Origin of the sequence: Pseudoalteromonas sp. A22, assembly GCF_018141345.1 — a bacterium.
Classification (GTDB): Bacteria; Pseudomonadota; Gammaproteobacteria; order Enterobacterales; family Alteromonadaceae; genus Pseudoalteromonas; species Pseudoalteromonas maricaloris.
This window is the reverse complement of sequence record NZ_CP047237.1, coordinates 1,001,714-1,059,384: the sequence shown is the minus strand read 5'-3', so window position 1 is coordinate 1,059,384 and position 57,671 is coordinate 1,001,714. Positions and strand designations below refer to the sequence as shown.

The 57,671-nt window shown below is 43.4% G+C and carries 55 protein-coding genes (2 of these 55 running past the window's edge); 32 read left to right on the top strand and 23 right to left on the bottom strand.

Annotated elements, in window-relative coordinates:
* From GSF04_RS04275 to GSF04_RS04235, 9 genes are all read left to right on the top strand, one after another.
* A protein-coding gene (locus GSF04_RS04275; protein WP_211856801.1) for a TonB-dependent receptor crosses the window boundary here: on the top strand, positions 1 to 1,781 show its 3' portion. The gene continues 1,438 nt to the left of window position 1, outside the view; the window shows 1,781 of its 3,219 coding nt (coding positions 1,439-3,219); its start codon lies off the left edge, out of view; the stop codon is at positions 1,779 to 1,781.
* 106 nt (positions 1,782 to 1,887) lie between these two features.
* Positions 1,888 to 3,114 (top strand): alanine racemase, encoded by a 1,227-nt coding sequence (locus GSF04_RS04270; protein ID WP_211856800.1) that lies wholly within the window; start codon positions 1,888 to 1,890, stop codon positions 3,112 to 3,114.
* A gap of 13 nt (positions 3,115 to 3,127) precedes the next feature.
* Positions 3,128 to 4,000: a MurR/RpiR family transcriptional regulator gene (locus GSF04_RS04265; protein ID WP_211856799.1), complete on the top strand. Its 873-nt coding sequence runs from the start codon at positions 3,128 to 3,130 to the stop codon at positions 3,998 to 4,000.
* Complete coding sequence (locus GSF04_RS04260; RefSeq protein ID WP_211856797.1) at positions 4,000 to 5,466, top strand: D-aminoacylase; 1,467 nt, start codon at positions 4,000 to 4,002, stop codon at positions 5,464 to 5,466. Before GSF04_RS04265 ends, GSF04_RS04260 begins: the two co-directional genes overlap by 1 nt.
* 29 nt (positions 5,467 to 5,495) lie before the next feature.
* Positions 5,496 to 5,882 (top strand): RidA family protein, encoded by a 387-nt coding sequence (locus GSF04_RS04255; RefSeq protein ID WP_211856795.1) that lies wholly within the window; start codon positions 5,496 to 5,498, stop codon positions 5,880 to 5,882.
* Between the two features lie 37 nt (positions 5,883 to 5,919).
* Positions 5,920 to 7,350: a sodium:solute symporter family protein gene (locus GSF04_RS04250; protein ID WP_211856793.1), complete on the top strand. Its 1,431-nt coding sequence runs from the start codon at positions 5,920 to 5,922 to the stop codon at positions 7,348 to 7,350.
* Positions 7,347 to 8,300, top strand: a complete 954-nt coding sequence (locus tag GSF04_RS04245; protein ID WP_211856791.1) for a sugar kinase — start codon at positions 7,347 to 7,349, stop codon at positions 8,298 to 8,300. The genes GSF04_RS04250 and GSF04_RS04245 overlap by 4 nt, the downstream gene beginning before the upstream one ends.
* Before the next feature lie 7 nt (positions 8,301 to 8,307).
* Positions 8,308 to 10,674: a family 20 glycosylhydrolase gene (locus GSF04_RS04240; RefSeq protein ID WP_249122339.1), complete on the top strand. Its 2,367-nt coding sequence runs from the start codon at positions 8,308 to 8,310 to the stop codon at positions 10,672 to 10,674.
* 7 nt (positions 10,675 to 10,681) lie between these two features.
* Positions 10,682 to 11,581, top strand: coding sequence for an SMP-30/gluconolactonase/LRE family protein (locus GSF04_RS04235; RefSeq protein ID WP_211856789.1), 900 nt, complete (start codon positions 10,682 to 10,684; stop codon positions 11,579 to 11,581).
* A gap of 58 nt (positions 11,582 to 11,639) precedes the next feature.
* On the opposite strand, the gene GSF04_RS04230 is transcribed toward GSF04_RS04235, so the two are convergent.
* From GSF04_RS04230 to GSF04_RS04205, 6 genes are all read right to left on the bottom strand, one after another.
* Positions 11,640 to 12,128: a hypothetical protein gene (locus tag GSF04_RS04230; protein ID WP_211856787.1), complete on the bottom strand. Its 489-nt coding sequence runs from the start codon at positions 12,126 to 12,128 to the stop codon at positions 11,640 to 11,642.
* A gap of 222 nt (positions 12,129 to 12,350) precedes the next feature.
* Positions 12,351 to 13,310, bottom strand: coding sequence for a DUF3137 domain-containing protein (locus GSF04_RS04225; protein WP_211856785.1), 960 nt, complete (start codon positions 13,308 to 13,310; stop codon positions 12,351 to 12,353).
* Between the two features lie 119 nt (positions 13,311 to 13,429).
* Entirely contained in the window at positions 13,430 to 14,665 is a 1,236-nt protein-coding gene (locus GSF04_RS04220) for an ATP-binding protein (protein WP_211856783.1), read from the bottom strand.
* Between the two features lie 7 nt (positions 14,666 to 14,672).
* Positions 14,673 to 15,362 (bottom strand): response regulator, encoded by a 690-nt coding sequence (locus tag GSF04_RS04215; protein WP_010375648.1) that lies wholly within the window; start codon positions 15,360 to 15,362, stop codon positions 14,673 to 14,675.
* The gene (locus GSF04_RS04210) at positions 15,362 to 15,751 is read right to left on the bottom strand and encodes a DUF3019 domain-containing protein (protein WP_010375649.1); all 390 of its coding nucleotides are present in this window, start codon (positions 15,749 to 15,751) and stop codon (positions 15,362 to 15,364) included. Before GSF04_RS04210 ends, GSF04_RS04215 begins: the two co-directional genes overlap by 1 nt.
* Complete coding sequence (locus tag GSF04_RS04205; RefSeq protein ID WP_249122338.1) at positions 15,741 to 16,616, bottom strand: MipA/OmpV family protein; 876 nt, start codon at positions 16,614 to 16,616, stop codon at positions 15,741 to 15,743. Before GSF04_RS04205 ends, GSF04_RS04210 begins: the two co-directional genes overlap by 11 nt.
* Before the next feature lie 210 nt (positions 16,617 to 16,826).
* Here GSF04_RS04205 and GSF04_RS04200 point away from each other — a divergent pair, with 210 nt between their 5' ends.
* Complete coding sequence (locus tag GSF04_RS04200) at positions 16,827 to 18,830, top strand: beta-propeller domain-containing protein (RefSeq protein WP_211856781.1); 2,004 nt, start codon at positions 16,827 to 16,829, stop codon at positions 18,828 to 18,830.
* Between the two features lie 91 nt (positions 18,831 to 18,921).
* Here GSF04_RS04200 and GSF04_RS04195 read toward each other — a convergent pair whose 3' ends face one another.
* From GSF04_RS04195 to GSF04_RS04180, 4 genes are read right to left on the bottom strand one after another with little or no spacing between them, the layout of a single operon-like run.
* Positions 18,922 to 20,175 carry an ATP-binding protein gene (locus GSF04_RS04195; protein ID WP_211856778.1) on the bottom strand — a complete coding sequence of 418 codons (1,254 nt, stop codon included), beginning with the start codon at positions 20,173 to 20,175 and terminating at the stop codon, positions 18,922 to 18,924.
* Complete coding sequence (locus GSF04_RS04190) at positions 20,175 to 20,867, bottom strand: response regulator transcription factor (protein ID WP_211856776.1); 693 nt, start codon at positions 20,865 to 20,867, stop codon at positions 20,175 to 20,177. The genes GSF04_RS04195 and GSF04_RS04190 overlap by 1 nt, the downstream gene beginning before the upstream one ends.
* Positions 20,868 to 20,875: 8 nt before the next feature.
* Positions 20,876 to 21,247, bottom strand: a complete 372-nt coding sequence (locus tag GSF04_RS04185) for a DUF3019 domain-containing protein (RefSeq protein WP_211856774.1) — start codon at positions 21,245 to 21,247, stop codon at positions 20,876 to 20,878.
* 10 nt (positions 21,248 to 21,257) lie between these two features.
* Positions 21,258 to 22,049, bottom strand: coding sequence for a MipA/OmpV family protein (locus GSF04_RS04180; RefSeq protein ID WP_211856773.1), 792 nt, complete (start codon positions 22,047 to 22,049; stop codon positions 21,258 to 21,260).
* Between the two features lie 246 nt (positions 22,050 to 22,295).
* Between GSF04_RS04180 and GSF04_RS04175 the strand changes: the two genes are divergently transcribed.
* Positions 22,296 to 23,453 carry a serine hydrolase domain-containing protein gene (locus tag GSF04_RS04175; RefSeq protein ID WP_211856772.1) on the top strand — a complete coding sequence of 386 codons (1,158 nt, stop codon included), beginning with the start codon at positions 22,296 to 22,298 and terminating at the stop codon, positions 23,451 to 23,453.
* Positions 23,454 to 23,499: 46 nt separating this feature from the next.
* Here GSF04_RS04175 and GSF04_RS04170 read toward each other — a convergent pair whose 3' ends face one another.
* Positions 23,500 to 26,535, bottom strand: a complete 3,036-nt coding sequence (locus tag GSF04_RS04170) for a TonB-dependent receptor (protein ID WP_211856771.1) — start codon at positions 26,533 to 26,535, stop codon at positions 23,500 to 23,502.
* 338 nt (positions 26,536 to 26,873) lie between these two features.
* On the opposite strand from GSF04_RS04170, the gene GSF04_RS04165 reads away from it, so the two are divergent.
* From GSF04_RS04165 to GSF04_RS04155, 3 genes are all read left to right on the top strand, one after another.
* A complete protein-coding gene (locus GSF04_RS04165) occupies positions 26,874 to 28,943 on the top strand; it encodes a winged helix-turn-helix domain-containing protein (protein WP_211856770.1) in 2,070 nt (689 codons plus the stop codon).
* Positions 28,944 to 29,062: 119 nt separating this feature from the next.
* Positions 29,063 to 29,536, top strand: a complete 474-nt coding sequence (locus GSF04_RS04160) for a peroxiredoxin (RefSeq protein WP_211856769.1) — start codon at positions 29,063 to 29,065, stop codon at positions 29,534 to 29,536.
* Positions 29,537 to 29,784: 248 nt separating this feature from the next.
* The gene (locus tag GSF04_RS04155; protein ID WP_211857505.1) at positions 29,785 to 30,534 is read left to right on the top strand and encodes a phytanoyl-CoA dioxygenase family protein; all 750 of its coding nucleotides are present in this window, start codon (positions 29,785 to 29,787) and stop codon (positions 30,532 to 30,534) included.
* A gap of 262 nt (positions 30,535 to 30,796) precedes the next feature.
* Here GSF04_RS04155 and GSF04_RS04150 read toward each other — a convergent pair whose 3' ends face one another.
* Together GSF04_RS04150 and GSF04_RS04145 are read right to left on the bottom strand one after the other, a co-directional pair.
* The gene (locus GSF04_RS04150; RefSeq protein WP_211857502.1) at positions 30,797 to 31,237 is read right to left on the bottom strand and encodes a GNAT family N-acetyltransferase; all 441 of its coding nucleotides are present in this window, start codon (positions 31,235 to 31,237) and stop codon (positions 30,797 to 30,799) included.
* Between the two features lie 162 nt (positions 31,238 to 31,399).
* A complete protein-coding gene (locus tag GSF04_RS04145) occupies positions 31,400 to 34,144 on the bottom strand; it encodes a methyl-accepting chemotaxis protein (protein WP_211856768.1) in 2,745 nt (914 codons plus the stop codon).
* 197 nt (positions 34,145 to 34,341) lie between these two features.
* On the opposite strand from GSF04_RS04145, the gene GSF04_RS04140 reads away from it, so the two are divergent.
* Positions 34,342 to 35,067: a YebC/PmpR family DNA-binding transcriptional regulator gene (locus GSF04_RS04140; protein WP_010375669.1), complete on the top strand. Its 726-nt coding sequence runs from the start codon at positions 34,342 to 34,344 to the stop codon at positions 35,065 to 35,067.
* Between the two features lie 60 nt (positions 35,068 to 35,127).
* Here the strand turns inward: GSF04_RS04140 and GSF04_RS04135 are convergent, their stop codons facing one another.
* A complete protein-coding gene (locus GSF04_RS04135) occupies positions 35,128 to 35,946 on the bottom strand; it encodes a hypothetical protein (RefSeq protein ID WP_249122337.1) in 819 nt (272 codons plus the stop codon).
* Positions 35,947 to 36,118: 172 nt separating this feature from the next.
* On the opposite strand from GSF04_RS04135, the gene GSF04_RS04130 reads away from it, so the two are divergent.
* From GSF04_RS04130 to GSF04_RS04085, 11 genes are all read left to right on the top strand, one after another.
* Positions 36,119 to 37,045, top strand: a complete 927-nt coding sequence (locus GSF04_RS04130) for a hypothetical protein (protein ID WP_211856763.1) — start codon at positions 36,119 to 36,121, stop codon at positions 37,043 to 37,045.
* 132 nt (positions 37,046 to 37,177) lie between these two features.
* A complete protein-coding gene (locus GSF04_RS04125) occupies positions 37,178 to 37,639 on the top strand; it encodes a GNAT family N-acetyltransferase (RefSeq protein ID WP_211856761.1) in 462 nt (153 codons plus the stop codon).
* Positions 37,629 to 38,000 carry an SH3 domain-containing protein gene (locus tag GSF04_RS04120; protein ID WP_211856760.1) on the top strand — a complete coding sequence of 124 codons (372 nt, stop codon included), beginning with the start codon at positions 37,629 to 37,631 and terminating at the stop codon, positions 37,998 to 38,000. The genes GSF04_RS04125 and GSF04_RS04120 overlap by 11 nt, the downstream gene beginning before the upstream one ends.
* Before the next feature lie 161 nt (positions 38,001 to 38,161).
* Positions 38,162 to 38,413, top strand: a complete 252-nt coding sequence (locus tag GSF04_RS23490) for a hypothetical protein (protein WP_349251733.1) — start codon at positions 38,162 to 38,164, stop codon at positions 38,411 to 38,413.
* Positions 38,414 to 38,884: 471 nt separating this feature from the next.
* A complete protein-coding gene (locus GSF04_RS04115) occupies positions 38,885 to 39,106 on the top strand; it encodes a calmodulin (RefSeq protein WP_010375679.1) in 222 nt (73 codons plus the stop codon).
* A gap of 59 nt (positions 39,107 to 39,165) precedes the next feature.
* A complete protein-coding gene (locus GSF04_RS04110; RefSeq protein ID WP_010375680.1) occupies positions 39,166 to 39,387 on the top strand; it encodes a calmodulin in 222 nt (73 codons plus the stop codon).
* Between the two features lie 87 nt (positions 39,388 to 39,474).
* Positions 39,475 to 39,696, top strand: coding sequence for an EF-hand domain-containing protein (locus tag GSF04_RS04105; protein ID WP_017218754.1), 222 nt, complete (start codon positions 39,475 to 39,477; stop codon positions 39,694 to 39,696).
* A gap of 68 nt (positions 39,697 to 39,764) precedes the next feature.
* Positions 39,765 to 39,986, top strand: a complete 222-nt coding sequence (locus GSF04_RS04100) for a calmodulin (RefSeq protein WP_017218753.1) — start codon at positions 39,765 to 39,767, stop codon at positions 39,984 to 39,986.
* Positions 39,987 to 40,036: 50 nt separating this feature from the next.
* Positions 40,037 to 40,258 carry an EF-hand domain-containing protein gene (locus GSF04_RS04095; protein ID WP_010375683.1) on the top strand — a complete coding sequence of 74 codons (222 nt, stop codon included), beginning with the start codon at positions 40,037 to 40,039 and terminating at the stop codon, positions 40,256 to 40,258.
* Between the two features lie 49 nt (positions 40,259 to 40,307).
* The gene (locus GSF04_RS04090) at positions 40,308 to 40,529 is read left to right on the top strand and encodes a crotonobetainyl-CoA--carnitine CoA-transferase (RefSeq protein WP_010375684.1); all 222 of its coding nucleotides are present in this window, start codon (positions 40,308 to 40,310) and stop codon (positions 40,527 to 40,529) included.
* A gap of 9 nt (positions 40,530 to 40,538) precedes the next feature.
* On the top strand, positions 40,539 to 40,745 hold the full coding sequence (locus GSF04_RS04085; RefSeq protein WP_010375685.1) for an EF-hand domain-containing protein: 207 nt from the start codon (positions 40,539 to 40,541) through the stop codon (positions 40,743 to 40,745).
* 104 nt (positions 40,746 to 40,849) lie between these two features.
* On the opposite strand, the gene GSF04_RS04080 is transcribed toward GSF04_RS04085, so the two are convergent.
* Complete coding sequence (locus GSF04_RS04080; RefSeq protein WP_211856759.1) at positions 40,850 to 41,365, bottom strand: hypothetical protein; 516 nt, start codon at positions 41,363 to 41,365, stop codon at positions 40,850 to 40,852.
* Positions 41,366 to 41,494: 129 nt separating this feature from the next.
* Positions 41,495 to 41,896: a GNAT family N-acetyltransferase gene (locus GSF04_RS04075; protein WP_211857500.1), complete on the bottom strand. Its 402-nt coding sequence runs from the start codon at positions 41,894 to 41,896 to the stop codon at positions 41,495 to 41,497.
* A 165-nt stretch (positions 41,897 to 42,061) separates the two neighbouring features.
* Between GSF04_RS04075 and GSF04_RS04070 the strand changes: the two genes are divergently transcribed.
* The 5 genes from GSF04_RS04070 (at position 42,062) to GSF04_RS04050 (ending at position 46,785) form a co-directional block, all read left to right on the top strand.
* Entirely contained in the window at positions 42,062 to 43,093 is a 1,032-nt protein-coding gene (locus GSF04_RS04070) for a nitronate monooxygenase (RefSeq protein WP_211856758.1), read from the top strand.
* A 157-nt stretch (positions 43,094 to 43,250) separates the two neighbouring features.
* On the top strand, positions 43,251 to 44,213 hold the full coding sequence (locus tag GSF04_RS04065; RefSeq protein ID WP_211856757.1) for a phosphatidylinositol transfer protein: 963 nt from the start codon (positions 43,251 to 43,253) through the stop codon (positions 44,211 to 44,213).
* 242 nt (positions 44,214 to 44,455) lie between these two features.
* A complete protein-coding gene (locus GSF04_RS04060; RefSeq protein ID WP_017218747.1) occupies positions 44,456 to 45,373 on the top strand; it encodes a triacylglycerol lipase in 918 nt (305 codons plus the stop codon).
* Positions 45,370 to 46,218, top strand: a complete 849-nt coding sequence (locus tag GSF04_RS04055) for a lipase chaperone (protein ID WP_211856756.1) — start codon at positions 45,370 to 45,372, stop codon at positions 46,216 to 46,218. The genes GSF04_RS04060 and GSF04_RS04055 overlap by 4 nt, the downstream gene beginning before the upstream one ends.
* A gap of 111 nt (positions 46,219 to 46,329) precedes the next feature.
* Positions 46,330 to 46,785, top strand: a complete 456-nt coding sequence (locus GSF04_RS04050) for a hypothetical protein (protein WP_211856754.1) — start codon at positions 46,330 to 46,332, stop codon at positions 46,783 to 46,785.
* A 78-nt stretch (positions 46,786 to 46,863) separates the two neighbouring features.
* Here GSF04_RS04050 and GSF04_RS04045 read toward each other — a convergent pair whose 3' ends face one another.
* On the bottom strand, positions 46,864 to 47,796 hold the full coding sequence (locus GSF04_RS04045; RefSeq protein WP_211856752.1) for a LysR family transcriptional regulator: 933 nt from the start codon (positions 47,794 to 47,796) through the stop codon (positions 46,864 to 46,866).
* A 111-nt stretch (positions 47,797 to 47,907) separates the two neighbouring features.
* Here GSF04_RS04045 and GSF04_RS04040 point away from each other — a divergent pair, with 111 nt between their 5' ends.
* Complete coding sequence (locus GSF04_RS04040) at positions 47,908 to 49,020, top strand: VarG family subclass B1-like metallo-beta-lactamase (protein WP_211856750.1); 1,113 nt, start codon at positions 47,908 to 47,910, stop codon at positions 49,018 to 49,020.
* Positions 49,021 to 49,310: 290 nt separating this feature from the next.
* Here the strand turns inward: GSF04_RS04040 and katG are convergent, their stop codons facing one another.
* The 6 genes from katG to GSF04_RS04010 form a co-directional block, all read right to left on the bottom strand.
* The gene (katG, locus tag GSF04_RS04035) at positions 49,311 to 51,533 is read right to left on the bottom strand and encodes a catalase/peroxidase HPI (protein ID WP_211856749.1); all 2,223 of its coding nucleotides are present in this window, start codon (positions 51,531 to 51,533) and stop codon (positions 49,311 to 49,313) included.
* 330 nt (positions 51,534 to 51,863) lie between these two features.
* Positions 51,864 to 52,637 (bottom strand): class I SAM-dependent methyltransferase, encoded by a 774-nt coding sequence (locus tag GSF04_RS04030; RefSeq protein ID WP_211856748.1) that lies wholly within the window; start codon positions 52,635 to 52,637, stop codon positions 51,864 to 51,866.
* Positions 52,638 to 52,708: 71 nt separating this feature from the next.
* On the bottom strand, positions 52,709 to 54,178 hold the full coding sequence (locus GSF04_RS04025; RefSeq protein WP_211856747.1) for an amidase: 1,470 nt from the start codon (positions 54,176 to 54,178) through the stop codon (positions 52,709 to 52,711).
* 4 nt (positions 54,179 to 54,182) lie between these two features.
* A complete protein-coding gene (locus tag GSF04_RS04020; RefSeq protein ID WP_017218738.1) occupies positions 54,183 to 55,958 on the bottom strand; it encodes a tryptophan 7-halogenase in 1,776 nt (591 codons plus the stop codon).
* A 30-nt stretch (positions 55,959 to 55,988) separates the two neighbouring features.
* The gene (locus GSF04_RS04015) at positions 55,989 to 57,617 is read right to left on the bottom strand and encodes an FAD-dependent oxidoreductase (protein WP_211856746.1); all 1,629 of its coding nucleotides are present in this window, start codon (positions 57,615 to 57,617) and stop codon (positions 55,989 to 55,991) included.
* Position 57,618: 1 nt separating this feature from the next.
* On the bottom strand, positions 57,619 to 57,671 hold the 3' end of the coding sequence (locus GSF04_RS04010; RefSeq protein WP_211856745.1) for a class I SAM-dependent methyltransferase. 808 nt of this gene lie beyond the right edge of the window; only the last 53 of its 861 coding nucleotides appear in the window; the start codon falls outside the window, past its right edge — the gene reads right to left on this strand; the stop codon is at positions 57,619 to 57,621.

Here is a 57,671-nt window from a genome sequence, read left to right as displayed (position 1 = left end):
TTCTAGCGGCAGGTTGGTCACCCAATGAAGATTGGAATGGACCTGTGCCTAACCTGTTTTTGGGCAGCGGTATGGAGCAGGTTGAGCGCAATACGGCAGAATCAGACAGTTTCAAACTGGATTTTAAGTATGAGCTAGACGGTCATTTCACGAGTGTCAGTTCCGGTTTTTATATGTCAGATAAAGACCTAACGGTGCGAGATACCGCTTACGAGGGCTGGTCTGCAATTGGCACTCCTTGGATCCAAGATGACCGGAATGCCGCCGCGGCAGTAAATCGTCCAGAATTATTTGAGCGCGTTGATTTTTCAGATTATTACAATGGTCAGGTGTTACAGGGGCCGGTCAATAACTTCTTGTTCCCAAGTATGGATCTGGTGAAAAACTACGCCGACTCTTTGCGTCAAGGTTGTCGTGATGGTTGGCACAATGCCACCAACAGTGCGGCAAACAACGGCACATGCTCTGGCACTTATGTACCTTATGCAGACAAACCCAATCGCGTTGAAGGCCCATTCGCCGCACACAATATAAGTTCGACCAACGAGAAGCGTACTGAATTTTACATTCGCGGTGATTTTGACTTCGAGTTTCAAGACATTCCAGTGGTGGGCAACATTGGCCTGCGCTACGTAAACTATCAACTTGAGTCTACGGGCGCTTTGGTGCAACCGGCCCTTATCAAGCGTGGTGAAGAGGGGACATCACTTAATAATGTGATGCAGCAAGCAGAATATAAGCGATATTATGACATTGCTGGGGGAGAGTCTGAACTCAGTACCGTTGAAGGTACAGATTACAGCACTTTGCTTCCGAGCTTAAATTTGAGCTTTGGTGTATCAGAAGACGTAGTGGTGCGATTTGGTGCGTCAAAAGCGCTGTATTACCCAAATTTAGTTGATGCCAGAAATATCAGTATTCTTAACTTGGATTACATTCGCGTGCTACAAACTCCCGGCGCTGATTATGACGAGGCAACTAACCCCGTTGTTGGGCTAGACGATATCAGTCTAACCGCACTTTCTGGGAATCCATATTTAGAGCCTGAAGAAGCGATCAATACTGACTTAACTACCGAATGGTATTTCGCGTCCGCAGGTTACGTGACGGTAGGGCTATTCCACAAAAAGCTAGATAATATAATCCGTAGCCGCGCCTTTGATCTTGATGTGTCTTATGGCGGCGAAGATTATGATGTCTCTGCTTACGGCCCCGCTAACACGGGCTCTGGCACCATTCGTGGGATGGAGTTTTCCTACTCACAATTCTACGACATGTTACCGGGAGCATGGAGCGGTTTAGGTTTGCAACTTAACTTTACCTATATCGATCAAGATGGACTTGAAGATCCAAATGAAGTCTCTAAAGGCACGCTTGGTTTCGATGAAAATGGTAACCCGCTAACCGATAATCGTAATACCTTCCGAGTGTTTGGAGGTTTGCCGCTACAAGGTTACTCAGACCAAAACTTTAATATCATCGGTATGTATGAGTACGAGGACATTTCTTTTCGCCTTGCATACACTTGGCGCTCTGAGTATTTGCTCACACTTAGGGAATCTGAAGAGTATGTCCCTGCCTATGCAGAAGCGTCAGGTATGATGGACGCAAGCTTGTATTACACCATCAACGACCATTGGAAAGTGGGTTTTGAAGCCAGCAATTTATTGGATACGGAAACCAAAACCAAGTATCAGATGGACCAAGCTGGGACAAAAACGCAGGCACTCAACTTTACCACGGATAGACGTTTTGCATTGAGCGTCCGTGCGACTTTCTAACGTCAGCAAAGGCCAAGTGCAGCTTGGCCTGATACCAATCGCAGTAAGTCAATGCGCTATTTTGATGTGGGGAATTAATGTTTAAACTCAAGGATTTGAATAAACGATGACAATATTAGCGAAAGGCACTGGCGACCCACTGCAACTAGAAGATAGCGGCTGGGATATTCTCACAGAGCAGGTCAGTTTGCCAGTTGCAGTGATAAAGCAAGACGCCATCAACCACAACGCGAATTGGATGACGAATTTTGCAAAGGAAAGCCAAGTATTATTGGCACCCCACGGCAAGACGACGATGTCTCCAGCGCTATTTACACTACAGCTTGAACATGGCGCATGGGCCATCACGGTAGCGACCGTACCACAAGTTTCCGTAGCCATAGTTGCGGGCGCAAAACGAGTGATCTTAGCGAATCAACTTGTTGGCGAATATCATATGAAGCAAGTTGCTAGCATGCTTACTGATACTGACGTTGAGCTCTATTGTTTTGTTGACTCTATTGCAAATGCCCATGCCTTAGGCACATTTTTTACTCAGCATTCGCTGCGCATTTCCATTTTGCTTGAGGTGGGGGTTGAAGGCGGTCGCGCTGGTTGGCGCAATCTTGCAACGTTAGTGCAGCTGGTCAATGTATGCCAACAATATGCTAGCTTAGAGGTAGCAGGCATCGGATTTTATGAAGGCGTGATCCACGGCCATAACGCTGAGCAAAGGATTGTCACATTCGTTGACTCAGTAATAAAAACGGCGGCAGATTTACGACAAACAAACGTGTTTTCAAAGGCGTTACCTATTATCACGGGGGCGGGTTCCGCTTGGTACGATGTTGTGACAAAGACACTAAACAAAAGTGAACAGGCTCAGCAATTTCGTTTTGTGATCCGTCCCGGCTGCTACCTTATTCACGATACCGGGATCTATCTGGATGCGCAGCAAGCTGTGTTATCACGGAGCAATCTCGCTTGCGATTTGGGGGAAAGTTTGGTGTCGAGCTTAAGCATATGGGCTTATGTGCTTTCGACTCCAGAGCCGGGGGTCGCGATAGTTGGTATGGGTAAAAGGGATGTCGCATTTGATGCTGGCATGCCCACACCAGAGCTGATTTACTCTCCGCCGTCAAAGCAGCTGTGCTCATTAGGCGGCGCGGTAAAGGTCGAAACAATCATGGATCAACATGCTATGGTAAGTATTGCATCTGGGTGCGAGGTACAGGTTGGCGATATGATCTGCTTTTCGACTTCTCATCCTTGTTTGACCTTTGACAAGTGGCGACAAATTGGTGTTGTAGAGCGAGATTGGGTGATCACCCAAACCATTTCTACCTATTTTTAATTGAGGCGAAGCTGTGGACATTATTAGCAAAATTAAGGAAGGTTTGGGGCACTTTAGCCCTGCGGAAGAAAAAGTTGCCCGGCTTATTTTGGCTGAGCTTAACTTTGCCGCAAGCGCATCCATTAGTGAGTTAGCTGAAAAAGCACAGGTCAGTCATGCCAGCATCACACGGTTAGCGCGTAGCTTAGGCTGTACCAATGTACGTGACCTTAAGTTTCAGCTTACACAATCAGCCGCAATTGGTGAGCGTTTTACAAATCCTGAGCCAATTGAAAAAGAAAAGATTTCTCATGTTTATACCTCTATTCAGGAGATCCTCACGCTCAATGCGGGACTCATCGATGAAGCGGTTGTGGAGCTGGCGAGTGAAGTGATTTGCGCCACGCGTCATTGTTTAATTTTTGGGGTTGGTGGTGGTAGCAGCTTGATGGCACAAGAATGTCAAAATCGCTTATTTCGCTTGGACGTACTTAGTAATGCTCACTCCGATCCTATGATGATGCGCATGGTTGCCGCAACGGTGAATAAAGGGGATGTGGTGATTTGTCTCTCGCTTAGTGGTGTTTCTCCTGATGTGAAAGCGGCGGCGCTTATCGCCAAAGAGTATGGTGCAGAGATTATTGCTATTTGCCCAGTGAGCGACTTGGCGGACATTGCCGATCACCACTTACCCATCAAAACTCAAGAAAGTGACTACATCTTTAAGCCCAGCGCTGCACGCTATGCCATGATGGCAGCGGTGGATATCCTGTCGAGCGAAGTTGCCATGCGTAATCAAAAGCGCTCAAGAGAAAAGCTTCGACGGCTTAAAACCCAGTTAGATCAGCATCGAGATAAAAACAGCAATATGCCACCTGCCGATAAACGCTTTCCGCTGGGGGATTAATGCTGAGCTCATCTCTTTATGTTGATACCCTCATTCAAGGCGCGACGGTGTATTTTGAACCAAGCTCTGAAGCGCAAGTGGTGGATGTTGCGATTAGCAAAGACAAAATTGTTGCGCTTGGCAACTGCAACCATTTGCAAGCACAGCAATGCATCGATGCCACGGGATTAGTGCTCGCGCCGGGTTTTATTGACGTACATACCCATGATGACCTTGAAGTGCTGCGAGGCCCACATATGCTGAGCAAAGTGAGCCAAGGTGTCACCACCGTCATTGCCGGTAATTGTGGCATTAGCGCAGTGCCTTACTGTACAAATCAAGCGCCGCTCGACCCCATTAACTTACTCGGTGAGCAATCAGAATTCGCCTATCGTGAACTACAGGATTATCAACATGCCTTTAATAAGGCCGCTCCGAGTGTCAATTTAGCCATGTTAGTTGGTCATACAACGCTCAGAGCGCAGGTCATGACGGATTTATCTCAAGCTGCCAATGCGCAAGAACTTGAACAGATGAAAACCTTGCTGCACCAAGCGATGGTGCAAGGGGCGATAGGCTTTAGTACTGGCCTTGCTTATTACAATGCGAAGGGGGCAAGCCAAGCTGAAGTGAATGCGTTGGCCGAGGTTGTTACACCATTTGATGGTATCTATACCACGCATTTACGCACAGAATTTCAAGGAGTCATCCGAGCCATGGACGAAGCCTTTGCAACGGCAGAGCATGCCAAACTGCCGCTGGTTATTTCACATATAAAATGTGCAGGTAGAGAGAATTGGGGCAGGGCACCTGAGGTATTAGCGCATTTTGAACAGCATAGGCAAACACACCTAGTGAGCTGCGATTGCTATCCTTACGCCGCGAGTTCAAGCACCTTAGATCTTAATCAAGTGACGGAGGAGACGGACATTTTTATTACTTGGTCGGAGTCTCATCCAGATCTTGCACAGCAAAGCTTGGCAGACATTGCTACGCAATGGCAAGTGTCTCAGCTTGAAGCAGCAAAGCGTTTGCAGCCAGCGGGTGCTGTGTATCACTGTATGCTGGAAGATGATGTGCAGCGGTTTTTAAGTTATGAACACAGCATGGTAGGGTCCGATGGTTTGCCGTGCGATCCGCATCCGCATCCGAGACTGTGGGGGACATTTCCGCGGGTGCTTGGACATTACTGTAGAGAACAACAATCGCTGCCGTTGGCATTGGCTATCCACAAAATGACAGCGCTGCCAGCAGCGCGCTTTAAGCTACAGCTACGTGGCAATATTCAAATTGGTTATTTCGCCGATCTGGTGTTATTCGACCCCAATCGGGTTCTAGACCAAGCAAGTTACAGCAATCCAAAACAACTTGCCTCAGGCATTGTGAAGGTTTGGGTGAATGGCAAGCTCAGCTATGTTGAGGGCGCGAATGCAGACACCATTGTCGATTTCGGCCGAGCAGGACGATTTTTAACGCGTCAAAACTAATAAAAATCAAAAATCATCAAGAGGTTAACATGACAATAAGAAGAATAGGTGCTGAGGGCGGCACGGGTACTGGTGGACAACACTTACCCTTTGCACGAGCGGTTGAAGCTGGCGGTTGGTTAAAAGTCTCGGGGCAAACGCCAATGCGAGATGGTGAAGTGGTTGAGGGTGGCATTGTTGATCAGTCGCGTCTGGCCATAGAAAACTGTATCGCGATTATGACCGAGGCAGGTTATGGCCTTGAGCATGTTACGCATGTTTCTGTGGTATTAACTGACGCAAGATATTTTCAGTCCTTTAATAAGGTTTTTGCAGAGTATTTTTCAGCGCATCCTCCTGCGCGAATTTGCATGGTGGCCGACTTAGTCGTGGATTGTAAAGTTGAGGTTGATGTCACCTGTTACAAAGGCGAATAGACGTTATACGAACAACAATGTTCACAGGAGGAGAAGCATGACGGATAGTCAGCAAGTGTATTTGCTTATTTTTCTGTTGTATTTGTTTGCCATGATAATGGTGAGTTGGCTAGCATCTCGGTGGCAACGGTCAAATTGCGACTATTTATTAGCTGGGCGAAAAGTACCGCTGATGCTGACGCTAGGCACCACCGTTGCCACTATGGTTGGCACTGGCTCGTCGATGGGAGCGGTCGGCTTTGCCTATCAACACGGTTGGGCGGGCACGCTTTATGGCATTGGCGGCGCGCTGGGTATTTTATTGCTGGCTTGGTTGTTTGCGCCGGTTAGGGCTGAGCGCTTCGCGACAATGAGTGAAGAGTTAGCAAGCTATGTAGGCAATCATCAAGTCGTTAAAAAGCTCTTAGCAATATTGATTTACGCGGCAAGTGTCGGCTGGCTTGGCGCACATTTGATTGGCGGGGGCATGTATTTAGCTTGGCTCACTGGGCTAGATGAGATCAGTGCAAAACTGATTATTGGACTGGGACTTGCGGTATATGTGACCTTAGGTGGATATTCGGCGGTAGTCTGGACGGATGCTATTCAGGCCGTTATTTTGTTTTCGGGCTTTTTGTTGATGACCTACTTTGTAGTCGAGGTGGTCGGTGGTTGGCAAACGCTAACCAGCGCTTCGGTTGCAGCGGGAGCTGGGCTCTTTTCATATCAAAATATTGGTTTATTGCCTGCTATTTCAATGGCGCTGGCGGTGCTGGTGGGCGTATTGGCAACACCATCGTTTAGGCAGCGGATCTACTCCGCCAAAAGCATAAGCAGTATTCGTATGTCGTTTATTATCTCGGGATTACTTTATTTAGGGTTTTCATGTATTCCTGCTGTGATTGGTATTGGTGCTTATGCAGTTAACTCGAGTTTAGACAATCCTTCATTTGCTTTTCCCTATTTGGCGTTAACGGTGATGCCGGTGTTGATTGGCGGCTTTATTTTATTGGCGGGTATTTCCGCAACGCTTTCTAGTGCCAGCTCCGACGCTATTGCTGGAGTCAGTGTGTTGGTTGCTGATATTTATCTAACTTGGTGTAAGGGAAATATTGCGCCACACAATCCGCTTTTGGTCTCTCGTATAGCGATGTTGACTACCGTATCGCTGGCATTATTTATGGCGGTGTTGTCGAGCGACATTATCAGCTATATCACCAAAATGATTTCCGTTGTATTAGCGGGGCTTTGTGTGATGGGGTTATTGGGACGCTTTTGGCAAGGTTATACTTGGCAAGGCAGTTTAGTCACCTTGATGGCAGGTTCAGTGGCTGCCCTACTCGTTGGTATGAACGACGGCTGGCTGGCTTATTTTGGTAACCCGATTATTCCTGCGCTGCTCAGTGCTTTGGTGTTTGGTGTATTGACGAGTGTGGTGACAAAACCCAGTGTTACCGCATCGCCCGAAAAAACGGAAGTGACATCATGAAAAGCGCAATAAAACAGTTGGTGTGCTTTGGTGAATGTATGGTGGAGCATAGAGCAGATGGGACTAGCTCGTTTGGCGGTGATACCTTTAACACGGCTTGGTACTTAGCTCAGTTACTCAAGCAAAGCCACGATAACCACATAACACTCAGTTTTGCCAGCGCCATTGGTACGGACAAGGCCAGTACAAACTTGCTTGATATGTTGTCAAACACCAACATCAGACAAGACTATATTTCGCTTGAACCACATAGCACGCTTGGCGAGTACTGGATTACGCTCGATGAGAAAGGAGAGCGACGCTTTACCTTTGCTCGTGAACACAGCCCTGTAAGGCAGTATTTTAAGCGTGATGAGACGTTAACTCAGGCGCTTCACAACAAGGATATTGATGCAATTTATCTCTCTGGAATAAGCCTTGCCATTATATGTGAGTCGCAGAGAAAGCACTTATTTGAGGCGTTAGCTGCGTTTAAAAATCGAGGTGGACTCATCTTTTTTGATAACAACTATCGCCAAACCCTTTGGCGTAGCGATAACCCAAAATTGAGTTATCAGGCTGTAATGGCGCTGGCGGACATCGCATTTTTAGCCGACGAGGACGAATACGCAGTGTATGGCACCGCAAATGTGGACGAAATAATCGCAGAGCATAAAAAACAAAGCTCACAACTCTTAGTTATTCGCCAAGGTGCTCAGCCATGCGTGATCGCGCCAGCTGATGATTCTTCACCCATTTATATCGCGGCGCAAAACATAGCGCCGCAACTTATCTTAGATACCTGTGGTGCGGGCGATGCATTTGCGGCGGGGTTTTTAGCACATTGGCTGAAAGGTTGCGATTTGCAAACGGCTGTTTGCTTTGCACACCAAGTTGCCGCCGAGGTGATCCAGCATCACGGCGCGCTGATATCCGCCGACTTTCTGCCAAAGCTTGTTACTCAGGAATAGTGTCATTATGAGAATGTACTTTAGTGTTTTTTTATTCACCGTGTTGTTGCCGATTTTAACTGCAAAAGCAACGCCACTGTCGCTTATGCCCATGCCGCAACAAGTGAGTATGACCGAAGGCTCGCTGGTGTTTGATAACGAAATCGAGGTTGCGATACACGGCTTTAGTGCGCAGAGGCAGGCATTTCTGCTCGCCAGAATGCAGCAATACATTGAGCGCATTACTGGAAAACCTATTCTTTTACGGGTAGTAAAGGGTGGCAAAGCGGACTTAACCATTCGCGTGGAAAATATCGAAACCGAGTTACAGTTTCCTCAGCTGAATATGCCAGAAGACTACCAGCTTCAAATTGAAGAGGGTGGAATAGTGCTTAGCGCAACCTCCGTTTTCGGCGCGCAGCATGGTCTTGCTAGCCTGTTACAATTGGCCCAGAGTAATACATCGAGGCAATTCATACTCCCCTATACAACGATCAGCGATAATCCCCGCTTCCCTTGGCGTGGGCTACTTATTGATAGTGTTCGCCACTTTATGCCAATTGCGACAATAAAGCGCCAACTCGATGGTATGGCCGCGGCAAAGCTAAACGTTTTGCACTGGCACTTAACTGATGACCAAGGCTGGCGAATGGAAAGTAAGGTGTTTCCTAAGCTGACTCAACTGGCCTCAGACGGATTGTATTATCGTCAATCAGAAGTGAAAGAAGTGATTGAGTATGCAAGCCTTTTAGGGATCCGCGTGGTGCCTGAATTTGGAATGCCGGGGCATGCAAGCGCGATTGCCGTCGCTTACCCAGAGCTGATGACGAAAGCGCAACCTTATGAGATGGAGCGTCATTGGGGAGTATTTAAGCCACTGCTCAATATCGCAAGTCCTGATGTGTACGCCTTTATCGACGATTTACTGGCTGAGATGACGAGTCTATTTCCAGACGGCTACCTGCATATTGGGGGTGACGAGGTAGAACCTGAGCATTGGTTGGAAAGCCCTGAAATACAGGAGTTAATGGCAAAACATGCGTTGAAAGACGGTCACGACCTGCAAAATTACTTTAATACTCGTGTACAAAAGCTTATTGCTAAGCACCAACGTGTGATGATGGGATGGGATGAAATTTTTCATCCGGCGTTGCCTACGGATACTGTCGTGCAGTCTTGGCGTGGTCATGATTCGTTAAATGCAATTGCAGAAGCTGGTTATCAAGGCATTTTATCAACCGGATTTTATATTGATCAGCCGCAGTATTCATCATTTCATTACCGTAACGACCCACATCCGGTGCTACCGACAGTGGATCTCACTCAACCGCGAGTATTAAGCTTAGCCTTTACGATCCCACGCCTAAAAGGCAGCGCAGTCAAAGGCGATCTTGTGGTGTTGGGTGAGAAAGTGCTTATAAAGCTTAATAACAACCGCCATCAGCTAGCACAAACAGATAAGCCAATTACTCGCAAGACTCAGCAATTTACCGCAGCCATGGATAGTTGGATGGGACCGTTACAGTTTGAGTTTAATACAGCGCAGCAACAAGGCACGGTAATGATCGGTAATAGCCGTTATCCGCTCACACTTGAGGCGCTTGAAAAACCACAACCAGTCGAGGTTTCAACGCCGTTAAGCCAAGAAAATGGTGCACGTATTTTAGGTGGCGAGGCGACCATTTGGAGCGAAATGGTCACCGAACATAATCTTGATGTCAGAATATGGCCGCGGCTTTTTGTGATTGCTGAGCGTTTATGGTCTGCTAAAACGCTTACAGATAGCAAGCAGATGTATGCGCGGTTGGATCATATTAGCGATTTTGCACATAACGTCATTGGCTTAGGTCATAAAACGCAGCAACAAGCGGGTTTTAATAGGCTTATCAGCACAACTTTGGGTGAGCCAAAGCGTAAGGCCTCGCTTGCATTACTCACTCATCTCGCAGAGCTTGTAGAGCCAAGTCACTATTACACGCGTCATCATATTAAGTTCTTAAACGACGAGTATCACCAGTTTGCAGCGCTTGATAAATTTGTCGACTATGTTGCGGTTGAAAGCCGTCAGGTGAGGCTGCTTGAGGAGCGAGTCGAAAGCTATATCGCTGGTGATAACACAGCCTTAGCGCACATTGGCGCGATATTGCAACGTTGGCAAGCGGGGCTTGAGGCGTTAACTCTGTTACAGCAAAGTCCCAAACTTACAGAAGCACACTCAACGGCGTTAACGGTGACGCAGTTTATTACATTGAGTCAGCAAGTGCTTGCGGTTTGTAAAGGGGCTTTACAGGCTCCGCACCTAGATAGCCAGCTGCTAGCGCTGCAAAATTTAACGGATGAAGAGGTCATAACAGGAATTTATCCAGTTCGAGCGCTTTACCTTCATTGTAAATAGGAAAGTCATGAGAAAGGTCATACTCAGTTTATTTTTGCTACAGAGCAGTGGTTATGTAGCTGCCAACACGGTTGTAGATACACAAGATTGGATAACGGATGGTGTTTTCACGCAAGGTATTGAGGGACCTGCGGTGGATGATGCCGGCGTGTTGTATGCGGTTAATCATCAACAGCAAGGCACCATTGGTAAAGTGACTGCGCAAGGCAAAGTCGAAACTCTGCTGACATTAAAAAATGGCTCTATTGGTAACGGTATTCGCTTTGATAAGCAAGGCAATATGTATATAGCCGATTACGTCAATCATAACGTGCTTAAAGTCACCAAAGCGGCACTTGCACAAGGTGGTGATTTGTCACAATCCGTGACGGTATTTGCTCACGATAATCGCATGGATCAACCTAATGACCTTGCGATCATGGACAACGGAATTCTTTTCGCCAGCGATCCTAATTGGCAAGCCAGTAGCGGTAAACTTTGGCGTATAAATACAAACGGAGCAGTAACCTTATTGGAAGCGGATATGGGCACCACCAATGGCATTGAAGTTAGCCCTGACAATAAAACACTTTATGTGAATGAGAGCGTGCAGCGTAAAGTATGGCGCTATGAGTTAGATGAACAAGGCAATATTAGTAACAAACAATTATTTATCTCGTTTACCGATTTTGGCTTAGATGGTATGCGCACGGACAACCAAGGCAATCTTTATATCGCCCGTTATGGCGCTGGTGTGATCGCTGTGGTTTCACCTCAGGGCAAGCTAATTAAAGAAATTAAACTGAAAGGCAAGCACCCGACTAATGTGGCTTTTGGTGGCGAGGAGGGGAAACGCTTATTTATTACCATGCAAAAACGCGGTGGTATCGAGATGGCTGAGGTAGACTTTGCAGGGCGTGGCAAGTAGTGTAGTGGCGGATGATAAAATGGGCTGGAAACCGCTTTGTTAAGAAGCACAATGTACTTTATTCTTCCCAAACTAGGAGATTGCCACTTCTCCATAATTCTCCATCCCAAGAAATCACATCATCCAAATATTTACACAAAGTATGCTGCCTTCTGCGTGGAGAACCATCCTTTTTGAACCATTTATTAACGAGAGTTATGGGTTTGGGGACACATAATTTTTTTCTATTGTTAAGAGCAGGTTGCCAGAAGTAGATTACTATCGATTCTGCCATTTCGAGAAAGTATCTTGATGCCTCTGTTGGATACTTTATTTCACCAACCCAAAACTCCTGCTCTTTGTTAATTTCGTGTATTCTATGATGAGACTTGAGTCTGCTCGAGAAACTACCTTCAGTTATTCCACAATATTGAATTGTTGATTCTCTTTCGTATTTCAACTTTCCTGTGGCAAGGTATAGACCATTTCCCCACTCTGGATTACATTCGACTTCGCTTAAGTTGAATGGCCCACGCCACTCTACAATCACAGTTGTGTGAGACGACACTAATTTCTCCCTTTAATACAATGGTTACTGATTAGGTACTTGTTTACAAATGCCCATCTACAATGCTTCTGAACCATTAATTTTATTTAGTCACCAATATAACTTGATATTAGATCCGAATTTCCAGCGATCATCCTAACCCCATTTAACTATGAATAAAATTACAGCTAATTACACCTACATTGGCGATTGATTATTGAATTATTAATAAAAAGCCTGCCGCTAGCGCACCAGGCTTTTTGCTAGATTTTCAATCAGTAAAAATTGTTTTGCGATATCTTCAGCCCAGCTGGGATCATATTCATTTTGCAGTTTTTTTGGGCTAAATAAATTGGCACCATAATCAAGAGTGATCAGTATATCGCAACCTTCTATAAACATTTGGGCTTTTACTTCGGGGATTTTTAACCCTTTTGGTAGGTTACCGGATGAAAAGAACGTTTTGACTTGCGACAATTTCGCCATATATTCTGGCGTGAGTACTTCGCGGCAGGTTTGTTCACCTTTAGCATAGACTTGATACTCTTTTTCAAAGTCTTTTTGTTCAAGTTTAACTCGCTGTAATCCTTTTAGAGATTGACGTCGACTTATCAGCATGTTCCAAAGTCCCGCATCTTGTAATACCACGATTGGAGTATCTACAGGTTCAGGCATACTCAGTTTTATAACTGCACCATTAAACAAACGTTTACTGTCATTATTCTGATGAAGCGTGCGTATATGCACTTCAGTAAAGTAAAAATGAATGCCATTCACTTCGCCGTTAAATCCATCTTCAGCTATTGCTCGTCCTCCTTTGGTTAATATACCTGCACTAATAGCTTCTTCGCAGATAAGTAAATTACCGCCGACTGAATATTCTAAGTTAAGTGCTGAAGCAATTGGCGCCATCATATAAGCTCGAGTTAACACACCCTTAGTAAAAGACTTAAGAGAGTGTTTTAACAAAAAGTAGATAGGAATTATTGAGATTAAGAGAAAAGGCGCAAGAAATAGTAACGGGATTGCAATACCAATTGCCCACCACTTATAGCGTTTAAGCGGCTTCAATTTATTGTTAAGATCGCTATCAAAGCTGGATGTGGTTTTATCTAAATTGTAATAGGCCTCTTTTAACTGCATCTCAACGCCAGCTAGGCGTGGATCAATATGATGGAGAGACCTTTGGTCTAATAAAGCCATAAACTTTCCTTGTAAGTCATGTTTAAATACAACTGGTATAAAATTTTACCCAAATAAAATGGTAAAGGTAAAATTTTTGTTTTATGCGGTATTCACCGCTATACCTATCCCTAGATAAACTAGTTTGCCAGTGGCAAAGTCAGAGTAAACTTAGCACCACCAAGTTCGGAGAACCCAACATGGCAACTGCCGCGATGCCAAGTGGCGATTTTGCGTACGATAGCCAGTCCTAGGCCATAACCACCGTTATCTTTGCTGCGACTTTCATCTAAGCGTGAGAAGGGAATAAAAACCGACTCCCACTGAGATTTAGGAATTCCATCACCGTCATCCTCAATATGGATATAGGCATTGTTTTTGTCACACTCAATATTAATCGCTATGGTTGAGCGACCATATTTATCAGCGTTTTGTACGATATTTTGCAAAGCCCGAGAAAGATAATGTAGGTTGCCAGAGATGATAACTGTATTACTCATTTTCTTGAACGTTATTTTTTTATCGGTAAGCTTATTGAGTTTGCTTATCTGATCGCTGACAAGTTCACAAAGGTCAATTGGCGTTATCTCAAGTTTCTCTACTTCAAATTCAAGCCGTGCGTAAGCTAGCATTTCATCAATCATCGCCTCCATTTCGACTACATCGTCCGCCATATCACTTGCTTGCTCACGGCTTTGCTCTGGCAGCATAGCTAAAGCAAACTTAAGTCTGGCAAGTGGGGTGCGCAGGTCATGAGAAACCGCATTAACGAGTAGTTTTTGGTTTTCAATTAGCCTTGCAACTTGAGACGCTAAGTCGCGGATCTGCTCGGTTAAATTTGAAATGGCAGAAAACCGGGAATGTCGGGTCGCTTTGGGCAGTTGACCTTGAGTGAGATTTTCGGTGATATATCTCAGTTGCAATAAATCAAGCCACAAGGGTCTTATCCACAGCATAAGTAAAAACGCGAGCACGGCATAAGAAAGCAACTTGATGATCCATTGTTTATTGGCGGCAGAAGCCGCCGGTGCTAATGGCCCTAATTGCAGCAGCAATGTTGAATCAGGTACTTTGAAAGTCAGCCAAGCGCGGCCTTCATCGTCAAAACTCGTTAAAATACCACCTTGAACTAAAGTGCTGGCTTGCTCAGGCAGCCAAGCGACATCATCCATGTTGAGTATTTTGAGCGTTTCTGACTCTTGGGGTAGCTGGTCTGAGGAAATCGTGGATTTCAGTGTGTTGGCAACCGCTTTTGCATGTCGCAACTCATCGGGCGCGGAGTGCACCCAATGAGACCAAATGGCTTCGCTCACTTGGTTGATAACGACAATACTGGTAAACACAGCCAAATAGAGGCTGAGTAATAGTTTTAGCACAAATACACTAGCCCCAAGCAGACTTAGAGCAGAGGTAGCCCTTACCCCACACGGTAATAAGCCTCGCGGGTTGCTCTAGATTGTCGCCAAGCTTTTTACGCAAACGGCTAATACGTACGTCAACGCTTCTATCTAATCCGTCATATTCGCGGCCAACAACATGTTTATAGATATAGTCTCGACTCAGCGTTTCGCCCGCATGGCCTGCCAATGTCTTTAGTAAATCAAATTCATAGCTTGTGAGCTCAACTTCATCTCCAGCCAAATAGACCTTACGGTCCGATTTATCTATTTGTAATTCGCCTAAGGTAATGGAATCAGACTGAACTTCATCATTTTGTGTACGTCTTAATAGCGCATTCAAACGGGCAAGTAGTACGTATGGCTCAACAGGCTTGATAATGTAATCATCAGCACCGATCTCAAGCCCTTTTACATGGTCGAAGTCACTGTCTTTGGCGGTAAGAAATAAAACCGGCCCTTTAAACTCACCGCGTGCAGCTTTGCAAATAGAAAAACCATCAAGTCCCGGTAGCATAATATCTAAAATGAGAATGTCAGGTTTTTCTGCTTCAATCGCTTTAATGGCGTTAATACCATTGTGTAATTGAACGACTTCAAAGCCGTTATGGATTAAGAACTTTGCGGTTAACTCCGCTAGTTTTACATCATCTTCGACAAGTAATACCTTGGCCATTAAAACACACTCCAATCGCTTCTGAGTTTGCGTCTATATTGTTGGTTGACGCTTGTGTGTACTTCAATATTTTGTTTTGCAACAACGTTATTTTTAGCATCTTTTAGGGTAAAGAGCATGGACTTTGAGAGTTGGATAATTTGTGTTGATTTTGCCTCCTTGGCCTGCTCCCAGCATTGTAATTTTTGTTTTTCCTGAAATAAACATAGGTTCATTTTAGAGGGCGATTGCCAAGCAATTTTTGCCGTCATTTCACAGCGTTGCCCTGCTTGTTTCACCATACATGTAATCGGTTTTATTTCTAAATTAATGCCATTGTTGGGTTTGGTTAAAGCTCTACTTGGTGCGCTGAAAATTATAATTATGATTAAGTACAACCTAAAATTCATATTTTCCCCCGACAAAAACCGTCGCGGTATAGCTATCCTCGACTATCGGGCTATCTGTCATTGTACTATCAAGTTGCTGATATTTGGCGTTAAATTTAAAGGTCCAAGACTCACTCACGGGATAAGAGTAGGCAAAGCTAACATAGGGTTGGAAGCTTGAGCTGCCTTTATACCATAGCTCACTATTCGGTGTATCCGCTTTGTCTATGCCGTAGTAATAGTCCACCAATTGTCGACTTTTCCATTTTAGCCCCGCTTTAATAAACACATAAGTATTAGGTAAATTATCGAATCTAAAACGATAGCTAACTCCAACATCAGCATTGTAACCTTGATAAGTGTTGGTGATATCGGTGAGCCATGATGCGCTGATTTTTACGCTATCACTCATTATCCAGTGGGCTAAAACGCCGCCATCTATGGCCCATTTTCTCGACTCAATATCGTCTAAGGAGATAGCGGTTTGCTCGGCGGCAAATTCACCGCCAGGCAGCTCATTGCTGGCATCAAACCCCATTTTTTGCACGAATATATTACTTGGGTGAAATTTCTCGAAATAGGCCTGCTCGGTATTAAATGTGCCGATCAAGCTAAGATCAAATTTATCAGTGTAGTGAAAGGTATAACCCAAAGTCCCATTATCAAGAAAGAGGTGTTCACCGTAATAACTAATATAGGGCACAACAACCAAGGGAATATTTTCACCGTCATGGAGTGGGTTGGAGATCACGCCGCCGCCAAGCGCAATGCCAAATCGCCATTCATCGACTGGCGTACACTCGCTGTCATTGGCGTCACATGGCACCACCGTGGCATTTACCTGAGTAGTAACCAGCAAGGTTAAGGCCATTAATAACTTATTCAACTTGGAACTCCAGTTCTGAATTTGGGCTTTGCACTGGCTTTTTGGAGGTGTCAATCAAAGCGCATTATTACTACCAGTGTAATTTACCAGTCGCTGTACAAATTACCAGAAAGGGTAACATTAAATAACAAAACAAGTAGCGAAGATAACAGAAATTTTAGTGTGAAAGTTTAGGCTTACGTTGGCACTTAACTTACAAGGAAACATATCATGAGATGCAAAATTTGGCTTAGTCTTCCGCTTGCCGCTAGCCTTTGCGCATGTGGTGGTAGTAACGACAATGATGAAGATAAATTACCAGAACTTAACGCGCTTAATAATAGCTCTGCGCCGTTGAAGTCAGCTTCATCAGCACAGTTTAGTCAGTTTATTAAAAACGGCATTTTCGTTGCCAGCGGTGGGTTGAATAATGGCGATGATTTGGAAAATCCATCAGCAACCACAGATAGTGCACCTTACTCAGGCACCAATCAACTGGTTGAAGGGGTATCAGAAAGCGACCGGATTAAATTCGATGGCCGTTACTTATTCATCGGTGGCTCGACCAGCGTTGCATATGCGGATACTGACAGCAAAACCTTCGTTAGGATCTTAGATACAGAAGCTACGGATGTCCCTACACAAGTTAATGAATTAGCGGTATCAGATTCAGAGTTTGCAAGCCAAAATCTTTACCTTAAAAACAATCAACTCATCAGCGTATTAATGGACTATGAGTATGATTTTGCTGATGATATGTCATCGCTAGAGGTGCGACCTGAGGTCAATTATCAAGGCGTGATTGAGCTTGCTTTTAGTAACGTATCCCTACCCGCACAGGCTGAGGTCGAAAAACGCTTTCAAATTGATGGTTCACTAGTTGGCAGCAGATTAATCGGTGACAAACTCTATGTTATCGCCGACCATACTATACGCTACAGTGGTTTTAATAGCGCTGACAAAGTAGCAAGCTACAATCGCTTAATGGACACTAACATTAACGATTTATTACCTCAATTTAGAAATTTAAAGCAAGGAAGTGCAGCGCCACTGGTTGCCGCAGATGGCTGTTATTTGCCAGCAGATGCTACCGCGCAAGATGGATATAATGGCTTAACAACAGTGACTGAGATTGACATTCGCAATCCTGATGAGGTGAAAACAACTTGCGTCAGTACGCGCACCTTTGGCTTTTATATGTCTGCAACAGCTGTGTATCTTTACAATTACTCCTTTAATGGCAGTGATGGAGATGTCAACACATCAATCTGGGATCCATCAGGCATAGTATTGCATAAGTTATTGTTAACGGATGAAGGGGTGACATACCAAGCAACTGGTGAGGTGGAAGGTCAACTTGCTCGTGTCAGCGATACGATGGCTGCGACTCGATTTGATGAAAAAGATGGCGTTCTGCGCGTAGTAACGAGTCAGTATGATACAGATATCGGTAATAGTCATAAGTTGTATATGCTTAAACCACAAGGGAATGAACTCAACACCGTGGCGACGCTACCAAATAGCCAAAATCCAACCCCTATTGGCAAAATTAATCCGGATACAGGGCTTGTGGATGAAGACATTTATGCGGTTAGATATTTTAACGAAACCGCCTATATCGTGACCTTTAGACAAATAGACCCTCTCTACGTTCTGGATTTATCTGACGCATCACAGCCTAAAATTGCGGGAAGTTTAGAGATCCCCGGTTTTTCTTCTTACCTGCACCCTGTTGGTGACGGTTTGCTTCTTGGGGTAGGTCAGCACCTTGGAGACCCTGATGGAAACGTGCAGCCCGGCACCAAAGTGAGCTTGTTTGATGTTGCAAATCCTGCTGAACCCAAGCTATTAAAAGATCATACGTTTACAGGGGGATTTACACCGCTGGAATATGATTATCGCGCTTTGGCCATGCTAAAAGACAATGCCTCAGTAACCCGGTTCACTTTGCCGATTGTTTACTGGAATACAGAGCAAGTGAATGAAAGTAGTTATAACTGGTATAGCCAAAACGATCTCGCCGCATTTGAAATTATCCACGGCGTGGACTCAACACTCACTTATCGCGGGAGTAGCCGTGCCGAGGTAGCAACGCCCATAGCGAGTGACAAAGCACTCGGGTATACCGAAGCAGATAGAGGGCTTATTCAGGCTGATAAACTGCTTTATATCCATGGCAACTACGTGTGGCAGAGTAATTGGCAAACGCCTGCTGACAACAGTGGACCACATTAACCTAACTCCCTTTGAATATTAGGTTGTTGTACACTGTTTCGTTGCCAAGCGGTGAACTGTAGCACTGCTTACCACAGCTTCAGAGTTAACGTTACTTTTGCTGAGTCTGTATCAGCGAAACAGTGATTTTGGCCCCGCCCAGCGCGGGGCTTTTTTGAATTACAATGGTACCGCCAAAACGAGTGACTATACGTTGCACAAAGGCCAAACCAATGCCATACCCTGATTGCGATTGAGAATCGTCGCGATAAAACGGTAGTAGCACTTTGTCTCGAACCTCGTTACTTATACCTATTCCATCGTCTTCAATAATAAACTGAACCTTGTCATTATCGACTCGGGTTGCTAGTGATACTTTAGCGTTGGCATATTTTATCGCGTTAGATAATAAGTTATTGATTAGCATGCGTAAGTACTGATCTTCACCGATGACCCAGCAAGGTTTTGACGACAGTTTTAGTGTTAAGTCTTGATAGTGGGCGTTATTAGCTAACTGGCGAGTCATCGCATTCAAGTCAACAGGTTGAAGTTCCACGTCGTCAAGACGGTGCTGCAATCTTGCGTAATCTAAAATAGCATCAATCACTTGCTCCATTTCATCAAGGTTTTGGTTGATCCTATCTTCGTACTGTGTCCGCAGCTCATCATCATGAGTTTCAACCAGTGTGTCTAGCCCCATTCTTACCCTTGCAAGTGGCGTACGTAACTCATGAGAAAGTCCGCTGCTTAATAGCTTCATGTCAGTCATTAACCCGGCTATTTGTCGTGCCATTTGATTAAACGCTTGCTCAATATCCTTTAAGTACCATACCGTACCGACTTGCACGCGGGCGTTGAGTTCGCCTTTACCCAGCTGATGTGCGGCATTTTTGAGCTTTAACAGTCTGGCAATAAATGGGGTTAAAAAGGCGACGACGACAACGATAACGATAGCGTAAAATAACAAGGTCATGAGCAGGCCATATTTAGTCTGCAATTGCTTCTGCATTGTTAAAATATAGACATTTTCTTGGCTTATAAGTATGCAAGCGCTTACTGATGATTCGCTTTCGAGGTAAATAAACCGCTGTTGAGAGAGTTTGCGGCTTAAGCTCACAGGAAGTGGATAGTCGGCTCTTGGTACAAGTTGAGCGGTTAGTGTTTGGTGCAGTGGGATCGCAATAATTTGTGATTCAGGTATGTTGTCTTTAGCCATTGCGGCAATAATTGGTGCGGTTGTGCTAAGTGGATCGTAGTGGGCTTCATTATTTTCTGAGGATGAGGCGATAAGTGTGTCAAATATCAGACCTGTGATAACGCTTGCGAGCGTTAAGATGGTAAGCAAAGCAAACACGAAGCGCCACATTACCACACGTCCTTTGCCAACTGATATCCTTTACCCCATACCGTCTTTATTTTAAATGGGTTTTGGCCATCATCACTTAGCTTCTTTCTCAGTCGCGAAACACGCAAATCTATAGAGCGGTCAAACCCATCATAATCAAATCCTCTGAGTGCTTTAGTAAGCTCATCTCGGGTAACAATTTGTCCAGCTTTACTGGCAAGTACCCAAAGCGCATCAAACTCATTGCTGGATAAGTTAACGAGCTGCCCAGCAAGAGTAACGCTTCTGTCTTTTTTATTGATATAGAGAGCGCCAAACTCAAGTGTTTGTTTGGGAGCGGTATCTTGAGGATGATGGCGCCTTAATAGCGCTTTTATGCGAGTTTCTAATAACCTGCCTCTTACTGGCTTTTTGAGATAGTCGTCAGCACCCATCTCTAAGCCGATAATTTCATCAATTTCCTCATCCCTTGCTGTTAGCATTAATATTGGGATGCTTAGCGACTGACGCAGTTGCTTGCAGACTTCAAAGCCATCCAAACTTGGCAGCATGCCGTCTAAAATCACCAAATCGGGAGGAGAGGCTAAAACGTGCTCCAGCCCGTCTTGACCATCATGATATAGCCCCACTGAAAATCCCTTGGTAGAGAGGTAATCACTCAGCCACTGGGCCAATTCTTTATCGTCTTCTATTAGGACTAACTCGGCTACCACAACTACTCCTAGAAAAGTCGCCAACGCACGGCGTTACTTTTTTGTTGTTTAAACACCCAAGCATATTGCAGCGCATAGCTTGCGAGAATATCCTTGTTATCTTCTAAGGTAATAAGCAAATCTTTCTCAACTAAAATCTCGCCTTTCCAACTCGCGGTTTTTTGCTGCTGCCAACAAACCAGCTCTTTTTCATCGGCATGGAGACAAAAGTTACCGGCCACAGAGGTTTGCCAGGTCACTGAGAGGTCGATAAAACATTGCTGACCTTGTTCGAGCGCAACACATTGCCCGGGTTTTACGGTCCATACGGGGACGTTAATTTCTTCTTTCGCTTGAGTTTGCATTGCGAGTAGGGCTAAGCCAAATAGTCGTTTTTTCATATTTAGCTCCTCAAAAAACGTAGCTAAGTGACAAGCCAATGCTTTCACCATGCTCAATTCTATCGTTAAAACTGACAATTGCTTTGGTGATAGGACTATCCATAATACCTGATGCATATTTGGTGTAGCTGACGTGGCCATCGACTATCCAATTTTCTGTTAAAGCGCGTGAAAATCCGAGCTTTACCCCAAGATTAGCCCCGCCTTTGGCATCGTAACCTTTAAATGGTGCGCCACCGTAGTAATAATCTAACATGGCCGAGTTTCGGTATTGTGCACCGACTGCGCTATAAAAGTGCCAGTTTTTGTATTGCCAGGGTTTAGAGATCCATAATGAAGCGTAGCTACCATCTGAATAATCTGAGTTAATCACTTTTGGTGCAACAATAGCTCTAATTTGTAAGCCAAATACATCCCCTGTAGCTCTTACCCCAAGATAAGACGAAGTGTTTAGCCCATAGCGAGTCCCGCCAAAACGGTAATTTATTCGCCCATGAGCGGTTGAGAGTAGGGCATCAAATTCCCAATTTTCTGTTTCATAAAACTGATAACCGAGTGCAAGTGCTGGGTCAAACTTCTCAGCGCGGCCTGGAAATTCGACAAATAGACCATTACTAAAATAGTAGGCGCCATGTACAGTGGGCGAAAACGAGGTCTCGGCATTATTGTAAATATCGCTGTTGTAATTTATCCCGTAACCAATGGCCAAATAGCCGTGACCTTCTTTTTTGGCGTTAGTGCTTTTGGCCTGCGCTGCACTTGCGGCCATAAGCACGGCTGCAATCAATAAATGTGTTTTCATAGCAATTTCTATTAGTTATTAATTTGCTAGTTACTGTAGTGAGTGTAAGCGAGTATAGCTGTATCGACTTTCTGCAAGTTGTATCGAATTGTATCCAGCTTGTTCTGGCTTTCCATAATGGTCTGACATTATGCCTGAAAATAAAGGAAGTCGTTACTGTTTGATACATTTTGAAAAAGTCAGAGACAGCATGGCGTGCATACCTTAGTTATTGTTTTATCACTTAAACGAAACGAGGTATTTCTCATGAGAACACTAAAACTGGTCACATTATTGTGTGGTGGTCTGTCGTTATTTGGTTGTAATGATAGTCAGTCGACGTCTAACCCTAAACCGAGCCCTGTCTCTCCTCCCGTAGCCGAAGTTGATTTTCAAGCGATGCTCGAACAAAGTGTTGAAGCGGGTATCCCTGGTATTGTGCTCTATATTGATTCGCCTACGCTTCAATTTTATGGTGCTGCCGGGTTAGCAGATAAAGAAAATACGATACCCATGACCACGGACGCTAGGATCCCAAATGGCAGTGCGGGGAAAAAAGTAACAGCGCTCTTAATGGCGATGTTGCATGAACAACAGTTATTAGATCTAGATGCACCGATAAGTGATTATTTGTCTGACGAACTTTTACAACAGATAGAAAACGGTGACGAAATGTATGTTCGGCAGTTACTCAATCATACGGCTGGATTATATGATTATCTCAATGATGCTAACGGCGAATTTTTTGCTGCAGTATTACAACAGCCAGACTTAATAAAAACGGACAGCTTTGCGCTGCAGTTTGCTCTCAATCAAGACGCCAATTTCAAACCTGGAGCTGCGTGGAAATATTCTAATACCGGGTATTTATTGGCGGGCCTAATTATGGATAAAGTTTTGGGGGAGCATCACTCAAAGGCGATGCGTGAGTATATCTTTGAACCATTTGGCTTAAGTAGTATGAGTTATGGAGGGATCGAAAAGGCGTTTGGTGAAATTGCATCAGGGTACTTTGTTGATGATGAGGGCAATGAAATTAATACGCAGCCTTACTATGCCAATATTGGTGTGGCTGATGCACCGATTGTATCGACGGCTAAGGACCTTGGTGACTTATTTAAAATCATAATAACGAGCCCAGATATTCCCGCTAAGGTGCGTGAGCAATTGCTAGGCGAATCTGTATGGGTGGATACTGATGTCACCGGACAGCAATACAGCATGGGTATCTTTAGCGAGCAAGTCGGAAATAAACCGGTTTATCATCATAACGGTGCTGAGATTGGGTACGCGACGTTAAATTGGTATCTGCCGTCAGAAAACATGGTTATGAGTGCAATTATTAATTGCCAAGGCTACAACCAATGCAATGCAGAGATTGACAAAATCTCAGATAAGTTACGCGATACACTTTTTGGTTTGTAAAGATAAGGGGCTACTCAGTGGCAGCCCCTCGGATCAATGCAGAAGTCTAAAACTGGTATTTCGCCCCAATAAATGCAAAACGTCCTACACCTGAGCCATAGGCACTATCAAAGTTACCTGAGCCGCCAATGATAAACGGACCTTTTTCATCAAATAGGTTATTCACACCACCATAAACAGAGAGAGTGCGGTTATCGCCTAGCTCCATGCTGTAGTTTACCGTTAAACTATGAGTCGTTACTGATGGCAGTGCACCTTGCCATAGGGGTTCTGGATCTGCGATACAGGTTGTTTCGCCTGTTGCACAGCGTTCATTATTCTTCTCGATAGCAGCCTGCCAGTCTTCATATCTCGAACGGCTGGCTTCCACTGCACCTTTATATTTTGTGCTCCAGCGTACACGCCAATCATTCTTATACCAAGTCAGTGAAATAGCGCCTTTGTCTTCAAATATATCGGTGTTGAGGTAGCCTTCATAAAGGTCTTCGTATTGCCCATCAGGACCCGTACTGGTGATTGAGTATTCGATTACGTGTGTCCAATCGGCTTTTACCTTAAAGCTACCGTAATCGCTAGCGTCATACACATACTCTAGTGCGATATCGTAACCTTTAGTACGGATCTCATCCGTGTTGATGACACGTTGATTGACTTCATAAATCTGCCCTTCTTCATCGCGTTTAATATCACGACAAAACTCGTTACTGTCACCGAATTCCATAGACGAAGCGTAACAGAACTTAATGATGTCTTCGTTAGCCAGTGAGCTTACCGCATCATCAATTTGAATATCGTAGTAATCTAGCGCAATTCTAAAATCCGGTGCAAAGGAAGGCGCTAAAGATAAACCAATGGTGATGGTATCTGCGGTTTCCTCAAATAGCTCGCTATTTCCTGAGTTGGGTGAGTAGCCGTTATTTTCGTCTTCAAAAGTACCTTCAGCGGCGATAGCGGCTTGTATTCCCGCATCTTTGCGGCAGTTGTCGTGGCCTGCATCTGTTGACGTCGCGGTAACACCATCACAGATATCATCAAAGCTATCATAGTCGCCACGAGGTGGTGACATAAGTTCGGTGATTGTCGGTGCTCTCATGGCTCGAGCCCAGTTTGCACGAATGGAATAACCTTCGATTGGCTCATAAATAAAGCCAGCCTTGTAACTTTGGATTAATCCCGTATTTGCCCAGCTGTAATCTGCGATACGAGCAGAGACCTCGGCGCTAAGCGATTTTGCCATTGGTGCGTCTTTTAATAGCGGTAACGATAATTCACCGAAGATTTCACGAACACTTACATCGCCTTCAAATGTGGGCACATAGTTAAACGTGACGCCACCATTTGGCACGTTGGTCGATACGCTCTGTGTATCTTTTCTGTATTCAAAACCAAAAGCTGAAGCAACGGCGCCTGCTGGGAGTTCAAATAAATCACCAGTAACAAATCCAGATACCGTTACCTGATCAATATCCGTTGTAATGGATGGATTGGCGCGAATATAGTCTGCCGCTTCAGGTGTGATTGAGCCTTCACCGAATAAATTAATTGGTACACAGCCTTGGCTACGTGCTTGCTCGTCTTTACACTGAATCGTACCATCAGCAAGGCGCTCAGCATTTAGCGCTTGTTTAACTCGCGCAACGTAGATTTCGTTACTGCGGGTTTGTTCTTGCTTAAATTTACCGTAGCCAACAGAAACATCCCACTCCCAGTCATCCCAAATATAACCGCGGAGACCACCCCAAGTTCTGATTGTTGTTCTTTCATTGCTGTTGACGATATTACCAACTTCAGTAAACAGCCTATCCCATTTTACGCCTTTTGAGCTTGCCTTATCTCGAATTGCTTCTGGCATATATGGATTATCATAAGGGATACGGCCCATGCAGTCGGAGCCAAATTGATTGCTGTTTGGGTCATAGGTCACAATCGCATCGCACTCATCTTCGCTTTCTGGCGATTTAACATTGCGAGAGGTATTACGGCTATATTGCAGTTGGAAGTATGCTTCTGTACCTGAGTCAAACTCGTACTCTGTTTTAATTGCCGCTGAGAGATCTTTGTCAGGCACCTTTAACATTGTAAATTGGTTGAAATCGATACCGTGAAGTTCTTCTTGCCAATCGTCACGTAAGGTGGTGCCGTCGTACCAAAAGCCGGAGTTAGGTTTGGCACTGCTTGACTCATCAAATACACCACCGGGAATTGAGTCGCTTAAACTTGTCCACTGTGATTTATCAATATCTCTCATGCAGTGATAGGCACTTTTTGTATCAGGGTCGTAGTTGGCAGTGAGCATCACGTTGCACATACGGTCGGTATCGTAGTCCCAGCTATCTTGCTGCTGAGCACGCTTTCTATCCCAGTAGCTTAGTCCTTTTTCTTCGTCGTAAGTAGCACTGACAAATAAGTAGCCTTTACCATTATCGTAAGTCGTACCGTAATCAGCATTTACCGTATATTCACGAGCGCCGCCTTCGGTACTTTCACCACCACGAGCACTAAATGTAGCCCCTTCTTGATCTTGCTGAGTTATGATGTTCACAACACCTGCAACTGCATCGGAGCCATAAGCCGCTGACGCACCACCGGTAATGATTTCAACTCGCTCAACCATACCTTTGGGGATGGTTGATAGGCTTACATAGTTGCCTGAATAACTGTTAGAAACTACTCGTCTACCATCAATCAAAGTTAATGTTCTGCTTTCGCCTAATTCGCGTAAGTCGATAGTTGAAAGCCCGGTATTTTGAACACTGCTTTGCGAGTTACCATTGCCTGTACCCTCACTGACCTGAGGCATTTCTTCAAAAAGAATATCTGAAAGCGAACCGAAGCCTGCATCATTGAGAGACTCAGCCCCCATAGTTGCGATAGGAGTAGGTACCGAAAAGCTATCACGCTTGATGCGAGAACCGGTGATGACGATTTTTTCTAGTGCTTTATCTTCACCTTGCGTTTTAACTACCGAACTACTTTGTTCAACTTGTTGACGGTCGATTTGTTGCTCTTCTGCCGTTGCTGTATTGCTACATGCGAGCGCAATAGACAGGGCGAGTAATTTAATATTATTGTTAGGTGACACGGGAGTCCCTCTTTTAATTTCTGATTGTTGTTTATTTATTAGATAGTTAGGGCTTGTTGAAAGAAGTACATACCTCATTGTTTTGACTAAGCAAAAAAGCACTGCACCTCATTTTAGCCATTGTGACCGTCACTATGATTCATGCAACGAATTGGACATCTATTCTTTGACGTTTTTAACTCTATTTAATATCTATTCTAAAATAAGTATATAATTCAATTTATTACGTCTTATTTTTTGAGGTATTGCATTGTTGCCATGATGCTTGTCGCGTTACTTTTGTCTTTTGGTCGCTAATTTAGGTATGATTTACAACGTATTTACCCATGGTTATAAAAATGCAGCACAGTGCGACTTATCAGTTATTAGATGTCAATATTGATCCGGTTGGGCATATTTTGTCCAATGCCGGGCAGGAGTGTTGTGTCCAGCCTAAATTTATCGAAGTGTTGACTGTATTGGCGCTTGCTTACCCAAACGTGGTTACTCGAGAAGAAATCATTGAGCAGGTTTGGGGAGGGAATCTATTTGTTGGAGAGAAAGCGCTAACTAATGCAATTTGGCATCTTCGTAAAACTTTTAAAACCCTACTTGCAAGTAACGAAGAAGAAAGCAGCACTGCTGATTTTGAGGTGATCGAAACCATAAGGAAGTCTGGATATAGACTAAAAATAAAGCCAACCTTCGTCGATATCAAGGCTACTCCCAGTAAGCCTAGCGAGCAAAATTTACCTTTCAAGCTCAAAGTGGCAGGGGTAGTAACCACATTATTCATTCTACTGAGTGTTTTTATATACTTCTTAGTTGAACAGTCAAGCCATCAACTCGAAAGCGTGACGGATTACCCAGGACGTGAGCTTTTTCCTAGTGTCTCCCCGAATGAGCAATACCTAGCGTTTGCTTGGAGAAAGTTTGGCAGTCATGCAGGACTATATTTAAAAAATCTAAAACGTCTTGATGAACCTCTTGAAGTATTAGTCGATGGTCCTGGAAATGTGTCGGTATCCGTGTGGGGGCGAGACAGTCGCACGCTCTTTTATATAGAGAAGCGCTCAGAAGCATGTACGATTAAGTCACTGGATATAGTGATCAAAACACAATCAGATATAGCTAGCTGTATTGCAGATACGACCACTACCTTAAGCTATTCGGCTGAAAAAAACCTCCTTGGATTTATCGCAAAGCAAGGCCCTACGGATCCTCCAAAAGTAACCTTGCTAAATTTAAACGATAAAACAGCGACAGAATTAGGTTGTGAGCTAGATTGTGACGGGAGTGGGCTTGAAAGTATTGCGCTTTCTCCCGATGCCAAGCAAATCGCGATTAGTCGTAACTTGCCGAACGGACTTGAAAATCTCTATTTGAAAAATCTGGATACCGGGAAGGAAGTTAAAATATTAAGTGGACATGATGACCTGCGAGGCGTGAGTTGGCATCCCAATGATGATTATTTGGTTGTATCAATGATTGAACATGGCGCACGTCGCGCGTATAAACTTTCACTTGAAGGTAAAGTATTGGGGACATTGCCGTTTGATGGGTTAAGTTACCCAAGCTTTAGTCAATCAGGGCATTTATATTTTCATGACTGGAACATTAATACTTCTATTATGAAACTTGACCTTAACGCGCAGGTCACCAGTTCACCCTTCCCATTACTACAATCACAAACTAGTTTCCGTTATCCCAGTTATTCACCTGTGTCGGAGCGTTTACTCTTTGTGTCTAACCAATCAGGGTTTGATGAAGTTTGGGTGTCTAATTTGGAAGGTGATCAGCGAATACAACTGACAGAGCTTGGGTTACAAGCAATGCACCCTGTATGGTCACCTGATGGCACTAAAGTGATTTTTACCACAAAGTCACATCAAGGAAGCCAACTTCAACTTTTGGATATGGCCACAAAACAAGTAACGCAACTCAAAACTGGGCTAAAGTATCACGGTAAACCCAGTTGGTCTCAAGACGGTAGCTCAATTTATATTTCTGATGACAATAATGTATTTCGCATTTTTCTTGATTCAAAAACCGCTCCAGTGAAGTTAACTACTGGCACCACCGCACTTGAACATGAAGGGTTGTTGTACGTATATAAAAGCGAGACACAAGAAATGTGGCGTATCGATCTGGCAACTGGGGTCGATACGCTGTTATTTGAAAATGCACACTTGGCTTCGAGCGCAAGCTGGTCAGTGTCCGATGCGGGACTTTACTATTTGTATGTTCGTCGTGGAGACTTCCGCATTAGTTATTTTGACTTTGCCAGTAAAGCGCATAAAGATATTATCCGAGTTCCAGAACGTAGCTTTAGCCGAAGTCGCGGGCTTGTATATATAGCAGAAAAACAGTGGCTGCTATTTACCGGTTACGAAATCCCACAAGTAGATATAAAACGAATCGAAATGTAGTCATGAGTCACAATTTCTCGACTATCATAACCACAGGTTTGGATAAGAAATTAGCTATCCCAAGCTCAGGTTATATAACAAACTCAAGGCAATTAGCCCTTAGATGAAGGATTTAAACAATGATTGAAGCTGGACAAAAATTACCACAAGCCGAGTTGAACGAACTTACTTCAGACGGCATGGTTAATCACGAAGTAACAGCGTTGTTCGCTGGTAAGAAAGTAGTGCTTTTTGCGGTTCCTGGTGCCTTCACACCGACTTGCTCGGCGTCTCATTTACCCGGTTTTGTCGTGAATGCAGATAAATTTGCAGAAAAAGGTGTTGATATCATCGCATGTGTATCGGTAAACGATGCTTTTGTAATGAAAGCTTGGGGTGATGCACAAAATGCAGAAGCAATTATGATGCTTGGAGACGGCGATGCGAGCTTTACCAAAGCGCTAGGGCTTGAAATGGATACCGGTTCATTTGGCGGTGTACGTTCGCAGCGTTACGCTATGATTATTGAAGACGGCGTCGTGACAACACTCAATGTAGAACAACCTAAGCAATTTGAGGTCAGTAAAGCAGAAGCTATTTTAGATGCTCTATGACTGTAAAATTCAATGACCTGAAGTTCAGGTAAATAATACCAGTTCGCTTTGAATGGCCTAAAGGTGCGCTTGTCTGAGCGAATTGGTATGAAAAAGGGCTACTATTTTTACATTTAAAAATCATCCAAAAAATGATTAGAAGACGTGCGCCATGGCTGGAGACGAGAGTTTTCCTACTCTTGTAAAAGGTTACATGGAATTAATGTCGTTACAGTAGTTTTTCCGACAATGTCAGAGGTCAATATGTGATGGTAAAATCAGCCCATGATTTTGACGAGTGTGGCTACGTTATAAAACACAATTTTATACCGTCCGTCGAACTTAACAAAATAAAGCAAGTCGTTTTAGCGTTTCATCATGCGTGGCGGGCTGACAATAATGACTTTTATCAAAACAGAGCAGTAAATTCTGCCTATCTTACTGCACCAAAGTACCTAGGCGAACAGCAAAGGCTTGTCCTTTTTCAATTCATTGCCTCTACTCCTCTGGTGTCTCTAGCCGCATCCATATTTTCGGGTGAATTTAGGTTTATGAATACTCAGCTATTTTTTAACCCAGTGAACACCACTCAACTCAATTATTGGCACCGAGATCCGCAATACCATTTAACCATCGAAGAGCAAAAACAAGCGTTGTTGTCGGGGCCCGAAGTGGTTCACTTTCGGTTAGCACTGGAAGATGAGCCCGGAATAGAATTGATCCCAGGTACCCACAAGCGTTGGGACACAGTTCAAGAGTTAAATGTGAGGTTAGAGCAATCAGGGCATCATAATCATGAAAGTCTGTCAGAAGGTAAAACTATTCCACTGAAAGCGGGTGATCTTCTCGCTTTCTCAGCCAATATGATACATCGCGGTATTTATGGCAAAAATAGGTTGGCACTTGATATATTATTTTGTGAGAGTGACCCCAAACTCACTCAGTATATTAACCAAGAGTGTTTACCCGAGGGAGAAATGCTGACGTTACTTGACGTACCACATGTTTTTCACCGTTAAGTAGTTTATTTCGAGGTAAGTAAAGCTCAACACGATTAGCCCCTGTTGAGCTTAAAATATGAATTAATTAACCTGAGCTGCGGATAATTAATGCCTTTCTAGCAGCCAGTTTTAGCGCTAACTGCGTTGAATTCACTTCCAATAGCCAGCTATTGGTGCGTAAATTCGCCTTGTTTTTCCTAAAACTTGCTGGCTAGACAAGGAAAAACTAAGTTGTGCTTTAGCAACAATGAGTTGGAACATTCCTTATCCAAACCTCAGGTTAATTAGATTCTATAAGTCGCATTCGCAGGATTGGAAAAGGCTTGCCCATATCGTCAGTTGGTGAGCGTTCATATACCTTAAAACCTTTTGCTTCATAAAAGCCGACGGCTTCTGGGTTTTGCTCATTGACATCGACAAACTGCACATTTTGTGTTTCAAGCGCAAAGCGAAGCAGTTCAGTACCGACACCATGTCCTCTGCTTTTCGCTAGCACAAACAACATCTCGATTTTTCGGTCATGTACACCGATAAAACCGACAATATTCGCGTCGCTATTTTTTACACAGTGCAGCGTAACGTTTGGAAACGCCTGTTCAATAATAATAGGTTTAAAATAAGCGATATCCGCGTCAGTGATAAAATCATGAGTGGCTCGCACAGAGTCTTCCCAAACAGCCAGTAATTCCTGGTAATCGTTTGGTGTAACTGGACTTATCATCATTTTTCCTTTTGCCTAATAAAACAGTCCAAATGGGTAAAGCGATAAACAAAAGGGAGATTAGCCAGCCGGACGAGCATAACATACCCGATGCATTAAGGGTACAACGGGTATTACGGTAAATTACTTGTATGTGGCTGTATCGATAGTGCGCGCCCTTAACTATTCATCTAGTTGAAAAAATGCAACTTGATCGGTAAGTAGTTTGGCTTGATTTTCCATATTTCTACCTGAACGAGATGTTGTTTCAACCAGAGTAACGTTCTGCTGAGTAATATTATCCATTTGTGCGATGGTAGTGGAAACCGCAGCTATCCCTTCAGCTTGCTCTTTTCCCGCGTTATCTATGTCTGCCACCATTTTGCTCACCTCGGCAATTGATTGCATTAGCTCATCGAAAGTCGTGCCAGACTCGTATACAAGTTTGCTACCTTGCGCCACAGCATCAACGCTATTTTTGATCAGTGCTTTGATTTCACGTGCCGCTGATGCGCTACGTTGAGCAAGGTTTCTTACCTCTCCGGCAACCACGGCAAATCCGCGTCCAGCCTCACCAGCCCGGGCTGCTTCAACGGAAGCATTGAGTGCTAAGAGATTTGTTTGGAAAGCGATTTCGTCAATGACACTGATAATGTCAGAGATTTTCGTGCTGTAAGATTCGATTTTACCCACTGCGGTAATGGCATCATCAATCGATGCTTTACCTGAGTGTGCTTTTTCTCTAACAATAGTCGCTTTCTCTGCTGCATTACTTGCGCTACTCGCATTCTTTTTAACCGTAGCGGTAAGCTCTTCCATAGTGGCGGCGGTTTCTTCTAAGCTCGCCGCTTGATTTTCAATGCGGCTATTGAGTTCTTCGTTGTTATTCGCGATTTGTTTAGCCACATCAAACACTTGCTCTGCACCATTGTTTATGGTGTTAACTAAGTCGCTTAATTTATCGAATAAGCCGTTCATTGCTTGTTGTAGCACCGAGAACTCGCCACCTATGTGGTGGGTGATCCTATGTCTTAAATCACCTTGTTCCATTGCTAAAATAGCATCTTTAATATGTTCAACCGCTTGTTTTTGTTCTGTGATATCCGTTGCATATTTAACGACTTTAAAGGGACGGCCTTGTTGATCGAGGATAGGGTTATAAGACGCTTGGATCCATACCTCTCGACCTTGTTTTGCCAATCTTAAGTATTGTCCTGAGTCGAATTCACCTCGGTTGAGCTTTTGCCAAAATTGCTGGTATTCAGAGCTAGTGGCTTGTTCGTGTGTGGCAAAAATACGGTGATGTTTACCTTTGATTTCATCAAGTGAGTACCCCATCGTATCTAGGAATGACTCATTGGCCCATAAAATAGTACCGTCCATTGCAAACTCAATGACGGCTTGTGATTTACGAATGGCTTGAAGCTGACCATCAAAATCAGCAGCAATGGCCTTTTGCTCGGTAATGTCCGTTGCGAACTTAACAACTTTTATTGTCTTGCCTTGCTCGTCTAAAATGGGGTTGTAGGTAGCACTAATCCAGATTGCTTTGCCACCTTTGCCTAAACGGTGAAACTCTCCGGATTCAAATTGGCCCTGTTTTAAACGCTGCCAGAATGCTTTGTATTCACTGCTTTGCGCGTAAAAGCTGTCGACGAACATGCTGTGATGCTTGCCAATGATTTCTTCTTTTTTATAGCCCATGACAGACAGGAAGTTTTCATTTGCTTTTAAAATATTACCTTGCAAATCAAACTCGATAACGGCTTGCGAGCGATTGATGGCTTTGAGTTGTCCGGCAAAGTCGAAAGACGCCAGTTTTGCTTGAGTAATATCCGAGGCATATTTGACGATTTTGCCCAACTGGCCATTTTCGTCATAGATGGGAGTATAGGTTGCTTGGATCCACAGAGTGTTTCCTGATTTGGTTAGGCGTTTAAACTCACCTGATTGATGCTTTCCTTGTCGTAAAGCGTGCCAAAAGTCTTGATATTCGCTGCTCTCAGCGTCTTCTCGTGCCACAAAGAGTCGGTGATGTTGACCTTGTATTTCACTTAATGTGTAACCAACCGCATTTAAAAATAGCCTGTTTGCAGTCTTTATGTTGCCGTAAGAGTCAAACTCAATAACGGCTTGAGTTTGTTTGATGGCATCAACTTGCCCTTGAAAGTCAGCAGCTTTTGATTTTTGAGCGGTGATATCTGAGGCATATTTTACGACTTTGATAGGTCTATTCTGTTCATCAAAAATTGGATTATAAGTGGCTTGGATCCATATCGTTTTACCTGATTTTGTTTGCCTTGCGAATTCACCTTCAAAAAATTCGCCATTGTTTAGGCGTTGCCAAAATGCTTGATACTCCTCACTGGCTGCGTAGTCATCCTTAACAAACAGACTGTGATGCTTGCCTTGTATTTCCTCTAGGCTGTAACCCATAACAGACAAAAAGTTGTCATTCGCGCTCAGCACTTTACCGTGCATGTCGAACTCGATAATCGCAAAGGACGCTGATAAAGCTTGTAAATTTGCACTCATGTTGGCAATGGTGGTGAGGTAATCACTGATGTCAGTCGCAATAACTAAAATTCTGCCTTCTTGAGTACGTGATAGCTCTAGTAACAACTTCTTCGGTTTGTTGTCATTCGCTGTATTGAGTGAGAGCTCAACCTTAGCATGTGCTTGGTGCTCAAGTTGAGCGAGTCCACGCTTAAGCACGGCGGCATCTTCTGCGGTGTGACATATAAAAGCGAGAGATTTCAGCTCGTGGGTAACTGGGTATCCGAGTAAGCGGTTAAAGGCCGGACTAACCTGAAAAATATCTGTTTGATAATCCACTTCTAAGTAAGGGGTTGTTGCCTTAAAGTGTTGAAATAGCGCTGTATCTTGTCCATCTTGCTTTTTTGCTTTTCCCAAGCCAAACGTGATCATATATAAGCCACTCGTCGCGGTAAATTTTAACAATATTAACTATAGTAAAGTTGCTTAGGTCCGCCACAAAATAGCCGCAAAACAAACATATAATCGTGCGACTTAAAGCAAATTACCATCACGGATAATAAGGGTATAGCCGTAACTCAAATGTCTTGGTAAAATCTTCGCCAATTTTTATAAAAACGAGCATTAAGATGGGCAGAGCATTTGAAGTCCGCAAAAACGCCATGGCAAAAACGGCGGCGGCAAAGACAAAAGTAAACTCAAAATACGGAAAAGAGATTTACGTTGTTGCTAAAAATGGCGGCGCAGATCCTGAAACGAACTTGTCACTACGTCGTTTAATCGACAAGGCAAAGAAAGATCAAGTTCCTGCACACGTTATTGATAAAGCAATCGAAAAAGCGGCAGGCGGTGCAGGTGAAGATTACACGCCAGCGCGTTACGAGGGTTACGGTCCTGGCAACAGCATGATCATCGTTGACTGCTTAACAGACAACATGAACCGTACTATCAAAGATGTTCGCTTACCGTTTACCAAAACTGGTTCAAACTTAGGTAACCCAGGTTGTGTGGCGCATATGTTTGACCACTTTGCAATCTTAGGATTTGCAGGTGATGACGACGAGTCAGTTTTGGAAGCGCTAATGATGGCTGATGTTGATGTTACTGACGTAGAAGTTGAAGACGGCCAAGTTTCTGTTTTCGCACCTCACACTGAATACTTCAAGGCGAAAACTGCACTGACAGAAGCGTTTGAGGGGATCACGTTTGAGGTAGACGAAATCACTTGGGTGCCGCAAACTCACGTAGAAATTGAAGATCCAGAAGCAATCGAGACATTCGAAAAGCTAATCAATATGCTTGAAGATGTGGATGACGTACAAAACGTTTACCACAATGCGATTGTCAAAAGATAAGCCGCTTATCGATATAGCGCACAAATAGTTAAGGCCGACATAGTTCGGCCTTTTTATTGCCTATGCTTTACACCTCGCAACATTAGTTTTTATCATGGCAACAGGAAACAATAATAGTAGCGTTTGCGAGCCAATATAGATGACCCAATTAACGTGCCTTGCAATGGGAAAGTAGCCATCCCCTTGGTTTGCGAACAGCCAAAATTGACCGATAATAGCATCCGCTAGCATTGCTAGGATAAAGCCGCTGGCAACTGCGAAGTTGGCTTTTTCGTTGAATTTAACGTTTTGAATAATAAGCCAAAAACCAAATACGCCGAGCAAGGTCACTAATAAGCTATAACTTGCGCTCAACAGCAGGGAGTATTGGCTTATCGTGGGTAGGTACATCATTTGATAGCTAAGCGACGATAACGTAATAGACACCACAACCAATACGGTCGCGGTTGCTAATGTTAATGCAAATTCCCGTCTTAAAAACCGAATAAGCAGTCCAAGTAAAAGCCCATAACCAAGGGCAAAAAACCAAATAGAGTCGATCAAGTAGTCATGCTTTATGGTTTGATCTTGACGATGATAAAGCTCAAAGAGATTGAAGTTGACGATATCTCCGCAAGTACACAAGAGCAAAGCAATCCAACATAATTTTATATCTTTGTGCAAACTGCTAGGGCTAGTAGCCAAGCTTGTTTTACGAACATGCCACCCTAATCGCAACACAAGAAGTAGTGAGACTGATGGTAAAACCCATTGAAATAAGGCTTGGTGACTTTGCCAAAGTAGGCTGCTGCCAAGCAAAGACGTAACCGTTGCAATGCCAAGTAAAAGCAATGTGATAAGTTTATAGTGGACGGTTTGCAGTATATTATTCACAGTCATTCCTTGTTGGCAATTATGGCAAGCTGTTTAGAGGCTCGTTTTTTCACCTTATGCAAAGTGTAATAATTATCTGCGTAATTGCCTCTTGCTGTATCAATTTACAGTACAATCATTTACAGTATTTGTCTTGTAGATCTATTACATTGCTACTTTTTATAAGGGTAACGCTTTCATGTCTAATCTTAAACTCAATATAGCGCTTTCATGCTCAGTTCTTGCATTGGCTTTTTCTGGGTTTAATGTCATTCAAACCAAATTAGCAACCTCTCCTGTGGCAACGCACGTGTATCAAAGTCCCACTCAACAGCCCCACTATAATGCAACTCAGTATACACAGGATGCTCAGATTTCAACTGACGAGTCTGAACAAATTGCTAAGTTAATGGCTCGGATCAATAAACTTGAAACGAGGTTACAGGCGTTGTCGATGGAAAAGTCAGATTTACTCTCTGAGCAGGCGCCGGATGAGTTTGAGTCTTTAATCTTCTCTTTGATAGAAAAGCGTGAACAGCAGAAAATCGACGAGATGAAAGCAGAAAACCCGATTTATGGCTTTTATGAAGACTTACCCGAAGACTACGAAATGCGGATCAAAACTGATCCTGAGTACGCAAGTCAAATCAGCAACGATTTAAAACAGAAAATTCTAAATAACAGTTTACCGGCGGCGGAGCGTTTAGCTGCAATGAGTCAGCTGCAAATGAACATGTTTATGCTAAATCGCAATGAGTTAGAGCAATATGATTATCAAGCAGTAGAATCTATCCTCAATATGACGCATAACATGAGTGATGAAAAGTTGAGGTTACAGGCGCTTGAGCTCGTGTCGCGTACACCTATCGTTGATGAGCGTTTGTCACAATCGTTTGTGAAAATGTTAGAGCAAGAGCCTAATGATTACGTGAAAAGTCTCGCAGCAGAAGGATTGATGTCACAGTACTTCCAGTCAGGCGCCGATCCAAAGCAGCAACAAAGGATCGCACAAGATTTGCTGTCTCTCTACGAAAATGCATCGGACCCTAAGGTTAAAGCCATCCTCAAAAACTTGATGGGTGATGAGCGTATGCTAGAAGAGTTAAAACGCCAGTCTAATGGCTGACGTACATTAAGGCTAACTGAGTGAGAAGCTGAGCTTTACCAAACTTTGGTACTTTTAGTAATAGTTGCACTTGGGTGTTCAGCTTAATCCCCGGCTCTAGTTAATTAATACCGAAAATCAAGGAAATGATAAATGCAAATCGTTGCACTTGATGCGAGTGTTCCATCGCTTGATACATTAATAGCAGAAATCGATGCGCTGATGAATTCGCTATATCCTGTTGAAAGCAACCAGCTATCGGTGTTGCAAGAGTTATGTTCACCTACTGCGCATTTTATTGGCATTATCCAGCATGACGAGATCATTGCTTGCGGCGCAATCGTCGAAAAGCATCATGATTGTCTCTATGATGAGTTGAAAAGACTGTATGTAAAGCCAAATCATCGCGGTCTTGGTTTATCAAAAGCAATCTTGTCCGAGTTAATCGCTTTTGCAGATAATCGTCAATATTCACTGATACGGTTAGCAACCGGAGTTAAACAACCAGAAGCCCTCAGGTTATATGCACAGTTTGGTTTTATCGAAAGAAAAGAATTTGGTGATCATAGATCGGATCCGCTGTCTGTCTATATGGAGTTAAAACTTGGAAAATAAGCAGTTAGATATTGAATATCAAGTAATCAAGGAACATATCAATGAGTTTCCAACCCCCATCACGTTTAAACAAGGCGCCAGATTGACCGTTGGTGAAGAATATGAGGGCGAAGAGGGTTGGGACAATTGGTTTTTCTGTGAAACTGAGGAGCAAGTGTCTGGTTGGGTACCTGCTCAAGTGTTTCGCTTAGTCAATCCCAAACAAGGTATCGCATTAGTGGACTATACCGCTCAGGAACTATCGGTAGTTCAAGGTGAACACTTATTAGGGCATAACCAACTCAATGGTTGGGTGTGGTGCTCAAGTAAAAAGTCAGAGCTGCAAGGTTGGGTACCGCTTCGTAATCTAACACAAATTTAGGGCCTGTTTATCTTTCAAGTTTGTTTTTGCAGCAGTTTGATTGGTATTTATACAAAGCAGAGTCTGCGTAGCATAGTTACTCTATGTGAGTCAGGCGATAAAGACTTTGTGCTTCTGCAAAGTCACCTTACCCCACATCCTTGTGGGGCAACACAGAAGAAATGCTAATCAAGCGCTGCCCTTTGGGTTCACCTGAGTGCGCTTTGTTCATTGTTGCTCAACTTTTGCCTAGATTACTAGGCGACAAGTCGAGCGTCGCGACCAAAACACACTCAGGAGAACAAAAGTCAAACAGCAAAGCTCAACAGGCCCTCGTGTGTTGCTTTTTAGCAACACTCCTCTCTTTTCTTTACTACTTTTTTAAAATACTTGTGTTTTTCGTCAGTTTCCCGCCCACTCAGTCACTTTTATAGCAATTATTTCAAGATGGGTTTTAGTTTTAATTTATTGATTTTTAACTGTTTTTATTTTTTCAGGTTTCTTAGAAAATATAAGAAAAAATTTTCGATATTTTTATAAAAATTTTTTCTGGCGGCTCTACTCAATACCGAATGTGAATGATTGTCGCATGAAACTTAACCGCTTTGGGCTGCACTTACATCCTAATTTTTTATGGTGTTGCTTTTATGCGACATCTTAACTTATTGAAAATAAATATGTTTTTATTTTATCTCAAAGTCACCTGTTGCTAAATGGCAACAATCTCACTGAATCCGTCCTTAATGAAAATCTACCTTTACTTTTAACCTATTGATTCTTAATAGCTTTTAAACTTTGGCATCAAAGTTGGAATAGTTATCTCGAAAGCAAAAAACATTCGCTTCAACACAAACCAACGTAGAGAAGCAGAAACGACAAGTTTAGAAATATGAGAGGAACTGATTATGAAAACTTTAGCAATCGCACTATCAGCAGCTGTACTTTCTTTCGCATCAGTAGGTGCTCACGCAAACTCTGAGTTTGATAAATACGATGTTGATGGAGATGGCTACATCTCACTAGGCGAATCAAAAGCAAATCCAAATTTGATGGCGCAGTTTAAAGACCTTGACGCCGACCAAGACGGCCAATTAAGCCAGTCTGAGTTTGATAACTTTGAAGGCTAAGCACGAGCCGACGACATAATAGCAAAGTTTTAAATATACCCCAATTTAAGGAAAAGATTATGAAAAATGTATTAGCAGCACTATCAATCGCAGGTTTATCAATGGTTTCAGCGTCAGCACTCGCTGGTGATGACTTCGCAAAATTGGATACTGATGGCAACGGTTCAATCAGTGTAACAGAAGCGAGCGTAAGCGCGTCATTGAGTGAGCAGTTCGCGGATTTAGACGCTAATGCCGATGGCGAACTAAGCAAGTCAGAATACGCAAATTACGAAGGCTAATTTGGCACTGGATTTTATAATGAGTTAAAGAGCTGGGTCGCGTGCCTAGCTCATCAGAACAAAATGACACAATTGAAGGATTAGATTATGAAAAACGTACTAGCAGCACTATCAATCGCAGGTTTATCAATGGTTTCAGCATCAGCATTTGCTGGTGGCGATTTCGAAAAACTAGATACTGATGGCAACGGTTCAATCAGCGTTACTGAAGCAAGCGTAAGCACTTCGTTAACTGAGCAGTTTGCAGACTTAGACGCGAACGCCGATGGCGAGCTAAGCAAATCTGAGTACGCGAACTACGAAGGTTAATCGCTAGGTGGGCATAGCGCCCACTGCCTTTAACACCATTACGAAAACGACAGAAGGATTGGACTATCATGAAAAACGTATTAGCAGCACTTTCGATTGCAGGTTTAACATTCGCTTCAGCTTCTGCATTAGCTGGTGAAGATTTCACTAAATATGATACTGACGGTAACGGCACCATCAGCATGACTGAGGCAAAAGTAAATCAGTCGCTTGCAGAGCAATTTACACAACTAGACAGCAATGCCGACGGTGAGTTGAGCGAGTCTGAATTCGCAAATTACCAAGGCTAATCAAGCCGTCCAAAAGCAAATCATATTTAGGAAATTTTAGGAGCAGAATGATGAAAAATGTACTTATCGCACTATCAATCACAGGTCTAACATTGGCTTCAGCAAATACTATTGCTGGTGAAGATTTCGCAAGCTATGACACAGATGGCAACGGTGCTATTAGCATGAGCGAAGCAAAAGTAAATACAGCGCTTATCGAGCAGTTTAAAGACTTAGATGTAAACGCTGACGGAGAACTAAACGAAACTGAGTTCTCTAACTTTAAAGGTTAATTTGCGACTAGAGCCGCAATGAGAGACGGGCATAGTGAGGAGAATGGCTATGAAACTTAGAACGGTATGTGCAACGACCATAGGTGTATTGGTGAGTACGATGGCACTGGCAGCAACCTTGTCATTTCAAGATGTAGACAAGGATAAAGACGGGCAGATCAGCCAGCAAGAAGCATCAGTATCATCAACACTACTTGGTCAGTTCGAGAAGCTAGATGCAGACAAAAATGGTCAGCTAAGCGCTTCTGAATTCTCTAACTTTAAAGGCTAGGAGGTCACAATGAAAAAGTTAGCAACAGCAATTACAGCCGCCACAGTACTTTTTGCCGGCTCAGCAATGGCAGCAGAATTTAACGATTTTGATTTAGATAAAGACGGTTTTATCTCTAAAAGCGAAGCGTCACTGTCAGAATCTCTTGCTTCAATCTTTGATAAGCTAGACAGCGACGGAGATGGCAAACTGTCTGAGAAAGAATTTAATCAGTAAGCAAGTGGCAATCCAAAGCGCCACGCCTCCCCAAGCTCGACTTTGTAGTCGGGCTTTTTTTATTTTGAGCTGCTAGGGAGCTTAAGGTTTAGATAGTGAAGGGATTAACTTAATTCATTAATCCAGCGGTGATCCCTGATCCATTTCTGCATTTTAGGAAAGCCTTGTTCTGGGCAAGTCATATCCCATGCATTGAGTAATGGGTAGCCGAACCCTTTCCCTTCCTTAAAAGCACTTACGAAGCTATTGCTGGCGCCTTTATAGCCATCTTTATGTAATACAACCTCTAGAGGCAAGCCAATATATTGAATGGCAGCAATCGACCATGCAATGGCGGCCATTTCTTCCCCTTGCATGGCTTGCTTCTCTCTGCCATTTTTTAGGCCATTTTTATACACGTCTTCATGAAGTTGGTCGCGGAATATCGGCTCACATACGGCAATATGGCCGGCTTCGTGCAATATATCGCCAGGATATAGCAATTTCTCATTATCAATATAAAGTGTCCCCATTACCGTTTTCAGACCCGGTAAAAACGTATTTTCCTCGACTTCATGAAATCGAAAAGGTAGCTGGATTTCGGTGAGAAAATCACAAATGCGTTTAGTATGCTCGTGCATGGTAATTCCTTTAATTGGCCAACTTACATTTTTAAGTGAGTTTAACCTAATGTTTCATTTGCGCAAATTACCATAAATTACAACTTATTATAGAGGTAGCTTGATCACCGCTAGCATTTCACCATCTTCTTAATCGATTCCAATTTCTTGAAAGCCAAAGCTCGCGTAAAACGATTTTGCAACGGGGTTGCTCGGTACATAACAGATTTCTATGGTGGTAAGGTTTGGTGTCAGCTTGATTTCTTCGAGTGCGAGGATGAGCGCTTTACGCCCAATCCCTTGTTGCTGAAATTGTTGATCAACCATAAAGCGCCAAATGGAGATGCGCTCTATAGTCTCTTGTACCCACATTAGCATCCCAACAGCTTCGTCATCGTGATAAATTGCGCGTGTGGTATAGCCATCATTAAATTTTGATTCCACGATGGAAAACATGTTGCAGGCTACCAAATCTTGCTGTCCAGGGCTGACATCTAAATCGCAAATGGCTTCGTAGTTGTGTTTATCAATGGCTCTTAGAGAGATATTCATCATGGCGTCCTTGTATTGTTATAGAAACACTATTTCAAACATGGTTGTTTTGGCAAGAGAAAGTTTGCTTTATTAGCCGCACAATCATTGACCGTTAAGCGCTTCTTCCCCACACTGAAAGCACCTTCGGCTTTATGTCGTTTTGCCTAAAACAAGGACCTTGTGATGCAGCTTACCACATTACTCAATATCTCCATTCCTATGATCCAAGCGCCAATGGCGGGTGTGCAAAATTGGCGCTTAGCGGCCGCAGCGACAAATGCCGGAATACTCGGTTCAATCCCTTGTGGGATGCTGAGTAAAGAGCAGGTCGTTGCTGAAATTGAGCATTTTAAAGCACATGCTTCAGGCCCATATAATCTTAACTTTTTTTGCCATGAGATGCCGGATCCTGATCCTTATCAGCAAGACAAGTGGAAGAAAAGGCTGGCTTCATATTACGATGAGCTTGAGTTAACACCTAGCGATGAAATGGGGATCTTAAGACGCCCATTTGATAGGGAAATGGCTGAGGTCATTGCGCCTTATAAACCTCCCGTGATCAGTTTTCATTTTGGGCTTCCTGATACTGAACTGGTCGAGCTCGTAAAATCGTGGGGGACGACTATTTTGTCTTCCGCAACGACCTTGGAAGAGGGAATATGGTTAGCTGAAAATGGTGCAGACATTGTGATAGCGCAAGGGATTGAAGCGGGTGGGCATAGGGCAACCTTCACCGAGACAAAACTTGAGTCTCAACTGCATACTCGACAATTGGTCACTATCCTTAGTGATGCGCTATCTGTGCCTGTAGTGGCTGCCGGGGGGATTGCTTCTCATCATGATGTTACTATGATGCACGAATTGGGTGCCTGTGGAACACAAATCGGCACCTGCTTCTTACTGTGTGATGAAGCAAGCACCTCTTTGGTACATCGTGATGCACTTAAATCACTGGCTGAGCCGTCTGCCGTGACCAATGTGTTTTCTGGTCGCCCTGCCCGTGGGATTGAAAATCGGCTAATGATAGATCTTAACTTCATTAACGAAGACGTACCGACTTTTCCATATGCATCAGCTGCTTTGACACCATTGCGCGCTGCTGCTGAAAAGCAAGGATGCGGCGATTTTAGCCCCCTTTGGGCTGGTGTTAACCGCCAAGGTTGCATGGAAGTCAGCACACAAGAGATGGTCGAACATCTATGGAATGTTAAATAAACTATTTAAGTTAACAAGTTTGACACATTTCGAGTTTATGCTCTAGCGTTTTATGACAAGGCCAACCCTGTTGTGCCTTGCTCTTTGTTACCTACGTAAGTCGATTATTTGCTTGGGTGACATATTCGTTATGACAATAATAAACACGGAGTCGTGCATGAGACATTCTATTTTAACAGCAGCGTTATTCGCTTCTTTTTCTTCGCTGGCAACCCCTACTTGCCCAAGTATTACCGCATTAGAAACCCATTATGCAGCACCTAATATGGTCAAGCGTAGCTTTTCTAGCTCATTTAACAAATACTTATCTTGGCTGCCGAGTTACCACATGGTACACGATCAAGTAACCGCTGCCGGTGCTGCGACTCAGATCACTGCTAAATTTGACTACGGTAGCATTACTCATAAAGACTTGGAATTCGAGTCGGTGGAGTTTTACTACCGTGCTGAGTCGGACACAAATTGGCAGTATCTTGGTGAGCAAACCACCAATGGCGATGGTAAGGCGTTTATCACCTTGCCTGAATTATCGGCAGGTCAGTATCGTATATACGCAGGCGTACCAGCTGATGGCACCGGTGCACAAGGTTATGTCACGGTTGTTGAGCCAGGTACTCAAGCGGTCCTGTTTGACATCGATGGCACATTAACCGAATCCGATGCCGAGCAAATAGGCGACTATACCGGAATAGATCATGCCGACCCCAAAGATGGCGCTTATGATTTAGTTCGCCACTATCTTGATTTGGGTTATCAACCCGTATTCTTAACAGCCAGAGTGTATTGGTATGCCAAAGGGACGCGCGGTTGGTTAAATTGGATGGGCCTACCGCAAGGCTTTTTACGCACATCACTCAGTAATGAAACCAGCTTGTTTAAAACGGCAGAATATAAAACTGCGGAAATTAACCGCTTAAAAGCGCAGGGTATTGATGTCGTTCGTGCTTATGGCAATGCCAAAACAGATGCTGAAGCCTTTATCAAAGCGGGGATCCCAGCTTCTGAGGCGTTTACTATTGGTTCTGATGCCGGGCATTACGGTACCACAGCAATTACCGGCAATAGTTATCAAGTGCATTTAGGCGAGGTCACAACTTACCCTCACGCTGACTGCTTGTAGACCTTCCCCCTCGATTGATCCTAATTTTTAGAAATTCGCAAAAGGAGCCGTATTTTGGCTTCTTTTGGGGCATCCTGTGTGTACTAACCTCTGGGCCTAGGTACTAACTCACACTCCCATTATTTACTTTTGTTTACGTAACATTCATTAAAATTTCATTTTTTACACTATTCTGGCTTGACCTCTGACCATTGTAATCTAAAGTTTATTTGTTACTAAATTGTAATAATTGGAGCAAGTACATGAAAAGGTTAATTCTCAGCGCCCTGCTTGGGTTGCTATCGGTCGTTACCTCTCCCGCCCACAGCGGTGAGGAATTAGAGTATCCCGTGGTATTAGTTCACGGTCTATTTGGTTTTGATAATCTGCTTGGAGTAGATTATTTTTATCGCGTACCACAAGTGATCCATGATGAAGGTGGGCAGGTTTATGTTGCAGAAGTATCATCAGCCCATAATTCAGAATTGCGTGGTGAGCAACTACTAGAGCAAGTTGCGTTGGTTCGAGCATTAACGGGTAAAGACAAAGTTAATTTAATTGGTCACAGCCAAGGCGCGCAAACTATTCGCTATGTCGCCTCAGTTAAACCTGAGTGGGTGGCCTCAGCGACTAGTATTGGTGGCGTAAACTGGGGGAGCCGTTTTGCTGATGTTGTTCGCGGTGGAGTAGACAGTGGCTCATTTTCGGAGCAGTTTTTAGCGTCGCTTGCTAACGGCCTTGCGGGGTTGATTGATTTGTTATCTGGTAAAGCAACCGCACCAAAAGATGCACTCGAAGCACTAGGTGCTTTGACCACGGCTGGCACATTAGCATTTAACCAAAAATACCCAGAGGGTGTGCCAAGTCATTATTGTGGCGAAACGCAAAGTCTAGCGAGCAATGGTGTGCATTATTTCTCATGGAGTGGCAGCAAAGCATGGACCAATGTATTTGACCCCGCTGACAACGCACTTGCACTGTTCTCTCAAGTTTTTGATGAGGCCAACGACGGCCTAGTATCAGCTTGTTCTAGTAATTTAGGTCAGGTGATCAATAACCAATTCAAAATGAACCATTTAGATCAGGTAAACCACACCATTGGTATTCATCACTTGTTCGAAACAGACCCATTAACCGTTTATCGCCAGCATATTCGCCGCTTAAAAGGTTTGGCGCTATGAAAAAGTGGGGCCTTTTGCTAATCATTTTGACTATGCTGTCGCTGGTTTATATCGAGAGTGAACAGCAAGAGACGCCGCGTCATGTTCCCCGGTTCGCGGTGGTATCAGAGCTGCAAAATGATGCCCATAAGGTCCCACAACCCACAAGGAATGCATCTGTAAGCGCACATTGTGAGACCATTAATAAACAGCATAAGTACCAAATCGACGATTGGCTTTTTGAGCTACAAAACCATAACCAAGCCGAGCAGTGGCAAGCTTATCTGGAATTATTACCACAATGCCTTCACGAAGTTGCAGGTCTCTACGTGCAATTTAAGCAGGCCTTAATTGATGTGGACACGCATCTTAATCTACAAGAACGTGTTGAGCTGCTACACACACTGCAGCGGCAATTTTTTACGGATGAAGTGATAGCAGTTTGGTTTGAAGATGATAATGCGTGGGATACGCAAGCTTTGACCCGCTGGCAAATTTTGTCAGACGAATCTATATCTGAGTCGCAAAAGCAGCAATTAATTGAAACGCATATCAGTGGGCTCCCAAAGCGCGAACAAGTGTTATTTCAAACCTCAGCCCAGTTACACACCCTAAACGCAAATTGGCAGCAAAAACACTATAATGAACTAAGTGCTGAGTACGGCGATAAAGCCGCAACGCGTATACTTGAAGTCCAGAAGCAACAACGGCATTGGCAGCAAAAACTACAAAGCTTTATGCTGCAAAAGCAAAATATTTTAGCCGAGCTTGGTGATAGCCAAATCGCAAAAGAAAAAGTCGAGTCTCTACTCAAACAAACCTTCACGGAGAACGAGCAAAAGCGAGTTGCTGTATTGGTTAAGTGATAATTTTTTAGTTATTGATAAGATGTATAGGCCGGTTACATGGAGCAGCCAAACCTTCAGCCATGAGCCCATCTTGATAACTGATAAATACAATCAAACAAGCAGTAAAACATGAAAATTGAACCAAACCTGTGGCAGCTTTATTTACAAGTATATTTTCAACCAATACAGCCAATCCGCTTTTTTACACGGGGCGCTATCTTAAGTCTGTGGAATCCACATGGAAAGGTACTCTGTGAAGATAAAAATCAGCGCTTATCACGATTTTGGCAAGGGGCTTTACAGCGCGCAAATGTACCTTATCAGTTGCTGTGGGGCGGTGATCAGCAAATGCAATATCGAGAGTTAAGTGTTTATATAAAGTGTGATTTAGCATCGGGGTTTCGGTGGGCGGCACGATTAAACCAATTGGGATTTTATTTCGTTGAAGATAATCAATTGCATCTATATAACAGTAGCGAAAAAGCACAACGCGATGTGGTGACGGATAAGTTCGTATCTCGGCTTTGCTTTGTAGCATTGCCTAAAAATAACTCAGGGTGTCTAGCTGCGCGAGGCGCAGTTTAGCTGTTTAATTACAGAGCTATCGATAAAGATAATGCTCAGTTGAGAGAGCGAGTGAAGAGGCGATTCAATCGAGTCGCCTCACACCGTTTCACCGATCTCTTCATCCACCAAGCTTTTTATTTCCTGCCTCACCCATTGGTGGATTGGACTGTTATGATGAATGAGATGCCAAAATTGTTCAACTTGAAAATCGGCAGTGTGGAACGGTAAATCGGCTACCGTGATGTCATAACGTCTACTTAAATGAGTGACCAGCCGCTTTGGTAAAGTGGCAATCAGATCCGTGTTAATCAATAACTCCGGCACCATCGAAAAATGGGGTAAAGATGCCACTACTTCCCGCTGAGCATTCAACCTTTTCAGTTCATGATCCATATCCGTTTTGCACAAGCCATTACCAGAAACGATTAGATGTCGGCTCTGGCAATAGCGCGCTAACGTCATAGGCTGATGAGCCCATTTATGCTGACAACACATTACTATGGCATAATTATCATTAAATAAACGCTGTTTAAATACGTTGGTGGGTGTCTCATCTGTGGAGTACAGTAATAAATCCGCCACCTTTTCCAAGTAGTCATGAAGCGGTATAAACGAGTTGTAAGACACAATTTGTAATTTCAAATTTGGAGCACGCTGTTGAAAACGCGCCAACAATTTCGGCACAATCATCATCATTTCGAAATCCAGCGCCCCTATAGTGAACACGCCTGAGTATTGCAGGGGGTCAAACTCATCATCCACCAACATATGACGAATAGTTGTGAGTGATAGCTCCAGTTCGCTACGAAGGCGCTCACCTTTTGCAGTTAAACGATACTCATTTTTCACCTTTACCAACAATGGATCAGCAAATTGCTTACGCAAGCGCATCAGGGCTCGACTCACTGCTGGCTGGCTCATGTTTAATGCTTGAGCGGCTTGACTAATATGCTTGTGGATCAACACCTTCTCTAAGATCGTTAACAAATTTAAGTCAATACTGCGTAGATTCAACTCAGGTACACCCATGCCATCACCGTATAAAGTTATGCGTAAATGATCTACATACTATAACAAACATGCATTTTTGATATATTTGTTTTTGTTTTATCTTTTTTTCATCTTATTGAGGAGAGAAAAATGAAACTACCCACCCTAGCTTTAACCCCTATTGCTGCTGCAGTGTTTACTTTTAATGTCAGTGCGTTGGGCCATGACCATAATAACCAACACGCGATTTTATTCCCTGGTGAAACGGCTCAAATCGAAGTTGAACCATCAGCAAAGCACTCGCTGAAAATCGGCCAAAAAATCAATAACCTTTATGAACGCCAGTTTGATGACAGTAAATTCACTGTACAAAAATTGGGTAAAAATACCTACTGGATCGGAGTAAATTACTACAACGCTACCGTTGTGGTGTCCAAAGACTCGGTGTTGCTGATTGACCCTCTTGGTGATGGTCGTATTGATGCGCTTTTTCGAGGTATTCAATCCATCACCAATAAGCCGATCACTGCTATTATGTATTCTCATTATCACCTAGATCATGTAGGTGGAGGTAATCAACTTATTGACTTAATTAAGAAAAATTACCCAAGGGTGGGTCATGTCCGTGTTATCGCTAGCCAAACCGTTGCTGACAAGATCAACCTTCACGCTGAATTGAACGAAAACGGTGTGAGAACCCCTAAAGTTCCTGCACCAAATGAAGTGTACGATTTGAAAAGAGCTAAAACGGTCAAATTTGGCTCCATAAGGCTGAAGATGATGGCACCAGAAGGTTCTGGTCACACACCGGATAACACGATGATTCTAATTCCAAGCGATCGCGTGCTGCATTTCGCCGACATGATTAACCCTGATCAGCTGCCGTTTTACAATTTCGCGGGAGCGGAAGATTTCCATGGTTACGAAGTGGATCTACAAAATCTTCTGAGGAAACCGCTCAGTAAGCACTGGAACTTTATTAATGGCGGTCATGGCAATATAGGCTCAAAAAAGGACGTAAAAGATCTGCTGGAATACATTGCTGATGTTAGAACTGAAGTCGGTAAACAATTAGAAGTTGCGCCCTACACCCCAATTTTTAGTGACGGCAACCACTTCATTTGGTTCAAACGCTGGCAAGAAGAGATCATCAATAATGTGCATTCCGAGCTAGCGAACAAATATGGGCACATGTATGGTTTTGATTCAGGTGTGGTGGAAACCCACGCAGCCATCATTTTGGCTGATATGATTGATCATTAAGTTCTCTCGGCGCGCTAAGCGCCGATTTTTTGTGCATAAACTAAATTGAATAATCGGCTCTCTACCTGTTGCATAAAGCCAACTACCCGTGGCCAGTCAGATAAATTATCAACCATATTTGTCTACTCGTGAGTCTCGAGTACCTGAAGCTAATTCACAAATTGTCTGGTGAAAACACTGCGAGCATGTGGTGCGAAAACGCATATTGGCAATATTTTGACCTTAGTAGGTTTGCAGCACGAATAAAAAACGGGGCCTAAATTAGGCCCCGTTTGCTCTACTTAATTGGTTTATTTTAAGTCAAAGCGGTCTAGTTGCATTACCTTCACCCAAGCGGCGATAAAATCGTCTACAAACTTCTGTTTGGCATCGTCCGATGCATAGACTTCGGTAATTGCGCGAAGCTCAGAGTTAGAGCCAAAGATTAAATCAACCGGTGTTGCCGTCCATTTTATCTCTCCAGTTTTACGGTCACGGCCTTCGTATAAGCCTTCTTGCCCCTCTACCTTTGACCATTTAGTCGACATATCTAGCAGGTTAACAAAGAAGTCGTTGCTCAACTGACCTGGTTTGTCAGTAAATACACCGTGCTCTGCGCCTTTGTAGTTTGCGTCTAAGCTACGTAGGCCGCCCAATAGTACTGTCATTTCAGGTACAGATAAGTCCAGCATATTGGCTTTGTCTACTAACATTTCAGTTGGTGACATAAATGCCTCATCACTGTAATAGTTACGGAACGCGTCTGCCTTTGGCTCAAGATAGCTAAATGATAAGACGTCCGTTTGTGCTTGTGAGGCATCGGTACGGCCCGGTTTAAACGCTACATTTACTTTGTAGCCTGCGTCGTTTGCGGCTTTTTCAACTGCTGCAGAACCACCTAACACAATCAAGTCGGCAATAGAGACCGCTTTTTTACCAGCGCGCTTATTAAAGCGGGTTTGAATGTCCGTCAATGTAGCTAGTACTTTGTTTATTTCGTCAGGGTTGTTTACCTCCCAACTTACCTGAGGCTCGAGGCGTAAACGGCCACCGTTTGCACCACCACGCATATCAGTAACACGGTGGCTAGATGCTGCAGACCATGCCGTTCTGATCAGTTCTTGCTTTGTTAGACCTGAGTTCAAGATTGATTTTTTCAGGGCGCTTATGTCCTTATTATCAATCATCTTGTAATCCGCTTTTGGAATTGGATCTTGCCAAGTCAATACTTCGCTTGGTACTTCTGAACCCACATAACGGGCTCTTGGACCCATATCACGGTGGGTCAATTTGAACCAAGCTTTCGCGAACGCCAACTCATATTGCTTTGGATCTTTGCGGAAGCGTTCAATAACCTTACGATATTCAGGGTCAAATTTTAATGCCAAATCCGTGGTGAACATTATTGGTGCGTGGCGTTTACCTTCAATGTGGGCGTCTGGCACTAGGTTTGCCGCAGCTTTGTTGTCAGGGATCCATTGGGTCGCGCCTGCTGGGCTTTTTGTCATTACCCAATTGAAATTCATTAGGTTGTCGAGATAATTGGTTGACCATTGAGTTGGTGTGACCGTCCAAGCCCCTTCTAAACCACTTGTTGTGGTGTCTGCACCTTTACCCGAACCGCATTTATTTTTCCAACCTAGACCTTGTGCTTCAATCTCTGCAGCGGCTGGTTCTTTACCCACACAATCAGATGGCTTTTTCGCGCCATGTGCTTTACCAAAGGTGTGACCACCCGCGATAAGTGCGACCACTTCTTCGTCGTTCATGGCCATGCGACCAAATGACATGCGAATATCTTTTGCGGCAAGTAATGGATCTGGTTTACCGTGTGGACCTTCAGGGTTGACATAAATAAGTCCCATTTCAACTGCTGCCAATGGGCCCTTTAGTTTGCCCTTGTTGTCGCGACGCTCGTCTTTTAAGAAAGCATCTTCTGGACCCCAATAAACTAAATCTGGTTCCCAATCGTCTTGACGGCCACCGGCGAAACCAAAGGTCTTAAAGCCCATTGACTCAAGCGCAACGTTGCCCGCTAAGACCATTAAGTCTGCCCACGATAGGCTACGACCGTACTTTTGTTTAATCGGCCATAATAATCGTCTTGCTTTGTCTAAGTTTGCGTTATCAGGCCAGCTGTTTAACGGATCAAAACGTTGTTGGCCACCTGCCGAGCCACCACGGCCATCGTGTACACGATAGACCCCGGCGCTATGCCATGCCATACGGATCATAAAGGGACCATAATGACCCCAGTCGGCAGGCCACCAGTCTTGTGAATCGGTGAGTGTTTGCTCAATGTCTTTTTTGACTTGCTTAAGATCTAGTTTGCTAAATTCAGCAGCATAATCAAAATTTGCGCCGTAAGGATTGGATTCTGGGCTGTGTTGTCTTAATGGGCTTAGGTTTAGTTGTTCTGGCCACCAAAATTGGTTGGTTTTTGCTTCACTCATTGCTGCAAAGCTCGGGGCTGATAGCGTTGTTGTTACTGCGAGCGCGACGGCAGACAACATCGTTCTAGATTTTCTATTCATGGGAGGTTCCCTCGTAATTAAAGTGTGTCTCAAACTGCGTGTTAAACTTTAGTTCACAAATTGGAAAGAGAAAATCCAGAAAAATAAATTGGTATGTTCGGAAAAATAAATCGATAAAAAATTTAATTTATCAAAGTGTTATGTTTATCTTCTATAGCAAGAATATTTTTGAATTGAAACTTTAATTTAGTCTTTTGCAATAATCGGCTTAGAACAGAAAGCTTGAAAGACCATATTGTATTTTGGTAGTTAACTAGGTGCGTAAGGGTTGTGCAAAAAAGTCTCGTGATTGTATTGGAGATGAAAAAATATATGGCGGAGTAGTGAGTTCTACTCCGCTTTATTCGCCAATATTGAAAATAGCAATGGCACTTGATGCCCTTTATTCAATAACTGAAAGCCGTGTCCAGACACCGCCTCTAAACCTTCAAAGCAGTTATATGGACTAAAAGGGTGCTCATCAAAGTGGGTAATTGTAAGACCTGTTTGCATTAATGACTGCATCACTTCGGCGATTGAGTGCGGCCAAGTCGCAATGGTTTGTTTGCTATCTTGGTGGTTCTCGGTATAGGTTGATTCTTCGCTAATATCCGGCTGAGTTTGTGGGAAGTAAGGGTAACCTAAATGAAGGTCAATACTTGGGTGAAACTCCACAAAACAAAACTGACCGCCGGGCTTTAATGCACGGGCAATAGTGGCAGCCCACTGAGATAAATCTTGTAACCAGCAAATGGTGCCATAGGATGCAAAGACAATGTCGAATTGTGTGGTATTCTCAAGCCCAAATTGCGTGATATCCTGACAGATAAAACTGGCATCAAGCCCAGTTTGTTGAGCCAATGTATTTGCTCGCGTAATGGCTTCTGTTGAAAAGTCGACACCAGTTACCTTAGCCCCCAACCTTGCGAATGATAGGCTATCTAGGCCGAAGTGACATTGTAGGTGAAGCAGACTCTTGCCTGATACATTACCAAGTAGCTCACATTCTATGTGATTGAGCGAAGAGGTACCTTGTAAAAAGCGATTGACGTCATAAAACTCAGAGTCAAAATGTGCCTTGGCTCGTTCTTCCCATGCCGCACGATTGAGAGAGACATAATCCATATTGAATTCCCTATTTTTGTGGATTTTCTTTAACAATAAAAAAGTTGGCTCTGTTAGTCTAGCAAAGCAGTCTAATCAGCCGATCTGGTTAGACTGCTTTTGTACTTTTCTTCAATCAAACAGGCGGCAGCGATACATAGATGGTCCATGTTTTTTGCTGCAATTATTTGTGCTGACTTTGGCAATCCGTTCTCATCAAAACCTAAAGGTACAGATGTAGCTGGTAATTCTAGTGCATTGAATAAGCCTGCGTAAGCGAAATCGGCGGGATGGAAGAGCATTTTGCCATGTTTTGGCGCCGCGCTTGGAAATACAGGCATAATCAATATACCATTGTCTCCAAGCTGATTTTCGATGTCTTTTTGTAACCCTAGTCGTGTTTTTGGATCAAGGCTGACGCACTTTTTGAGGATTGGGAGTGAGTACTGATAAGTTAGTGTTGCTAAAATAGCAGGAAGTGAATACTGGCTTTTATGAAGCATGTATTTAACTAACTCCTGAATTGGACGGATTCCTTGACCATCTGATATAAGTTCGGCAATGGAAAGGTGCTGTACTGCTTCAATCCATATCATCAATGCATCTTTAATGGCATGGTGGTTCCATGATTGTACATTGGCCCCCATTGAAGCAAACATTTGACCCAATACATCAATAGGCTCACTCACGTTTGCGGCAACAGCTCTTGCAAAGGTAACCTTAGGTGATGAGCACATAAATACAGAAATTTCTGTTATATTAATGTCGCAGCTAGAAAAAGCGGGTAAATGTTTGACGTTCTTATCCAGGCCATCAGGGCCAGCCATGATCTTTAATAGCGGCATTAAGTCTTTAGCTGTTTTAGCTATTGGGCCTGCGCAAAAAAATGCTGCGACTTTTTGAGCATCCTGATTTTCTAGTCCAGTATCATGAAGAGGAGGGTGGCCTGTTAATGGAACTAGGCCTCCCGACGGTTTATGGCCATAGACTCCGCAAAAAGCCGCAGGGATCCTTATTGAGCCACCACCATCGGTTCCTACGCCAAAAGGTACGATACCAGCCCCAACTGCGGCAGCATCACCTCCACTGCTGCCTCCAGAGGTGTAGTTCAAATTCCAAGGGTTAGAGGTTTTTCCGTAGACTGGATTACTACATTCAGGCCACAACGCCATTTCTGAGCAGTTTGAAAGGCCAATAACAATAGCACCAGCCTTTTTTAAACGGGCGACAACAGTGGCATCATTCGATGCGTATTTTTCTATGCGTTTCATTGATCCAACTGTATGAGGAAGTCCTTCAAAGCCAAGACTCTCCTTTACTGTAAACGGCACACCATGTAAAGGTCCAACAACCTTACCTGATTGGATCATCAAGTCCGCTGCCTTCGCTTCTTTCAAAGCTAAAGCAAAACGCTCAATGACAACTGCATTGAGTTTACTGTTGCGTAGACATGTTTGAATGGCGGCCTGTACGACTTGGAATGAAGTCACCTTACCATTCAAAATGTCTTCGGCAATAACAAATGCACCTCGTTTCCAGCATATGTAAGGTGTATCAGACATATGTTTACATTTCCATTTCTGATATTTCTCTTGAGTCAACCTGAGCCGGTTGGTCGTCATTTTTCATCATCGACTGCAGAGGGGGAGTGTGCTTTTTATCGTGCGTTAAGCAACGTAAATGATCACCCATATTTGTGTACGGAGAAGAAAGTGAAGAGTTTACCTTCGCTTTCTTCACATAAAACGAGGGAATACAGAAAATTACAGTAGACTTTATGAGGTCTGAGGCAATTGCAATAAGACTCTTGGTCATGACTACTCCATGCTTTATGTTGAATTGCCATTTTACTTTTTTCATCACATATAGGCGAAGTCGAGCTAGTTTAAAGAAATATCGAGAAACAAATCGAGCGCGATCTTTATCGTTAGTCGCCCTGTATAATCTAAAATTTATTGTTTTTTCATAGAGGTTAGGTATTAATTCAGGATCTAGTGGTTGAGACGGATCTATTTGTTCAGTTATAAGCTCTAGTAACTCTGGAAAAGGGTAGCATTTAGGAGCATTTTCTTTACTAAAGCGGGGAAGCAGTTTTGCAAAATGGTTAGCAGAGCGGCCATCTAGGTAACTACCGTTGATGAAATTAGGTAGTACGACATGGAAATAGCCCATATTGGCGACTTTAAGTGTCCAAGCCATTTTGAGAGGGTCGTTCATAATGAGATACCAATTACTCCAACTATCTTGGAGTGCTAATTGAGCTTTTACATGACGCTCCATTGCGTCAACATAATCCTGTGTAAGTTCATGATTTCGATCCTTGCTAATCATAGATGCTATCTGAGTGATTTCATGTGCAACATAAGCAAGACCTGCACTGTTTGCTGGGTCAAAAGTGAAAGCGGCATCTCCAAGTAAATACCAGCCGCTTTTTGAGTAATATTGCTCAGCTTCGTACATGTAGTTGTTGTAGCTACATGTATCATCTATGCTACCCGAACGTATCATGGCTGAAATGGAGGGATGGTCATTGTCTAGAATAGTTAGTAAGGATTCTAACTGAACATTTTTTTGTCCTAATAGCTCTGGCCGATAGGTTATGCCTATACTTACGTGATCTTTGCCTGTACTCGCTTTGAGAGGAATAATCCAAATCCAATATCCTTGGCCATAAAAATGATGGGTAACATAGTATGGATCATAGCAGTGGTGGTTAACTCGAGTATCCGTCATTTCAAACAGTTTTGTACGGTCAAACGAATTCATCCTGAACCAAAAAGAGCTGCGTTGATAAGCAGGGGCTTTATGCAGTTGCAATTGTTTGGCTAGTAGTCTTCGTCTTCCACTCGCATCAATAACCCAGTCAGCGTCAATGTGGGTGGTCTCTCCGTTTTGCCCTTTGAGAACAACTTGATGTTTATGGTCATTATTATCAGATAAAATAACCTCCTGTACATCTTGATCTATTCTACGTATTCCTAATGTCGCATTGATATCTCTAATATCTTGATCGAATACGTTGCGATTTAGATTAAAAGACGGGAGTCGGTTTATTCCGGGGGCTTCATGTACAACATATTTGTTACACTTTTTGTCGTAAGATTGTTTAAAGTAATAAGACAAACCATATTTATGATAATGTTTTTCTTCTAGCAGAGTACTTAATCCAATCGCATTTAAAAATTGGACGGTCACTTCTACAGTGGATTCCCCAACCAAAGGAGAACGTGACTTTTGCTTACCTACTAATGTTACATTTATATCAGGGAATTTCTTTCTGAAGTACATAGCAGCTAGGTTACCTGCAATACCGGAACCCATTATGATTAAGTCGCTTTTCATTGTTTTTCCTTAATTACGATCTAACGAAAGCTAAACGTATCTACCTGGAGAGATAATGTGATTTGGGTCGATACTAGATTTTATGTCTCTAGTTAGCTTATGTGCACTTAGCTGTCGTTCATTAAATAGTTGTACTTGCCCAGAGCCAATTCGATACGGTACAAATCCATTGCGTAAACCGGCCTCATACAAAGCTTTATAGCAAGCTATCGCTTGCTCACTTTCGGTTGTGCTGCTCGCTGAAAAGAGTATTGGAAGCGTGCTATCAAAAGCAAAAGGTGAGATGCTCGTTAAAGTGATTGGAGCATCAAAGCCATAAACGTTACATATATCTGTAACCATCTTGACGTAACGATCACAATCCTTCCCTGACATAGATACTATTGGTGCATACCAAAGCAGTCCACACTTATCTCTCGCAGGGTTGAGGTTTTCATCGGGTGGAGGATTTCTTGCTCTCCAATATGCTAAGGGGAGGGCTACTTCGTCTGGCTTTCCAGCCATCATTGATAGGCCTTTACCCATTTTTTCAAGGAGTGTAGTTACGTTTTCTGAGCAAACCTTAGGCAAGTAGCTTACGGCTGACTGCAGAAAACTGAGTTTTGCTTTATTGATAAAGAGAATTTTTACAGTACTAGGGGACAGCTGTTTTTTAATGAATTTTTTTGCTGACTTTACACTGTCTTTAGTTCCGTATATGGCACCAAACCCAAACCAAGATTTGATATTGTGTACCGATGCATATTTTTCTATCTCATTTGGATCTAGTGGGTTGGTATTTCTATTATTTCTTAAAGATGCTAGTGTAGAATTCATCGTGATTGTGCGAGTTGAATTAATAATGTTAATCCCACCAACTCCTAAGCTGGGAATTGACAAAATATTTCTAACTGAATTTACAATGCTTTCGAGGCTTTCTGACTCAGGCAGCCAAAAGTAAAATGACATTACCTCAGGTGTTCTGCGGGCTAGAGTGATTGTGGCACTAGTGACTATTCCATAATTACTTTGGCAAAATAGGCCGTCTGAATATGGGCCAATTCCCCATTTATATGCGGCACGATATCCCTTTTCCTCCAAAATTTCCGACATGGGAGATTTATATTCTTCTCCATTCGGCAACACTGCATTTATTGAGATTATGGACTGAAAATGGTCTGAAATCGGTGTTATTCCATAACCTTTTTCAAGTGCGTTACCAAGTATACTGCAATCAGGTCCAGCCCCTGTAACAGGAACTAAAAAGTCAGCGTTTCTATCTTGGAGAAATTTATACAATTGACCTTGAGTAACTCCTGGCTGAAGTTCTATAAGTCCTAGTTCGGCGTCGAAATAAACAATTTCGTTTAACTTGGATAAATTAACTATAATACTGATTCGGCCATCGCATTCCGTTGGAGGGATGGCACAACCATATCCCCAGTTTTTTCCTGTACTCACAGGATGTAGTACGAGATTATAAGTGTTAGCTATCTTGACTATATCTTTAATTACCTCAACGTTAAGTGGGTAAACAACTCCTTGTATCGAGCTCGCTCTCTTAATTGTGTCTGCTATAGAGAGCTGATCGATGTTGTTACCAAAGTGAGCTTCGACAGAGTCTGATAGCTCATCGAATAACGTCTCGAGCAGATCTGTTGAGTTTGTAAAGTCGTTCATTTTAAAAATTTAACCCTGAAATACGTAGGAATAATTTAAGCTGATTAAAATCCG

Excerpts from the sequence above, each read along its gene's own strand:
- GSF04_RS04180 (WP_211856773.1), bottom strand. The coding sequence starts at position 22,049 with ATGAAAACACATTTATTGATTGCAGCCGTGCTTATGGCCGCAAGTGCA.
- GSF04_RS04210 (WP_010375649.1), bottom strand. The coding sequence starts at position 15,751 with ATGAATTTTAGGTTGTACTTAATCATAATTATAATTTTCAGCGCACCA.
- GSF04_RS04165 (WP_211856770.1), top strand. The coding sequence starts at position 26,874 with ATGCAGCACAGTGCGACTTATCAGTTATTAGATGTCAATATTGATCCG.
- GSF04_RS04215 (WP_010375648.1), bottom strand. The coding sequence starts at position 15,362 with ATGGCCAAGGTATTACTTGTCGAAGATGATGTAAAACTAGCGGAGTTA.
- GSF04_RS04130 (WP_211856763.1), top strand. The coding sequence starts at position 36,119 with ATGTCTAATCTTAAACTCAATATAGCGCTTTCATGCTCAGTTCTTGCA.
- GSF04_RS04250 (WP_211856793.1), top strand. The coding sequence starts at position 5,920 with ATGACGGATAGTCAGCAAGTGTATTTGCTTATTTTTCTGTTGTATTTG.
- GSF04_RS04065 (WP_211856757.1), top strand. The coding sequence starts at position 43,251 with ATGAGACATTCTATTTTAACAGCAGCGTTATTCGCTTCTTTTTCTTCG.
- GSF04_RS04115 (WP_010375679.1), top strand. The coding sequence starts at position 38,885 with ATGAAAACTTTAGCAATCGCACTATCAGCAGCTGTACTTTCTTTCGCA.
- GSF04_RS04045 (WP_211856752.1), bottom strand. The coding sequence starts at position 47,796 with ATGGGTGTACCTGAGTTGAATCTACGCAGTATTGACTTAAATTTGTTA.
- GSF04_RS04145 (WP_211856768.1), bottom strand. The coding sequence starts at position 34,144 with ATGATCACGTTTGGCTTGGGAAAAGCAAAAAAGCAAGATGGACAAGAT.
- GSF04_RS04040 (WP_211856750.1), top strand. The coding sequence starts at position 47,908 with ATGAAACTACCCACCCTAGCTTTAACCCCTATTGCTGCTGCAGTGTTT.
- GSF04_RS04090 (WP_010375684.1), top strand. The coding sequence starts at position 40,308 with ATGAAACTTAGAACGGTATGTGCAACGACCATAGGTGTATTGGTGAGT.
- GSF04_RS04255 (WP_211856795.1), top strand. The coding sequence starts at position 5,496 with ATGACAATAAGAAGAATAGGTGCTGAGGGCGGCACGGGTACTGGTGGA.
- GSF04_RS04175 (WP_211856772.1), top strand. The coding sequence starts at position 22,296 with ATGAGAACACTAAAACTGGTCACATTATTGTGTGGTGGTCTGTCGTTA.
- GSF04_RS04055 (WP_211856756.1), top strand. The coding sequence starts at position 45,370 with ATGAAAAAGTGGGGCCTTTTGCTAATCATTTTGACTATGCTGTCGCTG.
- GSF04_RS04185 (WP_211856774.1), bottom strand. The coding sequence starts at position 21,247 with ATGAAAAAACGACTATTTGGCTTAGCCCTACTCGCAATGCAAACTCAA.
- GSF04_RS04085 (WP_010375685.1), top strand. The coding sequence starts at position 40,539 with ATGAAAAAGTTAGCAACAGCAATTACAGCCGCCACAGTACTTTTTGCC.
- GSF04_RS04075 (WP_211857500.1), bottom strand. The coding sequence starts at position 41,896 with ATGAATATCTCTCTAAGAGCCATTGATAAACACAACTACGAAGCCATT.
- GSF04_RS04245 (WP_211856791.1), top strand. The coding sequence starts at position 7,347 with ATGAAAAGCGCAATAAAACAGTTGGTGTGCTTTGGTGAATGTATGGTG.
- GSF04_RS23490 (WP_349251733.1), top strand. The coding sequence starts at position 38,162 with ATGCTAATCAAGCGCTGCCCTTTGGGTTCACCTGAGTGCGCTTTGTTC.
- GSF04_RS04020 (WP_017218738.1), bottom strand. The coding sequence starts at position 55,958 with ATGAAAAGCGACTTAATCATAATGGGTTCCGGTATTGCAGGTAACCTA.
- GSF04_RS04200 (WP_211856781.1), top strand. The coding sequence starts at position 16,827 with ATGAGATGCAAAATTTGGCTTAGTCTTCCGCTTGCCGCTAGCCTTTGC.
- GSF04_RS04105 (WP_017218754.1), top strand. The coding sequence starts at position 39,475 with ATGAAAAACGTACTAGCAGCACTATCAATCGCAGGTTTATCAATGGTT.
- GSF04_RS04135 (WP_249122337.1), bottom strand. The coding sequence starts at position 35,946 with ATGACTGTGAATAATATACTGCAAACCGTCCACTATAAACTTATCACA.
- GSF04_RS04030 (WP_211856748.1), bottom strand. The coding sequence starts at position 52,637 with ATGGATTATGTCTCTCTCAATCGTGCGGCATGGGAAGAACGAGCCAAG.
- GSF04_RS04125 (WP_211856761.1), top strand. The coding sequence starts at position 37,178 with ATGCAAATCGTTGCACTTGATGCGAGTGTTCCATCGCTTGATACATTA.
- GSF04_RS04025 (WP_211856747.1), bottom strand. The coding sequence starts at position 54,178 with ATGTCTGATACACCTTACATATGCTGGAAACGAGGTGCATTTGTTATT.
- GSF04_RS04070 (WP_211856758.1), top strand. The coding sequence starts at position 42,062 with ATGCAGCTTACCACATTACTCAATATCTCCATTCCTATGATCCAAGCG.
- GSF04_RS04015 (WP_211856746.1), bottom strand. The coding sequence starts at position 57,617 with ATGAACGACTTTACAAACTCAACAGATCTGCTCGAGACGTTATTCGAT.
- GSF04_RS04270 (WP_211856800.1), top strand. The coding sequence starts at position 1,888 with ATGACAATATTAGCGAAAGGCACTGGCGACCCACTGCAACTAGAAGAT.
- GSF04_RS04150 (WP_211857502.1), bottom strand. The coding sequence starts at position 31,237 with ATGATAAGTCCAGTTACACCAAACGATTACCAGGAATTACTGGCTGTT.
- GSF04_RS04110 (WP_010375680.1), top strand. The coding sequence starts at position 39,166 with ATGAAAAATGTATTAGCAGCACTATCAATCGCAGGTTTATCAATGGTT.
- GSF04_RS04225 (WP_211856785.1), bottom strand. The coding sequence starts at position 13,310 with ATGGCTTTATTAGACCAAAGGTCTCTCCATCATATTGATCCACGCCTA.
- GSF04_RS04160 (WP_211856769.1), top strand. The coding sequence starts at position 29,063 with ATGATTGAAGCTGGACAAAAATTACCACAAGCCGAGTTGAACGAACTT.
- GSF04_RS04050 (WP_211856754.1), top strand. The coding sequence starts at position 46,330 with ATGAAAATTGAACCAAACCTGTGGCAGCTTTATTTACAAGTATATTTT.
- GSF04_RS04060 (WP_017218747.1), top strand. The coding sequence starts at position 44,456 with ATGAAAAGGTTAATTCTCAGCGCCCTGCTTGGGTTGCTATCGGTCGTT.
- GSF04_RS04100 (WP_017218753.1), top strand. The coding sequence starts at position 39,765 with ATGAAAAACGTATTAGCAGCACTTTCGATTGCAGGTTTAACATTCGCT.
- GSF04_RS04260 (WP_211856797.1), top strand. The coding sequence starts at position 4,000 with ATGCTGAGCTCATCTCTTTATGTTGATACCCTCATTCAAGGCGCGACG.
- GSF04_RS04140 (WP_010375669.1), top strand. The coding sequence starts at position 34,342 with ATGGGCAGAGCATTTGAAGTCCGCAAAAACGCCATGGCAAAAACGGCG.
- katG (WP_211856749.1), bottom strand. The coding sequence starts at position 51,533 with ATGAATAGAAAATCTAGAACGATGTTGTCTGCCGTCGCGCTCGCAGTA.
- GSF04_RS04195 (WP_211856778.1), bottom strand. The coding sequence starts at position 20,175 with ATGTGGCGCTTCGTGTTTGCTTTGCTTACCATCTTAACGCTCGCAAGC.
- GSF04_RS04240 (WP_249122339.1), top strand. The coding sequence starts at position 8,308 with ATGAGAATGTACTTTAGTGTTTTTTTATTCACCGTGTTGTTGCCGATT.
- GSF04_RS04155 (WP_211857505.1), top strand. The coding sequence starts at position 29,785 with ATGGTAAAATCAGCCCATGATTTTGACGAGTGTGGCTACGTTATAAAA.
- GSF04_RS04080 (WP_211856759.1), bottom strand. The coding sequence starts at position 41,365 with ATGCACGAGCATACTAAACGCATTTGTGATTTTCTCACCGAAATCCAG.
- GSF04_RS04235 (WP_211856789.1), top strand. The coding sequence starts at position 10,682 with ATGAGAAAGGTCATACTCAGTTTATTTTTGCTACAGAGCAGTGGTTAT.
- GSF04_RS04095 (WP_010375683.1), top strand. The coding sequence starts at position 40,037 with ATGAAAAATGTACTTATCGCACTATCAATCACAGGTCTAACATTGGCT.